Here is a 55,161-nt window from a genome sequence, read left to right on the forward strand (position 1 = left end):
TACCTCGCCGAGCGCATCCTCCCGGAGGTGGAGGCGGGGCTCGCCAAGGCGCCGGGCAAGGAGCGCGGCGACCTCGACCTCGTGGTCTCCGCCTGCTGCTCCGTGGACGCGGACGCGTCCGTCGCGCGCCGCCGGGTGGCGGGGCTCGTCGGCTTCTACGCCAGCGTGCGCAGCTACGCCGACTTCTTCGCCTTCCACGGACTCGCGGAGGAGCAGGCCGCCGTGGTCGAGACCTTCAGGTCGGGACGCGGCGCCGACCACCTCGCCGACGTCGTACCGGACCGGATGGCCGACGCGGTCACGCTCTCCGGCAGCCCGGACGACGTGCGGGCCCGGCTCGCCGCGTACGAGGGACTCGCCGACACCGTCAAGCTCACCCCGCCCACGCACGGCCTCCCCGGGGCCGAGACCAGGGCGGCGCAGAAGTCGATCATCCAGCTCATCGCCGACATCACAGGAGGGCGCGCGTGAGACCGCTCGAAGACGTCAGGATCATCGCCGTCGAGCAGTACGGCGCCGGCCCGTTCGGCAGCGTGCACCTCGCCGACCTCGGCGCCGAGATCATCAAGATCGAGGACCCGCGCGTCGGCGGTGACGTGGGGCGCTACGTGCCTCCGTACACCGAGGGCGAGGACTCGCTCTTCTTCGAGGCGTTCAACCGCAACAAGCGGAGCCTGTCCCTCGACCTCGGCACCGAGGAGGGGCGGGCGGTCTTCGAGGACCTCGTACGCGTCAGCGACGCCGTCTACAGCAACCTGCGCGGCGACGTGCCGGCCAAGATGCGCATCACCTACGACGACCTGAAGCACCTCAACCCCGCGATCGTCTGCTGCTCGCTCACCGGGTTCGGCATGAGCGGCCCCCGGCGGCGCGAGCCCGGATACGACTACATCCTGCAGGGACTCGCCGGATGGATGGACATCACCGGCGAGCCCGAGGGGCCCCCGACGAAGTCGGGACTGTCGATGGTCGACTACTCCGGAGGCTTCGTCGCGGCGATCTCGCTGCTCGCCGGGCTGCACGCGGCGCGCAGGGACGGCGTGGGCATGGACTGCGACGTCAGCCTGTACGACACCGCCATCGGGCTGCTGACCTACCCCGCCGCCTGGCATCTCAACGAGGGCTTCGTCCCGGTCCGCACGCGGCACTCCGCCCACCCGTCGCTGGTGCCGTTCCAGGCGTTCGAGGCGCGGGACGGCTGGCTCGTCGTCGGGTGCGCCAAGGAGAAGTTCTGGCAGCGGCTCACCGAGGTCATCGGGCACCCCGAGTGGGCGGCCGACCCCAGGTTCGCCACGTTCGCCGACCGCAGGAACAACCAGGACGTCCTGCTGCCCCTGCTTGAAGAGATCTTCAGGCAGCGCACCGTCGCCGAATGGCTGCCGCCGCTCTACGCCGCGTCGATCCCGTGCGGCCCGATCAACGACGTCGCGGCGGCGCTGACCGAGGAGCACACCCTGGCCAGGGACCTGGTCGTGGAGACCGAGCACCCGGTCTGGGGCACCGTCCGCCAGGTGGCCTCCCCGGTCCGCGTCGGCGACGAGCGCCCGGCCTACCGGCGGGCGCCGCGCCGCAACGAGGACTTCGGCCACGTCACGCGCGGCCTGCTCGGGTACGACGACGAGAAGGTGGCGGCGCTGACCGAGGCGGGTGCGTTCGGGGCGTCCGCGTGACCGCCGCACGCGACCTCGCCGAGTGGGTGACGCGCCTGCGCCCGGACGACGTGCCCGGGGACGTGCGCGACGCGGCGTGCCGGCACCTGCTCGACGGATTCGGCACCGCGCTCGCCGCCGGCCGTACCGGAGCGGCGGCCCCCGCGCTCGCGGTCGCCCGAGGGCTCGGCGGCGCCCCCGAGTCGGCGTTGCTCGGCACGGGAGAGCGAGGGTCCGCCGTCGCGGCGGCCCTCGCCACCGGCACGCTCGTCCACGCGCTCGACTTCGACGACACCCACGCCGGAGGGCTCGTACACGCCACCGCCGTGGTGCTGCCCGCTGCCCTCGCCGTCGGCGAGCAGGTCGGCGCGTCCGGCGCCGAGGTCCTGGCCGCCGCCGTGGCGGGCTACGAGACGGTGTGCCGCGTCGCGGCCGCCGCGCCGCACGCCTTCCACGCGCGCGGCCTGCACGCGACCATGACGTGCGGCGTGTTGTCCGCGGCGGTCGTCGCGGCCCGGCTGCTGGGGCTCGGCCCCGAGACGACCGTCGACGCGCTGGGCATCGCGGGCAGCCAGGCGGGCGGCCTGCTGGAGTTCCTGTCCACGGGCGCGTCCACCAAGCAGCTCCACCCCGGATTCGCCTCGGCCTCGGGCATCCTCGCCGCGCGGCTCGCGGCGGCCGGCGCCAGCGGGCCGGACAGCGTGCTCGAAGGGCCGCACGGCCTGTACGCGGCGCTCGCCGGTCGGACCGTGGACGCCGCGAGCGTCACGAGCGGGCTGGGGGAGACGTGGGAGACCACCCGCGTCGGCATCAAGCCGTACCCCGCCTGCCAGCTCATGCACGCGACCCTCGACGCCGTCGCCGAGGCGATGCGCGCCGCGGGCATCCGGCGGATCGAGGCCGCCGAGGCGGCCGGGCTGGTCGAGGTGATCGCCGACGTGCACCCGGACAGCGCGTCCATCGTGTGCGAGCCCGCGGACCGCAAGGTGGCTCCGCGCACGCCGTACGACGCCAAGTTCTCGTTGCCGTGGAGCGTGGCGGCGCTGCTCCTCGACGGTGAGGTCACACTCGGCACGTACGCGCCCGCCTCCCTGGAGCGGCCCGAGGCGGCCGCCCTGGCCACCCGCGTGCGCACGGTCGTCACCCCGGGTGAAGGAGTGGCCGCCGACGCGCACGGACGCGTGCTCCTGCGGTTCGCGGACGGGCGCGAGATCGAGGGCCGGGTGCCTCGCAGCGTCGGCGGTCCCGACCGCCCGCTCGGCGACGCCGCGCTGCACGCGAAGTTCACCGCCAACGCCGGAGGCCCGTCCGATGAGGCGGGCGAGCTGGCCCGCAGGGTGCGCGGCCTCGCCGCCGAGCCCGACCTGTCCACCATCGTCGCACTCGCCGACCGGCTCGCCCGGCCGGTGCCGGAGGAACAGAAATGACGCTGAACGCGATCCGTCCGAGCCACTTCCCGTGGTTCCGCTACGACGGTTACTCCTTCTCCCTTGGCCTGACGCACGGCGAGGGCGCCTGGCTGTCCGGTCACTCCGCGAGCGAGTACGACCCCGAGTCCGGGCGTATCGTCGTGCGCGGCGGCATGACCGAGCAGGCCAGGACCGCCTACGCGAAGATCGGCGCGATCCTCGACGCCGCGGGGCTGTCCTTCGCCGACGTCACCCGCGTCACCGAGAACGTCACGGTCGCCGGCCTGGACGCCTACGAGGAGGCCGCCGCCGTACGCGCCGAGATCTTCGGCGAGCACAACCCGGCCGTCACCACCGTGATCGTCGAGCGCCTGCTGCGCCCGGCCGCCTTCATCGAGGTCGAGGTGCACGCGAGCAGGGGCGGACCCGCGGCGCTGCCGGGCGGCGTGGCCGAGGCGCCGGACGGGGCGGTCTTCCTGCCCACCGTCCTGCCCGTCGACGAGCGCGGCGACGTGGTCCACGAAGGCGACTTCGTCGGCCAGTACGCCTACTGCCTGGACAAGGCCGACCGGCTGCTGCGCGGGGCAGGGCTGTCGCTGGACGCCGCCGTCACGACGTACGACTACTCGACGCCGGCCACCCGCGACGTCTACCGCCGCACGCACAGCGTCCGCAAGGAACGGCTCGGCGGCGCGGGGGTCTTCCCGGGCGCCGGCGGCATCCTCATGAGCCGGCTGCACCGCCCCGGCGTGCTCGTCGCGCTCGACGTCACCGCGTCGCGGCACCCGCTGGAGGCGGTCAACCCCGGGTGGGCCCGCTACGACACCCTCACCTACACCCCCGGCGTCAAGGCCGGCGACATGCTGTGGATGAGCGGCTTCGCGTCGCTGGACATGGAGACCCAGCAGGTCCTGCACCCGGGCGACGTGGTGGCCCAGGCCGAGGTCACGTACGACGCGATCCTCCAGGTCCTGGACGCCGCGGGGACCGGGCCCGAGCACCTGCTCTCGACGATCGAGTTCGTCTGCCCCGAGGGCCTGGCCGACTACCGCGGCGTCGCCGACGTGCGCAAGCAGCGGCTGCGCGACCCGTGGCCCGCGTCCACCGGCGCGATCTGCGCGGGGCTGCTCCGGCCGGAGTTCCTGATCGAGGTCTTCCCGGCGGCGGTGCTGCCGTGAGCCTGATGACCGAGGAGATCCGCGCGCTCGTCGGCAGGGAGGTGTCCTACACCGCTCCCGAGGAGCTGGGCCGGGCCGCGATCCGGTACTTCGCCCGCGCCGTCGGCGACGACAACCCGCTGTACACCGACGACGCGTACGCCCGCGAGCACGGGTACGACGGCGTCATCGCGCCGCCCACGCTGATCTGCGAGACCAACCAGTACGCCGGCCTGCCGCCGGACGCCGACGGCTACGCCGGACACGACTGGCACATCGACATCCCCGGCAGCCGGAAGGTCCGCGGCGGCAACACCTACACCTTCCACGAGCCGGTCCGGCCGGACGACGTGATCACCGCGACCTGGCGGCTCGACGGCGTCACCGAGCGGCGGAACTCCGCCGGGCAGGAGATGCTCGTCGTCTCCTCGGTCGCCACCTACACCAACCAGCACGGCCGGCTGCTCGTCACGAACGAGGAGACCATCATCTTCGTCGCACTGAAGGAGGAGCGGTGACCGGGCCCGAGGTGACGGTCGGCTCCGAGGTCGCACCCCTGGAGCGGACGATAGAGCTGCGCGACATGGTCGCCTACGCCGGGGCCACCTGGGACTGGCACCGGATGCACTACGACTTCGAATACCTGCAGAAACGAGGGCTGCCCGCGCCGGTCGTGGACGGGCAGGTCTTCGGCGCGCTGCTCGCCGAGCAGCTCCAGGACTGGCTCGGCCCGCGTGCCGTCGTGCGCCGTCTGCACTTCCGGTTCAAGAACCTCGTGTTCGCGGGCGAGACCGTCCGCTGCACCGGCCGGGTCATCGCGGTCGAGGGCGACACCCTCAGGGTGGAGCAGCGGATCGTGATCATCGACGGTGACGAGCCGGAGCGGGTGGCGGTCGAGCCCGCGGGGGCCGAGATCGTCCTGCGTGCCGAGGAGGCGCCATGAGCACGGGTGTGGCGATCGTCGGAGCCGCCGAGAGCGACCTCGGCGTCACCGGCAGGTCGATCCTGGGCCTGCAGGCCCAGGCCATCAGCCGGGCGGTCGAGGACGCCGGTCTCACCCTCGCCGACGTCGACGGCCTGGCGACCACGGGTGTGTCCCGGTTCTCCACGACGCAGGTGGCCGACTACCTCGGGCTGCGCCCGTCCTGGACCGACTCGACCTTCGCCGGCGGATCCGCGTTCGAGATGTACGTCGCCCGCGCCGCGCAGGCCATCGAGGCCGGCCAGTGCTCGACCGTCGTCATCTCCTACGCGTCCAACCAGCGCTCCGCCCGGTCCCGGTCGCTGGCCGGGGTGGTGGAGACGCACACGCCCGAGGCGCAGTTCGAGACGCCCTACGGGCCGCTCTATCCGATCTCCTACTACGCCATGGCCGCCCAGCAGTACCTCCACCGGTACGGCGGGAGCCGCGAGGCGCTGGCCGAGGTCGCGGTCGCCGCCCGCGAGTGGGCGCTGCTCAACCCGGCGGCCTTCCGGCACGGTGCGGGCCCGCTGACCGCCGCCGACGTGCTCGCCGCCCCCATGGTGTCGACGCCGCTGACGACGGCGGACTGCTGCCTGGTCACCGACGGGGGAGGCGCGGTCGTCCTCACCTCGCTGGACCGGGCGCGTGACCTGCCCAAACCGCCGGTACGGGTGCTGGGCTACGGCGAGTGCACGACCAACACGTCCATGACCGCGGTGGACGATCTGACCGTGACCGGCGCGGTCGAGTCCGGTCGGGCCGCCTTCGCCAGGGCCGGTCTCGTCCCGGCCGACGTGGACGTCGCCGAGGTCTACGACTCCTTCACCGTCACGGTCGTGCTCACGCTGGAGGCGCTCGGGTTCTGCGGCCGGGGCGAGGCGCTCGACTGGATCGCCGGAGGCCGGATCCGGCCCGGCGGCGACTTCCCGCTCGACACCTCCGGCGGCGGCCTGTCCTACTGCCATCCGGGCCAGTACGGCGTGCTGCTGCTGGTCGAGGCCGTACGGCAGCTGCGCGGCGAGTGCGGCGCCCGGCAGGTGCCCGGCGCGGAGGTCGCGCTCGCGCACGGCACCGGCGGCATCCTGTCCACGCACGCTACCGTCCTGCTGGGGGTGGACCGATGAGCGCGGAGGTACCCGAGCCCGACGAGGTGACCGGCCCCTGGTGGGAGGCCACCCGCCGGCGAATCCTGCTCGTCCAGAGCTGCGGCGCCTGCGGGCACACGCAGCACCCGCCGCGCGCGCTGTGCACCGGCTGCGGTTCTGACCGCCACCTCGACTGGGTCGAGGCGTCGGGCGCGGCCGTGGTCGACGCGTGCACCGTGGTCGAGCGCGCGATGCCCGGCTTCACCCCGCCGTACGTCGTGGCGCGGGTCCGGCTGGCGGAGGGCGTGCTGCTGCTCAGCAACGTGGTCGCCGACGATCCGTACCTGCTGGCCACCGGCGATCGGCTCCGCCTCGACTGGCGCCCGCTGCCCGACGGGCGCGCACTTCCCGTTTTCGTACCTTCCGAGAGGTGACCCGTGGACTTCGAGCTGAACGAGGACCAGCGTGAGTTCCGCGCGCTGCTGCGCGCGTTCGTCGACAAGGAGATCGTGCCCGTCGCCCGGGACTGGGAGCACTCCGGCCGCTACCCGACCGAGATCGTCGAAGGCTTCAAGCAGATGGGCCTGTTCGGCGTCACCGTCCCGGAGAGCTACGGCGGGCTCGACCTGGACCCGGTGTCCTTCGCGCTCGTCTTCGAGGAGATCTCGCGCGGCTGGATGGGCGTGGCCGGGATCCTCGGCAGCCACTCGCTGGCCTGCCGGATGATCGCGACGCACGGCACGGAGGAGCAGAAGGAGCGCTACCTTCCCGAGCTGGCCACCGGCGAGCGGCGCACCGGGATCGGCCTCACCGAGCCCGACGCGGGCACCGACCTGCAGGGCATCCGGACGACCGCCCGCCTTGAGGGCGACCACTACGTGGTCAACGGCAGCAAGACATGGATCACCAACGCCCGGTACGCCGACCCGCTGCCGGTGCTGGTGAAGACCGACCCGGCCGCCAGCCCGGCGCACCGCGGGATGAGCATCCTGCTCGTCGACGCGGACACCCCCGGCTACCAGGTCACCAAGGACATCCCGAAGCTGGGATACAAGGGCACCGAGTCCTGCGAGATCGTGCTCGACAACGTCCGGGTCCCCGTGGCCAACCTGCTGGGAGGCGTCGAGGGCCGCGGCATGCAGCAGGCGCTGTCCGCGCTCGAATGGGGCCGCGTCAACATCGCGTCCCGCTCGGTCGGCATCGCGCAGCGCGCCTACGACGAGGCCCTCTCCTACTCCCGGCAGCGCAAGGCGTTCGGGCGGCCCATCGCCGACTTCCAGGCGGTCCAGCTCCAGCTCGCCTCGCTGGCCACGACGCTCCAGGCCGCCCGGCTCATGGCGTACTGGGCGGCGGACCAGGTGCGGCGCGGCCGGGCCGACACGCAGACGGGAATGGCCAAGATCTTCTGCTCCGAGGTGGCGCTGCAGGCCGCCATCGACGCGCTGAAGGTCCACGGCGGGTACGGCTACTCCACCGAGTACGAGGTGGAGCGGCTCTACCGGGACGCGGTGCTGATGAGCATCGGAGAGGGCACCAACGACGTGCTGCGCACCGTCGTGGCCAAGTCCCTCACCCGCGGCGACACGAAGGTCGGGTGGGCGTGATGAGCGCCCGCTCCCACCTCTACGTCCCGGGCGACGCCCCGGAGAAGCTCGCCAAGGCGCTCACCCGGGGCGCGGACGCCCTGATCGTGGACCTGGAGGACGCCGTACCGGCCGCCGGGAAGGACGCGGCCAGGGAGGCGGTGGCCGGCTGGCTGCGGACGGCCGATCCGGGGCCGGTGGAGATCTGGGTCCGGGTCAACCCCGGCGACCTGCGCGAGGCCGACGTACGGGCCGTCGCCACGGCCCCGGCGTTGACCGGTCTGGTCCTCGCCAAGGTCGAGACGGCGGAGGAACTCGCCGACGTCGACGCCCTGCTGACCTCCCTCGGCGCGGATCGGCTGCCGGTCGTCCCGCTCCTCGAGTCGGCCGCCGCCGTACTGCGGGCGCCGCGGATCGCGGCGGCTCCCCGCGTGGCCCGGCTCCAGGTCGGCGAGGCCGACCTGCGCGCCGACGCGGGGATCACCCTCGGCCCCGACGAGCGCGAGCTGCTCTGGGTCCGCTCCCAGGTGGTGCTGGCCTCGGCGGCGGCGGGCATCGACCCCCCTGTCGGTCCCGTCTCCACCGACTTCCGCGACCTCGACGCGCTGCGGGACTCGACGGCCGCGCTGGCCCGGCTGGGCTACGTCGGCCGGGCCTGCATCCACCCGGCGCAGATCGCGGTCGTCAACGAGGTCTTCACCCCGGCGGCCGAGGAGGTCGCCTGGGCCGGCGACCTCGTGGACCGCTTCGAGGCCTCGGGGTCGGGGGTGCTCCTCGACTCCAAGGGACGCATGGTCGACGAGGCGATCGTGCGCCAGGCACGCAGGGTCCTCAGGAGGGCACGTTGAACACGACCAGTGGGAGCGTCACCAGCCTGCGCGAACGCCTGTCGTCCGTCACCGGGGTCTGGGAGGGCACCTACACCCACCTCACCCCCGGCGGCACCCTGCTGGAGACGTACGGCTCGCGGCAGGAGACCCGCCTGGAGGGCGACCGCTGGTACGAGCGGGTCATCTACCTGCGCGAGGGCGCGGAGCCCGAGGTGCTCGACTTCCGGGCCAGGTTCGAGGGCGAGGACGACCTCGTCTTCGGCTCCACCGACTTCGAGGGTCGGGCCCGGCTGGTCGACGGGCGCTTCCTGCTGTTCCCCTACCAGTGGTCGGCTGAGCCGGGCGTCGAGGTGGTCGAGCTGATCACCTTCGCCGACGAGGACTACCGGTCGCGGCTCTGGAAGCGGTTCCGCGACCGGCGGCTGGAGCAGATCACCGTCGTCGAGGAGCACCGCGTGCACGGCGGGGTCCCCGAGGTGTGGCACTGATGGCGACCGTCCGCGTCGTCGCGCTCGACGACGCCGACCTGCCGTGGATCGACGTGACCATGCCGGCGTCGTCGTCGGCCGTGCGCCTGGTCAGGCTGCACGCCGACGCGGCGACCGGCGCCTCGGTGTCGCTGGTCCGCTTCCCACCGGGCTGGACCAGGCCGGGCACGGGCCACTACACCTGCGCCGAGGAGTTCGTGGCGTTCGACGGCGAGATCTCCGTCAGCGGGTCGCGCTTCGCGGCCGGCGCGTACAAGTACCTGCCGTCCCACGCGAGCAGGGCGGACAGCTTCGCGGGCGAGGACGGCTGCCTGGCCGTCGCCTGGTTCTCCGGGCCGCCGGTCTGGCGCGACGGGATCGCGGACGACGCGCCCGGCCCCGACCGGGCCGCCGTGCCGGACAGCTCCGCGCCGGACAGCTCTGTGCTGCTCGGCTCCGTGCTGCTCGGCTCTGTCGCGGAGTTCTCCCGCCGCCCGCCCGGAGACGCGCGGGACGCCCCGGCCGGGTACGACGTCGTCTTCCTCGACGCGCGCGCCTGGGCGTACGTGCCCGAGGGCGAGCCGTTCCCCGACCTGCCCGGACGGGTCCTCGTCCGCCGCTGGGACCGTACCGGCGACTGATCTCCGGAACCACCGCGCCGGAATCACGGCTCCGGAACCACGGCTCCGGAATCACAGGGAAGCCCTCCCGGCCTCTGGCCGGGAGGGCTTCGTTTCTGTGTCCGCTGTTCCGGTGACTACCGGCCGATCACGGTGGTGTCGAGGAGGCCGGCGACGCTGCCGCGCTCCGCGAGCCCGCGTACCTCGCCCGCGAGCGCCTCGGCCGCCTCGGACGGCAGCACGCGGGAGGCGTTGAGTGCGTACTTCGTCCGCAGCTCGTCGAACGTCAGCGGGTGCTCCGGCCCGCCCCGTGAGGAGTGGACCCGGTGCTCCAGGGTGCTCCCGTCCACGGTGCGGACCCGCAACACGGCGGAGAAGGCCCGGGGGAACTCCTCGCCGCACTCCTCGTCGGCCACGACGCGCACCTTGGCGGCCAGCGCCAGCCTCCGCTCGTCACGGAAGGCCGACTCGGCGAAGTCGTCGAGGTGCAGGCCGAGGCCGCCGCCCCCGATCAGGGCGCTGGCCACGGTGTACGGGCCGGAGAACTTGGCGTGGTACGGCGTACGCGGCCGCACCTTCTCCTCGTACGGCTCGCCGATCGTGCGAAGGGGAGCCGCCGCCACGCCGAGCTCGATCTCCGCCACGTCCTCGGGCCGCAGTCCCTGGGCGCGCAGGGCGAGGGCGGCGTCGATGCCGGGGTGGGTGAAATGGTTCGAGGGATAGGGCTTGTAGACCGTGCGCAGCAGCTCCCACCGCTCGCCCAGCCCGGCGGTGATCGCGTCACCGTCGTAGCGCCCGTCGAGGAACGCCTCGAAGAAGCCGAAGCGCCCCTCGAACACCGTCGGAGGACCGGTCACGCCTTCCGCGGCCATGGTGGCGGCGACGACGCCCGCGTGCGCGGCCCAGCCGCAGTGCACCCGCTTCACGGTGCCGCCGGTGCGGTTGGCCTCGATGACGCCCGCGCCCATGCTGGCCGCGATGCCCATGGCGTGGGCGATGCCGTCCGCGGAGAGGCCCATCAGCAGGGCCGCCCCTGCGGCGGCGCCCACCGTCCCGCAGATGGACGTGGCGTGCCAGCCCTTCTCGAAGAAGAGGGAGTTGCGCAGTTCGGGGATGTAGGAGGCCATCCCCAGCCGGTTGGTGATCTCGTCGCCCACCGCCACGGCACGGCACAGCTCGGCGCCCGACGCGCCCACGGCCTCCGCGACGGCCAGCGTGGCGGGGACGACGGAGGCCGACGGGTGGAGGACGGAGGGCAGGTGGGTGTCGTCGAAGTCCAGGGCGTGCGCGAGCGTGCCGTTGACCAGCGCCGCCGAGGGCGCGGGGAGGGACAACCCGCGGCCGATGACGGAGGACTCGCCCGTGCCGCTCCACCGCTTCGCCATCCGCAGCACCGCCTCGTGCGGCTCGGCCGGATCGGTGAGCTCCTGGGCGGCGAGGCAGTTCCCGAAGGTGTCGAGCACCCGTCCCGTCACGTCGGCGGCGACAGCGTCCGGCAGTCCCTTGCGGGCGTCGGCGGCGAATTCGGCCAGAGCCGAGACGATGGTCATGCGGCGAGCACCGCGAGCGGTCGCACCGGCGCGCCGGTGGCGCCCACGACGGGCAGCGGGTTGAGCACCAGCAGGAACTCGGCGACCCCGAGGCCGAGCAGTTCGGTGAGGCGCATCGTCTCGACGATGTGCACACCCGCCTCGACGAGCAGGATCCGGTGCACGGGCAGCGTGGAGTGACCGCGGCCGGGCGCGATGCGCTCGAACGCGATCGTCTCGCCTCCGGCCACCGCGACGCCGTGGTCGACCAGCCAGCGGGCCGCGTCGGGGCCGGGGCCGGGCACGCCGCCCTCGTCGCCGACGAACCGGGTCGGCCGGTCCCACTCGCGCGACCAGCCGGTGCCGATCAGCACGGCGTCTCCACGCTCGACCCGCACGTCCGCCCTGCGCTGCGCGGCCTCCAGATCGTCCGGCGTCACCTCGTAGCCGGGCGGCAGCACGTCCACTCCGTGCACGGCGGCCACGTCGAGCAGCACACCCCGCCCGACGTACGGCGCGAATGTCTCGATGCCGTACTGGGACAGGCCGTGGTGCGACTGGATGCCCGCCGCCTCGACCTCGCCGTACACGTACCCGTCCTGCGAGACGTGACCGAGGGCGTCGACGTGCGTGCCGACGTGCCCGCCGGTGAGGATGACCTCGTTGGCCGCGGAGCCGCCGTCCTCGCGGACCATGTCACCGTGCCTGCGCTCGATGACCATCCGGAACCGCGGATGGTTCGGCGACTGGGGCATGCCCGTGCGCATCGGTTGCGCGAGGTCGACGACCTTGGCCCCGTCGAAATGCCGCCACAAGGACATCACACAACTCCCTTGTCCCGCAGGGCGGCCAGCTCGTCGGCGCTCACGCCGAGGCCACCCCACACGTCTTCGTTGTCGGCGCCGCGCGCGCGGCCCGTCCATCTGATCGAGCCCGGCGTCTCGGAGAGCCGGAAGAGCACGTTCTGCATGCGCAGCGGCCCGAGGTCGTCGTCGTCCACCGTCGTGATCGTGTCGAGCGCCCGGTACTGCGCGTCCTCGAACACGTCACGGATGTCGTAGATCGGGGCCACCGCGGCCTCGGCCTTCTCGAACTCCGCGACCACCTCGGAGAGGTCGTGCCGGGCGATCCACCCCCCGACGTACTCGTCGAGCTGGTCGGCGTGCTCGGCCCGGAGGGCGCCCGAGGAGAACCACGGTTCGTCGATCACCTCGGGGTGCCCGACGAGGCGCATCACACGCTCCGCGATCGAGTTGGCCGAGGTGGAGATGGCCACCCAGCGGCCGTCCTTCGTCTGGTACGTGTTGCGCGGCGCGTTGTTGACCGAGCGGTTCCCGGTACGCGGCTGGAGCCGGCCGAGCTGGTCCCACACGATCGGCTGCGGGCCGAGGAGCGTGACCAGCGGCTCGATGATGGCCAGATCGATCACCTGGCCGCGGCCGCTGCCACCCGGCCGGTCACGGTGGTGCAACGCCATCATGACCGCGTTCACGCAGGTGAGCGCGGAGATGCCGTCGGCCAGCCCGAACGGCGGCAGCGTGGGAGGCCCGTCGGGCTCTCCGGTGACCGCGGCGAAGCCGCTCATCGACTCGGCGAGCGTGCCGAACCCGGGTCGCTTCGCGTACGGGCCGAACTGGCCGAAGCCGGTGACGCGTGCGATGACCAGGCGCGGGTTGATCTCGTGCAGGGTCTCCGGGGACAGGCCCCACCGCTCCAGCGTGCCGGGGCGGAAATTCTCGATGAGCACGTCGGCCCGTGCGATCAGCCGCTTGAGCAGCTCGGCGCCCTCGGGACGGCCCATGTTGGCGGTGACCGTGCGCTTGTTGCGGCCGAGCATCTTCCACCACAGCCCGATCCCGTCCTTGCTCGCGCCGTGGGTGCGAGAGGGATCACCTCGGTCGGGGTGTTCCACCTTGACGACGTCGGCGCCGTAGTCCCCGAGGATCGTCGCCGCCAGAGGTCCGGCGAACAGGGTGGCCGCGTCGACGACCATGACGCCGGCCAGCGGTCCTGCGGGCGTTCCCGGCTGGTCAGCCGGCGCCGATCGTTCACTCGGAACGATCTGCTCTGCCTCCACGAAACGGCCTCCTCAACTGTGTTCCTGCTGGTCTGAGCCGATAGCGCATCCCCGGGGCAGGCGTTCGCGCTCGCCGGGGGGCTTCCCAAGCTATTGAAACAGCGTTACTGTCTGCGGAACAAGTCCACTGTACATATCGCACTCGGAAGGGCAGGCGGCCCTCGATGATCTATCTCGTCTACCGGATGAGGCTCGGTTCGCGAGCCCGCGATGACATGCGGGGCTTCTGGAACTGGCTGGAGGACCGGGAGAGCTGGTTCTACCGCGATCTGCCGATGGTGCGCGAGGTGCGCTGGTACTACAGCGTCGTCGGTGACGTGTACGTTGTCGAGAACTGGGCCGCGTTCGACGACGAAGCCGCCTGGGGCGAGTACCGCTCCGCGCTCGCGACTCTCAAAGCCGATGACGCTTGGGAGACGCAGCGTGTCAGCCAGAACGAATGGTGGGACTTTCTCGACACGCGAATCGTCACCGATCTTCCGGTGAGGGTCGGATTTCGGCGCCAGGATGGTTGATCAAACCTAGCCGATCTCCTGGAGGAAAACATGCCGACCAAGAACCGTGACACCGCGTCCGGCGAGGCGCCCGCGCGGGAGAGCACCGGGCAGGCCATCGCCACCGTCGAGCGGGCCGCGGACGTGCTGATGCACTTCGCCGAGACCTCCTCGACCACGCTCGGCGTGACCGAGATCGCCGAGGCGCTCGGGATGTCGAAGGCCGCCGTGCACCGGATACTGGCCTCGCTGCGGGTTCGGCGCCTCATCGAACTCGACCCGGTGAGCAGGCGTTACTCCCTGGGAGTCGGCGCCATGCGGCTGGGCCTCGCCTACCTTGACCGCCTGGACATCAGGCGCATCGCCGCGCCGGAACTGATGGCCTTGTCCCAGCGCACCGACGAGACGGCGACCCTGTCGATCCGTACGGGATGGACCCGGATCTACGCGGACCAGGTGACCCCTGCCCGTGAGGTCATCATGAGCGTCTCCCTCGGCGTGCCCTATCCCCTGCACGCGGGCGGCTCGTCCAAGGCGTTCCTCGCCTTCCTGACCGACGACGAGATCGAGGCCTATCTGTCGGAGGCCCCGCTCGAACCGTTGACCGGTAAGACGATCGCCGACGTCCCGAAGCTGCGCAAGGAACTCGCCGCGATCCGCGAGAGCGGCTGGGCGCAGTCCTTCGCCGAACGTATGTCGGGTGCCGCCTCCGTGGCCGCGCCCGTCCTCGACCACCACGGCCGGCCCGTGGCCGTCATCAGCGTCTGCGGACCGCTGGAGCGGTTCCGCGAGGAGGTCGACGCGTGCGTCGAGGCACTGCTTGATTCCACTCGACGACTGTCCATCCAGATGGGATGGACCGAATCAGAAAGGGGGTGACGGCCGTCCACTCGGCCGGCCGTCGCGTATGTCCCGTTACGATCTGCTTGTCAAAGGCGGCACCGTCGTCCTCCCCTACCACGGAGAGATTCGCGCCGACCTGGCGGTCTCCGGAGGGAAGGTGGCGGCCCTCGCGGAGGACATCCCCACCTCCGACGCCGCCGAGGTGGTCGACGCCAGGGGGAAGGTCGTCCTCCCCGGGGCCGTCGACGCCCACTTCCATCTCGGTATCTACCGCGACCTGGCCCTCGACGCCTTCGAGGAGACCCGCTCGTCCCTCGTCGGCGGCGCCACGACCGTGCTGTCCTACTTCCGTACCGGCTCGCACTACCTCGACCGGACGGGCTCGTACAAGGAGATCTTCCCCGAGGTCCTCGACGCCGTCGCGGGCCGCGCCTGGACCGACTACGGCTTCCACCTCGCGCCGATGACGGTGGACCAGATCGCCGAGATCCCGTACCTCGTCCAGGAGCACGGCGTCTCGTCGTTCAAGTACTACATGTTCTACAAGGGCTTCGACCTCGCGGCGAACAGCCGGGACGCGCGCTCCTTCACCATGGGCGACGAGTACGACCTCGGCCACCTCTACCTCCTCATGGAGCAGGTGACCGCGGTCCAGCAGGCCAACCCCGGCCTGCGCCTGTCGCTGTCGCTGCACTGCGAGCAGTCCGAGCTGATGAGGGTCTTCATCGACCGGGTCCGCTCGAACGGCGACCCGCAGACGCTGCGCGCCTACCACGAGGGACGCCCGCCGCTCACCGAGCGGGTGGCCATCGGCGAGGCCACCACCCTGGCCAGCCACACCGGCACCAACCTCAACCTGCTGCACCTGTCCAGCCGTGAGGCGGTCGACGCCGTCGCGCTGGCGCGCAGGTCGTTCGGCGCGGTGGACATGCGGGCCGAGACCACGCTGCACCACCTGTGCCTCGACCACGACAGCCTCGACGCGGAAGGCGGCCTCGGCGGCAAGGTCAACCCGCCGATCCGTACCAAGGCCGACAACGAGGCGCTGTGGGAGCGCGCGGCCGACGGCACGATCGACTGGGTGGCCTCCGACCACGCCTGCTGCATGGAGGCGGAGAAGGGCGACCAGCTCTGGCCCGCGCGTCCCGGCTTCGGCGGCACCGCCCTGCTGTACCCGGTCCTGTTTTCCGAGGGCCACCTCAAGCGCGGGATCTCCCTGTCCCGCGTGGCCGAGCTGGCCTCGGCGAACCCCGCTCGGGCGTACAACCTGTGGGGCCGCAAGGGCAGCCTCGCGGTCGGGTTCGACGCGGACCTGACCGTGGTGGACCCGGCGCTGACCCAGACGGTGACGGCCGAGGCGTGCCTCTCCGGGCAGGACCACTCCCCGTTCGAGGGCGTCGACCTGACCGGCTGGCCGGTGACCACGGTCGTCGGCGGTCAGGTCCGGTTCCGCGACGGCGACGTCGTCGGCGAGCCCAGCGGACGGTACGCGCGCCGCGCATGACAAACGAGCTCTGAAACGTCAGACCTATTGACAGTCCGGCGATCGTGAGCCAATGTTTCCCCAACCCTGTTCCGTTATGCGGAACAGGGTTCGTCAACCTCTGAAACACCAAGAGGAGCAGTGCAGATGAGCCCCGAGGCGATCATCGATGGACTGTTCGCCGGTTCCGTCTACGCCCTAGTCGCACTCGCCCTGGCCATCGTTTTCCAGCCGACCCGGATCATGAACTTCGCGCAGGGTGAGGCCGTGATCCTCGGTGCCGCCGTCGCGTACCAGATCGTCGCGCTCGAGAAACTGGGCTGGGCCGTCACCCTCGGCGTCACCATCGTGCTGGCCGCTCTGATGGGCCTGCTCATGGAACGCATGATCATGCTACCAGTCCGCCTGTCCGGTTCACGCTACGCGTGGATCATCGCGACCCTGGCGGCGGCGCTGATCTTCCAGTCGTTGTTCAACCTCGGCTACTTCGACGTGGACGCCCTGCGGCCGAACCCGGTCGTCGCGGGCGGCTTCCAGGTGGCCGGCATCACCGTGGAGTGGCAGGAGGCGCTGACCATCGTCGTGGCCCTGGCCGTGATGGCCGGTTACGACCTCTTCCTGCGGAGGTCCACGTACGGGCGTGCGATCCGGGCCACCGCGCACAGCTCCGAGACCTCGGTCCTCATGGGCATCCCGGTCCAGCGCATCGTCGTGCTGTCGTTCGTGATCGGCGCCGTCATCACCGCCATCGCGGGCATGCTCGCCGCCCCGGTGATCTTCGTGGCGCCGGCGACCGGCCTGATGTTCACCATCAAGGGCTTCACCGCCGCGGTGATCGGAGGAGTCGGGTCACCGCGCGGAGCGCTCGTCGGCGGCATGATCGTCGGCGTTCTCGACACCGTCGTCCGGAGCGTGGTCGGCGGCTCCATCGGCAACTTCGCCGTGTTCGCCGCGCTCGCGGTGATCCTCGTCGTTTTCCCGTCCGGACTGTTCGGCAAGCCCATGGAGGCGCACTGATGGCAACGGTGGACTCTTCCTCCGGAGGCGTCGGCTCCCGCGGATCCGTGTTCGACTCGGCGGTCTACCACCGCGCGCGTACCGTGGTCCTCGCCGTCCTCTCGGTCGCCGTCATCGGCGTGCTGCTCGCGTGGCCGGCCATCACGGACTACTACAGCTACAACGCGTCGTACTACAACGGCATCGTCGCTTCGGCCGCGATCAGCGCGATCCTGACCATCTCCCTGAACCTGTCCATGGGGTACGGCGGGATGTTGTCGATGCTGCACTCCGGACTGCAACTCGCCGGCGGCTACGCCACCGGATATCTCGTGGTCAAGCTGAGCGGCTCGTGGCTGCTCGGCATCGCCGCCTCCGTGGCCGTCGGCGCCGTGGTCGCCATGCTGGTCCTGCTGGTCAGCCTGCGGGCGACCTATCTGTACTTCGGCATGATCACCCTGGCCGCCAACCTGATCGTCATCGAGGTCGGGCGCGAGTGGGAGTCCGTCACCGGCGGCATCGTCGGCGTCAGCGGCATCGCCCCCAAGCTGGGCGACGAGTTCATGTCGAAGCAGGCCTTCTACTACGTGGTGCTCGCCTGCCTCGCCGTGGCGTACATCCTGCAGCGCAACCTCGTGCGCAGCGGCGTCGGCCGCGCCTCGATGGCGGTGCGCGAGTCCTCCGACACCGCCTCGGCGATGGGCATCTCGCCCGCGCGCGCCAAGCTCCTGCTCTTCGGCGTCTGCGGCGGCACCGCCGGCCTGTCCGGCGCGCTGTACGCGTTGCAGCTCGGCTTCATCAACCCCGACGTCGGCCTGCTCGACAACGGCATCATCTTCTTCGTCGGCCTCTTCCTCGGCGGCATCTCCACCCTGATCGGGCCGCTGATCGGCGTCGGCCTCATCGCCGTGCTGGTCGAGCTCATCAAGGATCAGGCGCGGTACACCACGCTGGTGCTCGGCGTCCTGCTCCTGGTCGCCATGATGGTGATCCCGCGCGGCGTCGTCGGCACCTGGAAGGCGTCCAGGATGGGCCGCGACCGGCTGGCCGAAGCGGACGACGAGACGCTGCCGGACGAGGTCCCCGACGTGGTGCCCGAGGTGCGCGACGTCCCCGACGGGGTGGCCGCGCTCGAAGGTAGCGGCATCGTGAAGCACTTCGGCGGTGTGCACGCCCTCGACGGCGTGGACGTCCGGATCATGCCGGGCACCGTCCACGGGATCATCGGACCCAACGGGTCGGGCAAGTCCACGCTGGTCTCCTGCCTGACCCGCTACCACCAGATCGACGCCGGACAGGTACGGATCTTCGGCGAGGAGGCCCCGAACGCCGCCCACCGCGTCGCCCACGCGGGAGTGACCCGCGTCTTCCAGGTCCCGCACCTCTTCGAACGGGTCAGCGTCCTCGACAACGTGCTCACGGGCATGCGCATGCGCGAGACGTACTCCTGGTTCGGCGCCCTCGTGCGCTCGCCCTCCTACCGCCGTCAGGACCGGACCGAGAGGGAGGAGGCCAGGGAGCTGCTCGCCTTCGCCGGGCTCGCGTCCCGCGCCGACTGGCTCGCCTCGTCCCTCTCCCACGGCCAGAAGCGGCTGCTCGAAGTGGTGCGCGCGGTGGCCAGCAGGCCGAAGGTACTCATCCTGGACGAGCCCGCCACCGGCCTGACGTCCGACGAGCTCGACGCCCTCGGACGGCTGTGCCGGGTACTGCGCGAGCGTGGGCTCGCGGTCGTGCTCATCGAGCACAACGTCGACTTCGTGATGGGGCTCTGCGACGAGCTCACCGTCCTGGAGAGCGGCAAGGTGATCGAGCGCGGCACCCCGGAGAAGGTGCGCAACTCGGCGGCGGTTCTCGAGGCGTACCTCGGCCGCCCCGACCTCGTGGAGGAGGCGTCATGAGCAGACTGCTCGAACTGTCCGGGCTGACCGCGGGCTACGGAGGCGTACGCGCCCTCGACGGGCTCGACCTGCACGTCGACGAAGGGGAGTTCGTGGTGCTCCTCGGCCCCAACGGGGCCGGCAAGACGACCACGATGAAGACGGTCTCCGGTCTGCTGAAGCCCGTGTCCGGGCAGATGCGGTTCGCCGGGCAGGACCTGGCGAAGGTCGCGGCCTGGCGCCGTCCCGCTCTCGGGCTCGGCCACGTGCCCGAAGGCCGGCAGATCTTCCCCGACCACACCGTCCTGGAGAACCTCGCCCTCGGCGGCTTTCCGACCCGGCGGCGCAAGGCGGAGACCGACCGCAGGCGCGACGAGATGCTGGAGATCTTCCCCCGGCTGGCCGAGCGCGGCTCCCAGCTCGCCGGCACGCTGTCCGGGGGAGAGGCCCAGATGCTCGCGATCGCCCGCGCGCTGATGGCGGCGCCCCGGCTCCTCATGCTGGACGAGCCGTCGCTCGGCCTGGCCCCGCTCAAGGTCGCGGAGCTGTTCGGCTATCTCAAGCGGCTGCACGACGAGCGCGGGCTGACCATCCTGCTCGTCGAGCAGCAGGCCAGCACCGCGCTCCGGCTCGCCGACCGCGGATACGTGCTGGAGCGCGGCCGGGTGGCCGTCGAGGGCACCGGCGCCGAGTTGCGGGACGACCCCAGGGTCCAGGCCGCCTACCTCGGCCAGCTCCGCCAGGAAGCCGGCTGATCCCACCCGTCGCTCCACCCGGCGGTGACCGTCGGGCGCGGCGCCCCGGCAGGCGGCGCAGAACGCAGAGGCCGGTTCCGATCGTCGGAACCGGCCTTTCGCGTGCCCTCCGCCGGCAGCAGGAGCCCATCCGCGGGTGACCACAGCGGTTCGTAGCCCGTGTCCTCCTCACCGCGTGTCACCGAGGTGACGAACGTCCGGTAGGTTCTTCGACCTCGCCGACCTCCTCCTCGCTCATGGGGGCGGGAAGACGAAGTCACCCGGGAGCCGCGCGGGCATGGAAAAGCCCCCACGGTCGTCCCGGTGGGGGCTGTCGGGGTGGACGGGGATCAGCCGAAGGCGGCGGTGCCGGGCTTGACCACGCCGAGGAACGCGGCCACGAGGACCAGGAACCAGATCGCGTAGACGTACGGCAGGCAGGAGCGTACGGAGTGCCGGATCTGGTGCTCGACCTCGGGAGTGGAGCCCTCGGTCACCAGCTTGCCGAAAGCCGGGCCGAACGGGCTGAGCTGACGGCGGATCATCACGCCGGACAGGATGCACAGCGCGTACGCGGTGACCTTGGCGGCCAGCCACTTCGGGTTGGTGGTGACGCCGAACGGCTCGGCGGTGAAGAAGACGTACCCGGAGCCGGCGAGCAGCACCACGACCAGGCCGTACCGGACGATCAGGTCGAGCTTCTGCACCACCTTGCCGAGCTGGGTCGCGCCGCGCGTGTAGTCGTAGACGACCAGCACCAGCCAGCACAGCGCGCCCACCCACGTCAGGGCGAGGAGCCAGCCCGGGAAGACGTCCTCGCCGAACGGGCTCAGCGACATGAGCGTGACACCGCTCGGCAGGAAGAGGACGAGGCAGATCCTGGGCGCCATGTCCACGGCGTGCATGATCTTGGCGGCGACCGAGCGGGCCGGCGTCGGCAGTTCGGAGCGGAGGATGAACCGGCTGGAGTAGAAGACGCCGATGTCGCTGCCGAGCCAGTAGACGAAGAGCACGATGTGCAACAGGATCGCCAGGCTGTACGCGTTGAGGCCGTGTACCGGCTCCATGGTCGTCGCGAGGGGCATGGGGAGGGGCATGAGGTGACGCTCCGGTGATATGGCCGTGGCCGGACCCAGAGGCCCGGCCACGGTGTTCGCAAGGTGCACGAGCGGTGCGATGAGGGGTGCGTGAGGGGCGGACGGCTACATGCCGTCGCCGTCCCAGCGGCCGCGGGAGCGGCTGCGGACGGGGAGGCTGGAGATGATGGGCGCCGGGATGTGGTCGCCCGGCTTCCACGCCCGTCCGTGGGCCCAGTTGTGCGCGCCCTCGTCGGTGCGCTCGTCGGCGTGCCCCAGGGACGCGGGGTCCGCGCCCCAGTCCAGCGCCGGCACGTCGTGGTCGTGGTCGTGGTCGTGGTCGTGGCTGTGGCTGTGGCCGTGGTCGTGGCTGTGCCCGTGGTCGTGGTCGTCGCCGTGGCCGCCCTGAAGGTTGGCCGCGTCGAGGGCCTTGGCGATGGCCAGGATGCTGCGGTCGACGCCCTGTCCGTGCTGGACGTACTCGGCGTCGGGCTGGCCCTGGTCGCGCTGGAACTGCCAGGCGGCGGTGAGGTCGGCGATGTCCTTCTCGCTCCGCCAGGTGGGGCCGGAGCCGAGGTCGTGCGAGGACTGCGACCACCGCATACGACCCCCGTCGGGGCCGTAGTTGACGGCCTCGCCGCCCCAGCGGAACCACTCGTTCTGGGTGTACCAGTTCTGCAGTTCGCCGTCGGAGCGCAGCAGCCAGGTGGCCCCGCCCTCCATGGTGGTGAAGTGGCCGTGCTTCACGCGGGCGGGGCGGAAGAAGTACGTGCCGAGGTCCAGGGTGCCGAAGTTGTACTCCATGTGGCCCTGGGTGGTGTACGCCTCCTCGTAGCAGGGGTGGTGGGCGAGTCGGTGGTCGGCCCAGCCCTCCTGGGCGTGCACCAGGCGGGTGTAGAAGCCGGTCGCCGGGTCGACGTGCAGGTACTTGATGAACAGGCCGGGCATGGGGCCGGGGTTCGGCACCGCGTCCCAGTTCATGGCCTCGCTGTCGATGACGATGACGTCCTCGCGCGCGTCCGCCCAGCGCGGGGCGTTCAGGCTGTCCACGGCGTCGAAGCCGGCGTCGCCGTACTCGCGGTAGTGCAGGATCCGGGTGCCCTCGGCGAAGGTGATCGCGTCGGTGGGGACACCCTGCGGCGCGTAGACGTAGCCGCCCTTGCCGATCTCGCGGCCGCCGTACGTCATCGAGCCTTCGAGCACGTAGTACTCGGTGTTGGCGTGGTGGATGCCCGGCCCGCGGCCCCAATCGGTGTGGAAGTCGATCCGGAGCGACGAGGAGCCGTCCTCCTCGTCGACGGACAGGCGGCGCTCGCTGGCCCGCCCCTCACCGTTGACGAGCTCGGCGCCGTGCCACACATAGTCGTCTTCCTGGATCAGCTCGACATGGGGGCGCACTGTGATGTCCTTCCGCTGGCCTCAAAACTGTGTGTTCCGCTATACGAAACGGCGTTTCTATCAGATTGAGGGTAATTGTCTGAGGTATTGAGGGTCAAGGGGTCAGGCGCCGATCGCCGGGGGCTTGAGCTCGCGCTTGACGATCTTTCCGGCCGCGTTCCGGGGAAGAGTCGTGACGACCTCCCAGCGCTTGGGCACCTTGTAGCCCGCCAGGCTGGTACGGCAGTGCGCCTCCAGGCCGGCGAGCAGGCCGGGGTCGGCGGTCGGTCCGGCGGCCCCGCCGCGGAGGACGACGTACGCCATGACCTCCTCGCCCCACGTCTCGGACGGGACGCCGACCACGGCCGCCTCGGCGATCGACTCGTGCGCGGCCAGCACGTCCTCGACCTCGCGGGGGTAGACGTTGATCCCGCCCGAAATGATCATGTCCTTCTTGCGGTCGATGATGTGGATGTAGCCCTCGTCATCGCGCACCACGATGTCACCGCAGGTCAGGAAGCCGTCGTCCGTGGTGCACTCGTCGGTCGCCGCGGGGTTCTGGTGGTAGCCGTTCATCAGGAACGGGGAGCGGCTGAACAGTTCCCCGGGTTGTCCCGGCTCGACCGGATCGCCGTCCTCGCCGACGATCCGCAGCTCCGTCATGTACCAGGCGTGGCCGACCGACCCCGGCTTGCGGTGCTGGTCCGCCGGGCGGAGGTTGGTCACGATGCCCGCCTCGGTGGAGCCGTACAGCTCGTGCACGCCGCAGGCGGGGAACGTCTCCATGACCCACTGCTTGAGCGGCCAGGGCAGCGCGGCGGCATTGAAGTACAGCGTGTCGAGACTGCTCAGGTCCCTCGCCGCCAGCTTCCCGCCGTCCAGCGCACGGAGCATCTGCGCGTGCGTCGGCACCAGGAAGGCGGACTGGGCACGGTCCCGCTCGACGAGGTGCAGCAGCGCCTCAGGATCCCACTTGCGCAGCATCGTGACCGTGCCGCCGGTGTAGACCGGGGCGTACCCGAAGGCGAAGCCGGCGCCGTGGTACATGGGCGCCACCGCGACCGACACCCGGCCGGTACCGAGTCCCCACTCCATCGCGGAGCAGTAGAACGTCAGGGAGCGGCTCCGGTGGCTGATCAGCACACCCTTGGGCCGTCCGGTCGTCCCCGACGTGTACGTGATGCAGAACGGGTCGAGTTCGTCCACCCGCACCGCGGGATCCACCGCCCGCGCGCCGGCGAGCGCGTCCTCGTACGCCGGGCCGATCTGGGTGCCGTCGATGGAGAGCGTGACCAGGCGCAGTTCCTCGACCGCGTCGCCCACCACGGAGGCGAGGGCGTCGTCCAGGATGACCGCACCCGCGCCCGAGTGCTCCAGGATGTACCGCGCCTCGCCCGGGGTGAGGCGGGGGTTGAGCGGCACCATGAGCAGGCCCGCCTTGGCGATCCCGGCCGCGATCTCCGGGTATTCGAGCCGGTTCCCGAGCAGTACCGCGACAGGCCGGCCGGGCGTGAGGCCCCGCGCCAGGAGCGAGGCGGCCAGGCGGTTCGAGCGTTCGTCGAGCGCGGCGTAGGTGAGGGCGCGATCGCCGTCGATCACCGCAGTCGCCCGGGGGGTGGCGCGGGCGAACTCCCGTACGCCGCCCGCGATCGACAGAGGAGCACCTCCACGATGGACGGGCATGCTACTTCCTTCCGTGAAGCCGTAGATGGTGCGACATATTGGAACAACGTTTCATCTGGTAGGCAAGGGGTCAGTCGCGGGGCTGCCACAGCGTGACCGAGACGCCGTTCGGGGTGTCGGCGGTGGCCACGATCGCGCGCCCGTGCAGCGGGTCGTCGGTCTCGACCGGAGAGGTCAGCACCCGCCCGCCGGTCCTGCGGACGCTCTCCAGCGCCGCCTCCAGGTCCCGGGTGCGGACCGACCAGCCGCTGTGGCCGAGCGAGCGGGCCGGACGCTGGGTCGCCCGGCGGTCCACGCCGTGCTCGCCCGCGGCCGAGGTGACCTCGATGCGGGCGGTCTTCTCCCCGGCCAGGAAGGCCAGGCGCATCTTGGTGCCCGCGGGCAGCCCGGCCACCTTGTCGAAGCCGGGGGAGGAGAAGACCACGTCGTACCAGACCGCCATGCCCAGACCCTCGGGTCCCCAGAAGCCCACCTCGGCGTCGGCGTCGGGGACGTGGCAGACGACCGACGTCAGCTCGGTGTACGACCGCTCGGGGTCGGCGGCCCACGCCTCGGTGCCGCGTACGGCGGCGGGCTGGACGAAGACCACGACCGTCCCGTCCGGGGCGGGGCACACGCCCTGCGTGACCTGGACCTCGCGCTCGCCGACCGCGACGCCGTACGTGGTGGGCGGGGTGGCCCAGTCCCGGCCGGACCGGCCGAGTTCGGCGTGCGCGGCCTCGATGTCGCGGGCGTACATGTCGATCCCGACCAGGCCGACGTCGAGGTTGTGCGGCGGGTCGGCGGGCGCGATCGGCTCCGGCACGCGTACCAGGTGGATCCGCCCGGTGCCGGCTCCGGCGGCGGCCAGCGCGACGGCCTCGACGTCCGCGGGGCCCGAGGCCCACAGCGCGTCGGCGACGGCCCCGGGGACGACGCCTTCCGCGGCCACCTCGTAGCCCAGTTCGCCGACGAAGAAGTCCAGGTGGGGGCCGAACTCGGTGACGCCGACGATGGCGGCGGTGATGCCCTCGACCAGTGGCTGCGGGGTTGTCTCGGTCACGGTGATCCCTTCTCAACGTGTCTGTTCCTTCTATCGGAACACTGTTCCATTCAATCCGAGATCACGCTAGGCTCGCCGCCGACGGCCTGTCAACGGCCCGTTCACCACTCCGCGATCACCTGTGACCAGGGAGGACCTATGCGCGCGGCGCTTTCCGGGATGCCGATCATCAGCAAGCACCTCGGCGAATGGCGGGGCGAGTACATCCACATCGACGCCGACGGCACCATCGTCGACCGGCACGCGTCCCACCTGTACTGCCGAGTCCCCGAGGACGGCTCGTACGACATCCTGCAGACGAACACCTACACCTGGGCGGACGGCCGGGAGGAGGCGTTCGACTTCGGCGGGAAGCTCGACGCCGACGGTGTCTGCCACTTCGACACCGACCGCATCATCGGCGAGATGAGCCAGGTCGACGACCAGACGATCGTGCTGACGTGGTCGTACAAGAACGACCCGGACAACTACCTGTACGAGCTGATCCAGCTCTCCCGTGACGGCCTGCACAAGTGCCGTACCTGGCAGTGGATGGACGGCGACCGCCTCGTCAAGCGCACTGTCATCAACGAGACCAAGGTCGTCTGAACCCGCGTCACCGCCTCGTCCGCGTCCGCGTCCCGGTGTCCTCTGCGACGCCTCCGGGGCGCGGCGGACCCTCGTCGGCCTCCGTCGAACCGAGGGTGAACCGGGGATGGACCGGGGGTGAACCGGGATGGCGTTCCGTGAGATCCGGCAATTCCGTCTGACCCCTTCCGCACCCCCCTTCCCGCAACTACTATTCCGCTCACGGAAATCATGTTCCGTGTCGCGGAACACGCGATGCCTATACGCAAATGAGGACCCGGGATGCTTCGGTATGTCGGACGTCGGGTCGCCGGCCTCGCGCTGGTCCTGCTCATCGTCTTGACGCTCGTCTTCTTCATGCTCAGGGCCGCCCCCGGCGGGCCGGTCGACGCCTATCTCGGGATGAACCCCACCCCGGAGAAGCGGGCCGAAGTGGAGCACCGCTTCGGTCTCGACCAGCCCATCTGGGTGCAGTACGCCAAGTTCCTGGGCAATCTCGCCTCCGGCGACCTCGGTAACTCGCTCTTCAGCGACCGGCCGGTGAGCGCCATCATCGGGGAGCGGCTGCCGGTCACCCTCGAACTCAGTCTGGCCGCCTTCGTCTTCTGGGTCGTGGTCGGTCTCGCCGCCGGAGCGCTCGCCGCCCGCAGGCGCGACTCGTTCGTGGACGGGCTCGTCCGCGTGGGCAGCGTCGTCGCGCTGTCCATCCCGAGCTTCTGGCTGGCGCTCGTCCTGGTCGTCGTCTTCGGGCTCTACATCAAGGGGGTGCTGCCCTCCAGCGGCTGGGTGCCCTTCACCGAGGATCCGTGGGAGAACCTGCGCGGCGTGGTGTTACCGGCCTTCGCCCTCGGACTCGGCTCGGGTGCGGTCATCGCCCGTACGCTGCGCGCTTCCATGATCGAGACGACGCGGGCGGACTACGTGTCCTTCGCCCGCGCCATGGGGATGGCCGAGCGCCGCGTCCTGCGCCGGATCACGATGCGCAACGCGATCATCCCGACGGCGACCGTGATCGGGCTCATGCTCGGTGTGTTCGTCAGCGGGACCGTGCTCGTGGAGAACGTGTTCAACATCCCCGGGATCGGCCAGACCATCGTCGGCGCGTTCCGCCAGCACGACTATCCGCTGGCCATCGCCTGCACGCTGATCACCGCCACGGTGTTCCTCGTCGCCAACCTGGTCGTCGATCTCCTCTACTTCGTGCTCAACCCCCGGATTCGCGCCGGGTTCCTGAACGGGACGGCTCGCTAGACATGGTGATGACCCGAGTGCTCCCACGCTCCCGGACCTCCCGGCTCAGGATGCCGCGGATGTCCGCGCTGACCTGGAGCGGCCTGGTCCTGCTGCTGCTGTTCCTGCTGCTGGCCGTGGTCGGCCCCCTGGTCGCCGGCACGTCGACCGCCCGGACCGGTGACACCCTCGCCGCGCCGGGTGCGGCGCACCTGTTCGGCACCGACCACCTCCAGCGGGACCTGTTCGCCCGTACGGCGGAGGGCGCCAGGGTGTCGCTGCTGGTGGCGGTGGCCGGGGTCGGGTTCGGGCTGGTGGTCGCGGTTCCCGCCGGTCTGGTGGCCGGGTACTTCGGCGGCCGCTGGCCGGACGATGTGATCATGCGGATCCTGGAGGCGCTCCAGGCGCTGCCGCTGTTCGTCTTCGCGCTGTTCGTCATCGGCGTCACCGGGACCGGCGACTCCGAGATCGGCCCCGTCACCCTCACGTCGACGACCAAGGTCGTGCTGCTCCTCGGCGTCGGCTTCATCCCGTACTTCGCCCGGGTCACCCGGTCGGCCACGCTCGTCGAGGTCCAGGAGGACTACGTGGACGCGCTGCGGGTGGTCGGCGTCCCCCGATGGCGCATCATCGCCGGCGAGATCCTGGTCAACGTGCTGCCGCCGGTCCTGGTCCAGGCGTTCCTGTGGATCGGGGTGGCGATCTTCGCGGAGAGCGCCCTCAGCTTCCTCGGCCTCGGGATCCAGCCGCCCCAGCCCAGCCTGGGCAACATCCTCGGCGACGCGACCGGCTACATGCTGCTGGGCGCGTGGTGGTACTCGATCATCCCGGGCCTGGTCATCCTCGTCGCCACGATCGGCTTCAACCTCGTCGGGGACGGCCTCGGCGACGCTCTCGACGCTGACAACCGCCGCTGAGCCGTACCGCTCCGCACCCCCCTACACCCTTTGAGGAAATAAGTGATGATTAATCACAACATGTCCACGTTTGATCGTCGGCGGTTCCTGACGATGACCGGAGTCCTCACCGCCGGAGCGCTCGCGCTGGCCGCGTGCGGTACGGACGACTCCGCCACCGGTGGCGCGGCCAAGGAAGGCAAGAAGGTCGAGACGATCACGTTCGGCGTCGTCTCCATCTCCGACTACATGAACCCGCTGACCAACACCTCCAAGCGGGTGCACTGGATCACCGACCCGGTCGTGGAGTCCCTCTACACCTACGACGCGTCGCTGAAGTCGATCCCGCTGCTCGCCGACGGCGAGCCCGAGATCTCCGACGACGGTCTGACCTGGACGATCAAGCTGAAGCAGGGCGTGACCTTCCACAACGGCGATCCGCTCACCGCCGACGACGTGGTGGCGTCGCTCACGTTCGTCAGCAACCCCAAGAGCACGAGCGACTGGACCACGTTCTTCGCCTACTACGTCAAGAGCGCCGAGGCCGTCGACAAGCAGACCGTGAAGATCACGCTGACCACGCCGTTCGGCGTGCTCCGCTCGCACCTCACCAACCTGCCCATCGTGCACAAGGCGTTCGTGGAGCGGACCGACACCACCATGGGCACCGGCCCGTTCAAGGTGGACAAGGTGGCCCAGGGACGGCAGGTCACGCTGAGCCGCAACGACGCCTACCACGGCACCAAGCCGGAGCTGAAGGGCGTCGTCTTCGAGGCCATCCCCGACCCGGCCACCCGGCTGGTCAACCTGCGCGAAGGCAAGATCCACATCATGACCGACGTCTCCCCGGAGAGCGTCGCCCTGCTCAAGCAGGACAGCCAGATCACGGTGCACGAGGTGGACGCGCCCAGCGACATCATCACGTACTTCGTGGCGAACAAGGCGCCCTTCGATGACGTCAAGGTGCGCCAGGCGCTCGCATACGCGATGGACCGCAAGGGCGTGCGCGACATCGTGTACGCGGGGACCGCGAAGATCGCCCAGGGTCCGGTCGGCCCGGCCGTCGAGGGCCACGACTCCTCGCTCCAGATCTACGGCGAGGCGCCCGACTACGCGAAGGCCAAGGCGCTCCTGGCCGAGGCGGGAGTGTCCTCCCTGGAGTTCACCCTGATGGTCACCAGCGACGCGGTGATGAAGAACGTCGGCCAGGTGCTCGCCGAAGGCTGGAAGCAGGCCGGCATCACCTGCACCCTCGAAGTCCTCGACTTCAGCCCGTGGGTGAAGAACTGGGCGTCCGGCAAGTACCAGATGGCGATGACCGGGTTCGAGAGCGGCTTCGGCGGCGGCCGCACGGCGGTCACCGTGCTCGGCCCGATGAGCTCGAAGAACCCGCTCAACTTCGGCTACAAGAACGACGAGGTGGACAAGCTGCTCGGCGAGGCGTGGGCCACCACCGACGACGCCGCGCGCGTCGAGGCCTGCAAGAAGATCAACGGGATCCTCGCGAACGACGCCATCATGATCCCGCCGGTCTACCCCCGGCTCGTCGTGGCGCAGCGCAAGGAGATCTCGCCCCTCGACGAGAAGCTCATGGGCGTCAGCCGGGTCTCGCTTCCCCCGGTGCGCGCGGTCTGATGGCGCCGGAGCCGAAGGCCGGAGGGGCGGCGGCGCCGTCCCCGGCCGGTCCCGCACTTCTGTCCGTACGGGACCTCGCCGTCACGTTCCGCACCAGGGACGGCGAGGTGCCCGCCGTGCGCGAGGTCTCCTTCGACCTGGCCCGCGGCGAGATCCTCGGCCTGGTCGGGGAGTCGGGATCGGGCAAGAGCACGCTGCTCACGGCGCTGATGCGCATGCTGCCGCGCAACGCCGGGATCACCGCCGGCCACATCGGCTTCGACGGCACCGACCTGCTGGCGCTGCGCGAGGACGGCATGCGCCGGCTGCGCGGCGACCGGATCGGCCTGATCCCGCAGCGGCCGATGACCTCGTTGTCACCGACCACGTCCGTCGGCCGTCAGCTCCGCTGGCACCTCGACGGGCTCGACGAGGGGCGGCTCAAGGAACTGCTCGGCGGTGTCGGGCTGGGCGCCGTGCTCGACCGGCTGGACAGCTATCCGTTCGAGTTCTCCGGCGGCCAGCTCCAGCGCCTGCTCATCGCCGTGGCCGCGCTCGGCAAGCAGCCCGACCTGCTGCTGGCCGACGAGCCGACCACGACGCTCGACGCCACCGTGCAGGCGCAGGTGCTGCGGCTGCTGCTGGAACTGCGCGACCGGGTCGGCCTGACGATGGTGTTCGTCACCCACGACCTGGGCGTGATCTCGCAGGTCAGCGATCGCATCGGGGTCATGTACGCCGGGCGGTTGGTCGAGGTCGCCCCGGCCCGTGAGCTGTTCGACGCGCCCAAGCACCCGTACACGCGGGCGCTGCTGGAGGCGATCCCCGGGCGGCACCGCCGGGGTGAGCCGCTGCGCTCCATTCCCGGCACGGTCACGGGCGCGAACCGGCTTCCCGGCTGCCCGTTCGCCCCGCGCTGCGCCGCCGTCGTCGACCGGTGCCATGAGGAGAACCCGGAGGTACGCGAGGTGGGAGAGTCGCTGGTGCGCTGCCATCGGGCGGGTGAGGACCTGTGAGCGCCGTCAGGGCGGAGGATCTCAGGAAGCACTACCGGATCAGGTCCGGCCGCAGGGGCGAGGACCGGGTGGTGCACGCGGTCGACGGCGTCTCGTTCGAGGTGCCCGAGGGCCGTACGCTCGCGATCATCGGCGAGTCCGGCTGCGGCAAGTCGACGATCGCCCGCATGCTGGTCCGGCTGGCGGAGCCGACCGAGGGCCGGATCCTCGTCCACGGCGCCGAGGGCGTCGACCGGCGCGCGATCCAGCTCGTCTCGCAGAACCCCTGGTCGGCGCTGAACCGGCGCAAGAGCATCCGCCACGCGCTGGAGCAGCCGCTGGCCGTGCACGGGCTGTACCCCGACAAGGCGGCGCGGGCAGCCCGGGTCCGCGAGCTGCTGCACCTGGTCGGCCTCACCGAGGAATACCTCGGCCGCAGGCCCGGCGGCGTGAGCGGCGGCGAGCTGCAGCGCGTGACCGTCGCGAGGGCGCTGGCCGTCGAGCCGCGCGTCCTGGTGCTGGACGAGCCCACCGCCAGCCTCGACGTCAGCGTCAAGGCGCTGCTCGTGAACCTGCTGCTCGACCTGAAGCAGCGCCTCGGGCTCAGCTACGTGCTCATCACGCACGAGATCGACATCGCCCGGCACCTGGCCGACGAGGTCGCGGTCATGTACCTCGGCCGGTTCGTCGAGACGGGCGACGCCGAGCGGATCTTCTCCGCCCCCCGGCACCCCTACACCCGCGCGCTGCTCGCCGCCGTGCCGGGCCCCGGCCGGGAGCCGGCCGCGCCGCTCCAGGGCGAGGTGCCGTCCGCGGTCGCGCCGCCGCCCGGCTGCCGGTTCCACACCCGGTGCCCGATGGCCGTCGACGCCTGCGCGCGCACCGAGCCGGCGCTCGAGCCGGACCAGGACGGACGGCTGGTGGCCTGCCTCCGCGCCGACGAGTTCCTCTCGCCCGCAGAAACCGCCTGACGACAACCGCTGACAAGGAGACCAACCGATGACCGACCCCGCCGAGAGCACGGCACTCACCCAGGACACCGACGGCGGTTACCCCACCGTCCCGCTGGCCAAGGACGTCTGGACTCTCGGCGTCGTCCAGTCCCGCGTGCACCCGACACCGGACCCGTCCGGGATGAAGGCCAACCTCGACCACATGCTCCATCTGATCGACAACTCCTTCCACGTCGGGTTCGGCCCCGGCCCGGACCTGCTGTTCTTCCACGAGTTCCCGATCAGCGGCTGGGACAGGTGGACCAAGGCGGAGACCGAGCGGCGGTGCATCGAGATCCCGGGCGAGGAGACCGAGCTGATCGCCGCCAAGGCCCGGCAGTACAAGTGCTACATCGCCTTCGGCGCCTACGTCCGCGACCCGGACTGGCCGGGCCACGTGCTCAGCATCACCACGTTGATCGGCCCGGACGGCGAGATCGTGGCCAAGCACTGGAAGGCGCGCAACGTCAAGGGCGTGTTCAGCGGCTTCGAGCTGTTCACCACCACCGTGTACGACGTCCTGGACGAGTACGTCGAGAAGTACGGCGAGGACGCGGTCGTCCCGGTGGCGCGCACCCCTCTGGGCAACATCTCCATGTCCTCCACCCAGCTGGAGCCCGAGCTGTTCCGGGCCGCCGCGATCAAGGGCGCCGAGGTCTTCCTCCGTACGGCGAGCGGCAGCTTCACCGAGATCGACGTCCGCGCCTCGGCGCTGCACAACCGGGTGTACTGCGCGATCGCCAACAACTCGGTGCTCTCCGCGGAGACCAACTACTTCGAGGACACCGGCGCGGGCGGCACCGCGATCTACGGCCCGGACGGCATGGCCATCGCGGCGGCCGACAGCAAGTTCGAGAAGCTCGTCCTCGGGCAGATCCCGATCGCCTCGTTCCGGGCCAGGCACCGCCAGCCGGACATCCACTGGGACCTCTACCGGCCGATCTTCGAGCGTTACCGGAGCCGCTTCGAGCCGAACCTCTACACGCCGTACCAGCCGGTCAGCCTGGAGGACGCCGGAGCCTACCTGAACGGCAGGTCACGCTGGCGGTAACGGAGCGACCATCAGAGAGCGCACCTCGTCGGGCGTGAGCGTGGCGCCGTGTCCGGCCTCGGCGCCGAACCGCTCCTCACCCAGCGCCGTACGGACCCGGTCGGTGATCCGGTCGATGTCCACGCGCTCCGCGGGGGCGGGGGAGAGGGAACCCGACGCCCGGGCCGCGGCGGCCGCGCCCAGGATCCGGGCGGCCCGGTCGTGGTGTCCGGCGAGGGACAGCGCCCCGGCCAGACCGTCCAGGACGATGGTCATGTCCCGGGCGGTGTCGAATCCGGCCGCGAGATGGAACGCCTCACGATGCAGGTCGAAGGCGGTCGCCGCGTCCCCACGCTGCTCGGCCGTGAAGCCGAGCTCGATCAGCACCAGAGGCAGGTGCGGAGGCGCGGCCTGCCCGGGCTCCCGGTGCGGGGTGTGGTCCAGCACGTCACGCAGGTGGGTCTCGGCGAGGTCGAGCCTGCCGTACCTGCGCGCGGCGAACGCGAGCCCCATCTTGGCGAAGATCTGCCCGGCCTGGTGGTGCTGCTCGACGGCCAGCCGCAGCGCCCGCGCGCAGAACTCGCCCGACCCCGCGAAGTCGCCGCGCCGCAGCGCGATCCAGCCGAGCCAGGCCAGCCGCCCGCCGACCTCCGTCCACAGTTCGAGCTCCTCGGCCACACGCAGCCCGTCCCGGTGGAGCAGCTCGGCCCGGTCGAGGTCGTCGGTCATCTCGGCCAGCGCGCCGAGCCAGCCGGTGGCCTCCAGCCTGCCCCAGCGGTCGCCGAGTTCGTCGAACAGCTCCAGGCTCCGCTCACCGTCGCGGCGCAACGCGTCGAGGTCGCCCCGGACGTGCGCGAGCTTGGCCCGCGTGGCGAGGGCCGCCGCGGTTCCCCACAGGTCGCCGCGTGACCGGAAGGCGGGCAGCGCGAGGTCCAGCAGTTCCCGGGCGACGGCGAGGTCGCCCAGATCGACCCCGGTATAGGCCAGGAACCACTGTGCCCGTGCCAGCCCGCCCGGTTCGCCGGCTTCCTCGAACATCCGGAGCGCCGCGCGGCGACGGTCCTCCCGGTCCGCGACGTCCCCCTGGAGCAGCCCGATGCCGACGTGCCAGGCCAGCGCCTCGGCCCGCCGCGCCGGGGCCACGTCACCGTCCGCGGCGGCGACGGCCAGCGCCGCCGTCAGGGACCGCCGGGCCTCGGTCAGCCGCCCGCGCAGGAACCAGTACCAGGCCATCGCGTTGACGAGGCGGAGCGCGTCGTCCGCGTTCCCGTCCCTGACGGCGGCGTTCAGCGCGGCCCGCAGGTTGGCCGCCTCCGCGTCGAGGCGGCGCAGCCAGCGCCGCTGGTCGGCGCCGTGCAGGTGCGGTACGGCCCGCTCGGCGAAGGCGATGTGGAAGCGGTGGTGCCGCCGCCTGATCCGGTCGAGCTCCTCCGCCTCCTGGAGGCGCTCGACGCAGTACGCCGCCACCGACTCCAGCAGCCGGTAACGGGGGCCGTCGGGCCCGTCCGCCATCATCACCAGCGACCGGTCGACCAGGCGCGCGAGCAGGTCGAGAACGTCCAGTCCGTCCTCAGCGCAGACGGCCTCGGCGGCGTCCACGGTGCAGCCGTCGGCGTGTACGGCCAGCCGGCGCAGCACGACCCGCTCGGGTTCCGTCAGCAGGTCCCAGCTCCACCCGATCATCGCGGCCAGGGTCTGCTGGCGCGGCGGGGCACCTCGATGCCCGGTGGCGAGCAGCCGGAACCGGTCGTCGAGGCGCTCGACCAGGCCGTGCACGCCCAGGGCGCGCACCCTCGTCGCGGCCAGTTCCAGGGCCAGCGGTATGCCGTCCAGCCGGCGGCACAACATCGCGACCGCCGACGCGTTGTCCGTGTTCAGGGTGAATCCCCGTGCCGAGGCGGACGCGCGGGCCACGAACAACCGCACCGATCCGGCTCGCTCCAGCACCGCGACGTCGTCGGCGGCGTGGCCGGGCACCTCCAGCGGCGGAACACTCCAGACCACCTCACCGGCGAGCCCGAGCGGCTCCTGGCCGGTCGCGAGGAGCCGCAGTCCCGGAGCCGCCCGCAGCAGCCGCCCCGCCAGTTCCGAGACCGGCTCGACGACGTGTTCGCAGTTGTCGAGCACCAGCAGCAGCCGCCGGGGACGGAGCGCGTCGGCCAGCCGCTCCACCGCGGTCACCGGCTCGGCCGGCTGCTCGGAGGCCGTGCCGTCCCGGACGTCGAGCACCCCCATGATCGTCTCGGCCAGCCGGGGCAGCGCGTCCTGGTCGGCCGGTCTGTCCAGCGCGGCCAGTTCGACCCACCACACGCCGTCAGGGAACGCGTCCGGCGCGGGGGACTCCGGGGATGCGCCGGGGTCGTGGTCGAACAGACACCTGGCGGCCTCCATCGCCAGCCGGGTCTTGCCCACCCCGCCGGGGCCGGTGAGCGTCACCAGCCGGTCCGTGCCCAGCCGCGCCCGGATCTCGGCGACCGCGCCGTCCCTGCCGATCAGTCCGGTGACCGGCGCGGGGAGGTTCGTGACCGGCCGCGTCGCCGGAGAGTCCGGTACGGCCGCCGCCAGCGCCGGGTCCTGCGTCAGGATCGCCCGATGGAGGGCCACCAGGTCGGCGCCGGGGTCCAACCCCAGCTCGTCGGCCAGGAGCGCGCGCAGGCTCTCGTAGCCGGCGAGTGCCTCGCTCTGCCGTCCGGAACGGTAGAGGGCGCGCATGTGCACCGCGCGCAGCCTCTCCCGGAGCGGATGCTCGGCCACCAGGTGACCGAGCTCCCCGGCCAGCGGGACGTGCTCGCCCAGCGCCAGCCGTACCTCCGCGAGGTCCTCGTGCGCGGTCAGCCGCAGTTCCGTCAGGTGGGCAACGGCGGCACGGACGAACGGCTCGTCCGCGAAGTCGGCGAACGCCGTGCCCCGCCACAGCGCGAGCGCGTCGGACAGCAGCGCCGCCCTGCTCCTCGGGTCGTCGGCCCGGCCCGCCTCGGCGAGCAGCGACCGGAAGTCGGCGGCGTCGGTGTCGGCCTTCAGCAGGTAACCCGCCGGCTGGAGCGGGACCAGTTCGCGTCCGCCCGGCTCTGCGTCCTCCAGAACCCGGCGGAGCTGCGACACCTTGGCCGACAGCGCGCCGAGGGGGTTCCCCGGCTGGTCCTCGCCCCACAGGTCGTCGACCAGCCGGTCGGCCGGCACCGGCCGGCCCTCGTGCGCCAGCAGGTCGGCCAGCAGGGCACGGACCTTGAGCCCGGGGACGGTGACGACCTCGCCACCCGCCCGCCACACCGCCAACGGACCCAGCACCCCAAAACGCATGCGCGCCACGATAACGCGCCTTTTCCCCGCGTCGGCGGATCTCCGTAAACCGATGCGAAAGAAGCCGTAAACGGCCTCCGGCATCGTTGGCCACGTCGGAAAACGAACGAGAGGGGGACCGGAATGGACCAGCGGAGGCTACGGGTGGCGATCATCATCGGCAGCACCCGCAAGGGCCGGTTCGGACCCACCGTGGCCGGCTGGTTCGCCGCCAGGGCCCGCAGACGCGGCGACCTGGACGTCGACCTGGTGGACCTGGCCGAGGCCGACCTGCCGCAGACCCTCACCGACCACGAGGAGCCCGTCCCGGCGCGGGTGCGGGCGCTGGCGCCGCGGCTGACGGCCGCCGACGCCTTCGCGGTGGTCACCCCCGAGTACAACCGGAGCTTCCCCGCTCCGCTCAAGACGGCGATCGACTGGTATCACGAGGAGTGGCAGGCCAAGCCCGTCACCTTCGTCGCGTACGGCAGGGAGTCCGGTGGCCTGCGCGCCGTCGACCAGCTCCGGCAGGTCTTCACCGAGCTGCACGCCGTGGCCATCCGCGACGTGATCACACTGCCCTGCTACTGGGACCTGTTCGCCGCCGACGGCACCTGGCCCAAGGCCACCGCGGAGTGCAACGCCGCGGCCACGACCGCGCTGGACCGCCTGGTCTGGTGGGCCGGCGCGTTGCGGGACGCGCGGGACAGGTCCCCGTACATCCCGTGAGGTCCCTTCGGGATCTCGCCCCAGCAATGACACCGTCCACGGCACCATCGACGACACGGAGAGCACCATGCGGAAGATCATCGCCTCGACCTACAGCACGCTCGACGGCTTCATCGACAACCCCCACCTGTGGTCCCTGCAGTACAACAGCCCGGACGCCATGACGTACGCGTTCACCATGACCACCGGGTGCGACGCGCTGATGCTGGGCCGCGTCACCTACGAGGGCATGGCTCATGCCTGGCCGAACATGGGCGGCAACCCCTACGCCGACCACGTCAACTCCATCACCAAGTACGTGGTGGCCTCCCAGCCGGTCGACACCAGCGCCTGGGACCCCACCGTCGTCATCCCCGGAGACGACCTGGCCGCGCAGGTCGCCAAAATCAAGGAGCAGGACGGCAAGGACATCCTGATCTGGGGGTGCGGCCGGCTCACCGACGCGCTGATGGAGCACGGCCTCCTGGACGAGTACCGGATCTGGCTCTACCCCGTCATCCGCGGCGAGGGGGAGCGCCTGTTCCGCGAGGGCACCGAGGCGACCCTGGAGCTCGCGGACTCCACGGCGTTCGAGTCCGGCGTCGTCGTCAACACCTACCGGCCGGTGAGCGCGGGCGGGGACGCGGGCGCGGAGGAGCCCGTCTCCGGCTGATCGGGCCGAGGGGGTCATGCCCCGCCACGCCCCGTCCGGACGCCATGGGCGCGTCCGCGGCGGGGCGGTGGCACGCCGGACCCAGGGGTGCTCTGGCGGTATGCGGGGATCGATACGATCACCGCCATGATGCGCAAAATGATCACGTTGGCCGCTGTGGCCGGAGTCGCCGTGTCGGTGGCTCAGGTGCCCGCGTCCGCGTCCTCTTCTTCCGTTTTATCCTCCTCCGCCTCTTCGTCCTCCACCGCCGCCACCACGCCGCTGGTCCTGCGCGGCGGCCTGACCCTGGACCTGCCGAGCTCGTGGCAGGTGTACGGCGGCGGTGACCAGATCCGCGTGGTGACCGGTGCCTGCACGCGGCCCAGGAGCCACTATTTCGAGCCGAAGTGCCGCAGCTTCTGGGTGATGGGGACGCAGGCGATCAGGACCGGTGGTGAGGGCTTCCAGACGTACAACCCCAACCGGGGGCCGTTCTACCCGGCGGTGGACGTGGCGCCGTGCGCGACGAACCCCTCGCTCGGCCAGGTCCTCGGCAAGGCCGTCGCCGTCGGCTACCGCCCCGTCGGCGCGGGGCACAGGGCCCACTACCGGGTGTGGCCCGGCCGCTGCGTGCGCTACGACAACGGAGAGCAGAAGTCGACGTTCAAGCAGCGCGAGTGGTACCTGCCGAAGGAACGCATCCTGATCGTCGACCAGTGGGGGACGCCGGGACTGACCACCGTCCTGAAGAACGCCGTCTGGCGCTGACGGCGGCGGGATCCGGCGCGATCACCGCGAGGTGCGTGACCGGCGGGTACGGACCCCGCGCGGCGGTGTGAAGACGTAGAGCGTGAGGATGTCCGGCAAATCGGCCACCCCCGGGCCTCCGGCACGGACCCAGACTGCGATGTCCTCGGTGGCCATCGCGTCGTTGACCAGGCCGAACCACACCGGCCGGCCGCCCGCGGCACGCCCCTCCGACGACGGCTGGACGACGATCACGTTGGCCCGCTCGCACACGAGCAGGCAGGGGGTGACCCGGATCTCGGCGACCTCCGACAGACGGCGGACCTGCTCGGCGTGGTCGACGCCGGTCACCTTGGCGGTGCCACAGCAGCAGTCACGGCAGACGGCGATCCTGCAGGGAACCGGACGCCTCATGGACGCGGGAGCCGGTCGCCGGTCCGCCGGGCACCCGATCCGTGCTCCGCGACCATGCTGTGACTCATCGTGGCCCCCCGGCGCTGTCGTACGGCGCACGCCATCCGAGCGCGGCCGGTTCCGGGGTCCAGCATCGCTCAGCCTCGGTATTCGCCCAGGTAGGCACGCTGAAGGCCGGGCGCGATGATGATCGCTTCCCGGTGGAGGGCCGGCCTCCCCGGGCAGTGATCACCGTGCCCGGCGGGGCCGGAACGCCGGGCGATAGCGTGAGCACCCTCCGAATCACCTTCCGATCACGAGGAGGACGGGTTGAAGGGCGCGTTGCTGGTCGCGGGGACCACGTCGGACGCCGGGAAGAGCGTCGTCACGGCCGGGATCTGCCGCTGGCTGGCCAGGCAGGGCGTCCGGGTGGCGCCGTTCAAGGCGCAGAACATGTCGCTCAACTCGTTCGTCACCGGCGACGGCGCGGAGATCGGCCGGGCGCAGGCGGTGCAGGCGGCGGCCTGCGGCCTGGAGCCGTCCGCCGACATGAACCCGATCCTCCTCAAACCCGGCAGCGACCGGCGCAGCCAGGTCGTCGTGCGCGGCCGCCCCATGGCCGACGTGGACGCGATGGAGTACGGCGCGCTCAAGGACCGGCTGCGCACCGTCGCGGTCGAGGCGCTCGACCGGCTGCGGTCGCGGTACGACGTGGTGGTCTGCGAGGGCGCCGGCAGCCCCGCCGAGATCAACCTGCGCCGGGGCGACATCGCCAACATGGGCCTGGCCCAGGCCGCCAGGTTGCCCGTCATCGTCGTCGGGGACATCGACAGGGGCGGTGTCTTCGCCTCCATGTACGGCACGCTCGCCCTGCTCGACGCCGCCGACCAGTCGCTCGTCGCGGGGTTCGTGGTCAACAAGTTCAGAGGAGCGCGCGAACTGCTGGAGCCGGGGCTCGACACGCTCCGCGAGCTGACCGGCCGTGAGGTCTACGGGGTGCTCCCGTGGCTGGACGGGCTGTGGATGGACGTGGAGGACTCGCTCGCCCTGGACAACCGCCCGTCGGTCGCGGCGCCCGGCGGGCGCACCCTGCGGGTGGCCGTCGTCAGGCTGCCGCGGATCTCCAACTTCACCGACGTGGACGCGCTGGCCGGTGAGCCGGGGGTGGTGGTCCGCTTCGTGACCTCGGCCGCCGAACTGGACGACGCCGATCTCGTGGTCCTGCCCGGCTCCCGTGCCACCGTGTCCGACCTCGCCTGGCTGCGCTCCTCGGGGCTGGCGGAGGCCGTACGGGATCGGGCGGCGCGGGAGAGACCGGTGCTGGGCGTCTGCGGCGGCTACCAGATGCTGGCCCGGACGATCAGGGACGACGTGGAGTCGGGCGCCGGGCTGGTGGAGGGGCTCGGCCTGCTGCCCGCGTCGGTCGAGTTCGCGGCGGGCAAGACCCTCGCGCGCCCGGTGGGCGAGGCGTACGGCTGCCAGGTGTCCGCGTACGAGATCCACCACGGCACGGTGACGGTGGATCCGCGCCCGGCCGCCCGGCCCGGCGGGGATCCGGGAACTCCGGGCCGGAACGGCCACCATGAGTCGGAGCCGTTCCTCGACGGCTGCCGCGTGGGCGCGGTGTGGGGGACGACCTGGCACGGCGCCCTGGAGAACGACGGCTTCCGCAGGGCGTTCCTCGCGGACGTCGCGGCGGTCGCCGGGCGGGACTTCACCCCCTCACCGGACACGTCGTTCTCCGCGCTGCGCGAGGCCAGGCTGGACGCGCTCGGCGACCTGGTCGGGACGTACATGGACACCGCGGCGCTGGTGCGGCTGATCGAGAGCGGGGCGCCCGACGGCCTTCGGCTGCTGCCCCCGGGCGCGTGAGCGTCGGCGCTCCCCGAGCCAGGGGTTCCGGCGATCCACGGGGGCGCGGTATGACCCGTGCGGGCGCGTTCCGGTCGCATACGGGATGTTCCGGTGTTCACACGGGGAGGACGTCACTACGATCGCGGAGTGACGGATGCGGATGACACTCTTCACGTTCGGGCCATCGACGCCTTCATCGCCGCGACCGGAGCGAGCGATCCGGAGCAGCGGGCCACGCTGCTGAGCCGGGCGCTCGCCGCCGACGTCGTCTTCTGGGGCCCGCTGGGTCGCGGCGTCGGCCGCGAGGCGGTGGAGGACTTCATCACCGAGGTGGTGCAGGGGCACCCGTCGGGCCCCTGCCGGATGGTGCGGACCACGGGAGTGGACGCGCCGGAGGAATGGGCGCGGTTCGGCTGGTGCTACGAGGACGCCGCCGGCCGGCCCATCCTGTCCGGAACGGACATGGTCCACGTCACCCCCGCCGGGGACATCGACGAGATCGTGGTCTTCGCCGGCCCCCTGAAGTGATCATGCTCCCCCGCCGCGTTCGGCGGGGCGGACGAGAGCAGGCAGCGGGTCGCCTCGGTTCTCGGCGCGGCGAAAGAGGAGATCGCGCTGACCAGCCTGATCCGCCCGACCGGATTTCTCGCCGGATAGCCAGCTCGATATGAATATTTCTGACCATCTCCGATGAACAGGTAAATTATCGGGCTGCGGCGTTCCTCATCCGCATGGAAAGCGAAGAATCCTGGGCACACTCCTCGCGATGTGTACCAGGACTTTCCGGGGTGCCTCGGCGATGTCGCCGGGCGGCCCGGCGTACGCGCGGTTGAGCCGGATGTTCGTCGTCATCGTGGCGGCCCTCGGGCTCTTCTCCCTGTACGCCGCGTCCTGCTGCACGCTCGATGAGGGACACCGCGGTCACCACCATCACCACGTCGCCGCCGGCACGGACGGCCCGGACGGCCCGGACGGCGGCGCGTGCGGTGGCCCGCCCCACCCTTCGGAGTGCTGCGACGAGAGCGCCGGGCTGTGGACACGCGCAGTGGACAGCTACGATCCGCTCCACGCGGAGGTCGCCGTCGTGCCGGCGGTTCCGGTCGGGCCGCGTCCCTCCGCCCGGTCCGGCCCTCCGCCGTCGCTCCGCGTACCGTGCCGGGGAAGCCGCCTGGCGCTCTGCGTGCTGCGCATATAGACCCACCGTTCCGCGCGGCACGAGTTTCCCGCGGAAAAGGGCACGCAGAAATGTTCGGCGCCTCAAGGAGAGGTGCCGCGGACCTTTGGTGGGTTGGTATCAGTGAAATCTCTTGTCAGTTCCATGCTGCCCGCGTTCGAGGGCATTCCGTCCATTCCATCCACGCGGAATTCAGGGGTCCGGGTCGGCGACACGCCGGTCACGTGGATTCCGGCGCGGTCCCAGGAAAGGGGCTTCTGGGCGAAGCTCGAAGGATTCAACCCCGGCGGGATCAAGGACCGCCCCGCGCTGCACATGGTGCGCTGCGCCCGGCGGCGCGGCGAGCTCGTGCCGGGAGGCACGATCGTCGAGTCCACCAGCGGCACGCTCGGCCTCGGCCTGGCGCTGGCCGGCATCGTCCACGGGCACCCGGTCACGCTCGTCGCCGATCCCGGCCTGGAACCGCTGATGGCACGGCTCCTCCGGGCGTACGGGGTCCGCCTGGAGATCGTGACGGAGCCGCACCCGGTCGGCGGGTGGCAGGAGGCGCGCAGGGAGCGGGTCCAGCGGCTGCTGACCGAGCTGCCCGACGCCTACTGCCCGGACCAGTACGACAATCCCGACAACGTGGCGGCCTACGCCACGCTCGCCGCCGAGTTGGTGGCGCAGTTGCCGCTGATCGACGTCCTCGTCTGCTCGGTGGGCACCGGGGGGCACAGCGCCGGCGTCTTCCGGGCGCTGCGGCGGACCTTCCCCGACGTCGCGCTGGTCGGCGTCGACACCGTCGGCTCCACGATCTTCGGACAGCCGGCCAGGTCCCGGCTCATGCGCGGCCTGGGCAGCAGCATCCATCCGCGGAACGTCGACTACCAGGCGTTCTCCGAGGTCCACTGGGTCAACCCGGCCGAGGCCGTGCACACCTGCCGGGCGCTCGCCGCCGCCCACTACGCCTGCGGCGGGTGGAGCGCGGGAGCGGTCGCCCTGGTCGCCGACTGGGTGGCCAGGACGGCACCACGGGGCACCTCGATCGTGGCGGTCTTCCCCGACGGGCCGTGGCGGTACTGGAACACCGTCTTCGACGACGACTTCTGCGCGGCCAACGGCCTGCTCGCCGGCGCCCCGGCCGAGCATCCCGACGAGATCTCCCATCCCGCCGAGCGGGAGGTCACCCGCTGGACCCGGTGCACGACCGTGGTCGACCCGCTCGGAGCCGCCGTATGAGAGCCGGGTACGCGTCGTTCAGCCCGGCCGTGCGGCTCCTGCTGGTCAACCAGTTCGGTATCAACCTCGGCTTCTACATGCTCGTGCCGTACCTCGCGGACCACCTGTCCGGGCGGCTCGGCCTGGCCGTCTGGCTGACCGGGCTGCTGCTCGGCCTGCGCAACCTCAGCCAGCAGGGCATGTTCCCGGTCGGTGGCACGCTGTGCGACCGGTACGGCTACAAGCCGCTGATCATGGCGGGATGCGGGCTGCGCACCGTCGGGTTCGCGTTGTTCGGCGTCTCCTCGTCGGTTCCCGCGCTCATCGCCGCGTCGGTGCTGACCGGCCTCGCCGGGGCGCTGTTCAACCCGGCGGTCCGCGCGTACGTCGCGGTCGAGGCGGGGGAGCGGAAGGTCGAGGCGTTCGCCCTCTTCAACGTCTTCTACCAGGCGGGGATCCTCGCCGGGCCGCTGGTCGGCGTCCTGCTCGTCGCGGTCGACTTCCGGCTCGCCTGCGTGGCCGCCGCCGTCGTCTTCGCGGTGCTGACGCTGCTGCAGGCCCGCAGGCTCCCCTCGCGCCGCGGTACGGCGGAGGGGGCGGGCCGCCCGGTGCTGGCCGACTGGAAGGAGGTGCTCGCGAACCGGCCGTTCGTGGCCTTCTCGGCCGCGATGTTCGTGTCCTACGCCCTCTCCTACCAGGTATATCTGGGGCTCCCGCTGGAGCTGCGCCGTGCGGGAGGGGGCCAGGCCGCGATCGCCGTGATGTACACCTTCATGGCGTTGCTGGCCGTGGCCGGGCAGGTCCGCCTCACCGCCTTCGCCGCACGCCGATGGCGACCGGAACAGGCCATCGTGCGCGGCCTGGCGGTGATGGGCGTCGGCTTCGTGCCCGTGCTGCTCGCGGCCCAGTTCGCCGGTCGTCTCGGCGATCTGCCGTACGGGCTGGGCGTCGCGCCCGCGGTCGCCACCGCGATCCTGCTCACCGCGGCCGGGATGCTGATCTTCCCGTTCGAGATGGCGATGATCTCCACGCTGGGGTCGCCGGAGCTGACCGGCACCTACTACGGGCTCTACAACGCGTTCTCGGGAATCGGCATCCTGCTCGGCAACCTGGCGAGCGGCTGGGCCATGGACGTGGGGAACGCCCGCGGCTTCCCCGCCCTGCCCTGGCTGCTCCTGCTGATCGCCGGTCTCGTCTCGGCTCTCGCCGTACGGAGACTCGATCGGGCCGGGCGGTTCCTCGCCGCGTCCTATCCGGATCGTGTGCGCCCGGAAACGGTCGGTTAGCGGGCGCGATATCGGGTCCGTCTTAATTCGGACAAAGATCACGATATTGATTGTTACTTCGCGAAAGGTTACGCTCGCGGAAGATCCGTAAGTTGTACGAGGGAGATCCGGTGGGATGCCGGAGCCGGCCGCGCGCGCGGCCGGGGCGTTGGTCTCCGAATCCGGGTCACCTGGGACACCAGTCCTCCGACGACGGAGGCGCCATCCCAAGGAGGCACCGATGAGTGAACTGACCACGTCGCATCCCGTTCCACTCGCCGGCCTGGGACGCTGGCTCCTCGTGGCGGTCCCCCTGCTCCTGCTCGTGGCCTATCTGGTCACGTTCGACCAGGGGGCCGTCTCGCAGGCGGGCAACTATCTGCATGAACTGATGCACGATGGGCGGCACCTGCTCGGCGTTCCCTGCCATTAGGGCGCGCGATGATACGCACGCTACTGGTCCGCGGCCTGCTCGTCGGGCTGGCCGCCGGACTGATCGCCGCCGTCTTCGCCTACCTGGTGGGCGAGCCGCACATCAACCAGGCCATCGCCATCGAGGAGGCCGCGAGCCACGCCCAGGCCGCGGCCGAACACTCCCACGCGGAGGAGGAACTGGTCAGCCGGTCCGGCCAGCAGGCCGGGCTGTTCCTCGCCCTCGCCCTGTACGGCATGGCCCTGGGCGGCATCTTCGCCCTCGTCTACGCCGGGGTGCGCGGCCGGATCGGTCCCCGCACCGACGTGGCCCTGTCCGGCACGATGGCCGCGACCGCCTTCGTGGCGATCGTCCTGGTGCCGTTCGTCAAGTACCCCGCCAACCCTCCGGCCGTCGGGGACCCCGACACCATAGACGGCCGGACCACCTACTACCTCGTCATGGTCGCCATCGGCCTGCTGGCCGTGGCGCTGGCCGTGGCCGCCGCCCGCAAAGTGCCGGAACGCCGCTATCTGGCCGGCGCCGTCGGCTTCCTGGCCCCCGTGATCGCCGCCTGGCTGCTGCTGCCGACAGTGAACGAGGTCCCGGCGGGCTTCCCCGCCACCCTGCTGTGGGACTTCCGCCTCTCCTCCCTGGGCACGCAACTCGTGCTCTGGTCGGCGATCGGCGTCCTGTACGGCGTCGCCACCGAGCGAGGCGTCCGCCGCAGGTCGCTCGCGGTCACCGTGCCGACCTGACCGTGCTTGACCCGACCGTGCTTGACCCGACCATCGGACCGACCGGATGCGCCGCCTGATCCTCGTACGGCACGCGAGCACGCCGGGCATGCGCGCGGCGTGCTTCCCCTCCGCCCAGGACGCCGACCACGCCGCCCTGGCGAAAGTGAGGCACGTCGCCGGGCTGCCCGCCCGATTCGACCACTACAGCGGGCCGGAACCCGCCGCCCGGCAGACGGCCGAGGCCATCCGGCCCGCTCCGATCGTGGTGGCCGCCCTCGCCGAGGCCGATCACGGCCGGTGGAGCGGCCTGCCGTACGAACGGGTCGCGGTGGAAGAGCCGGAGGCGCTGCTCCAGTGGCGGCGTGACCCGGACGCGGCCCCGCACGGAGGCGAGAGCCCGTCCGCGCTGGCCGCCCGTGTCGCGTACTGGCTGGTGGGGCAGTCGGAGCTGGACGGCGCCGCCGTCGCCTGCTGCGACGCCGGTCCGATCCGCGCCGCGCTCTGCCACGCGCTCGGCCTGCCCGCGGGCTCGGGTGCGCTGTTCGACCTCGCCCCGCTGTCGGTCACCGAACTGAGCGCCACCCGCGCGGGCTGGCGGGTCGGCTGCGTCAACCGGCCGGTCCTGAGCGGGCGATCGTGACCTGACGGCGCGGGGATCTCAGTCGTCGTGGCGGGGCGCGCCGGACACCTCGTGGTCGGCGTGGGAGAGCGCCTCGGCGATGAGTGTGCGGACGTGCGCGTCCCTGGCCCGGTAGAGGACCCGGCGACCGTCCCTCCGGGTGCGCACCAGACCGGCCATGCGGAGCTTGGCCAGGTGCTGGGAGACCGAGGGGCGCGCCACCTCCAGCGTCCGGGACAGCGACGAGACGTCGTACTCGCCGGAGGCCAGCAGCCACATCAGGCGCAGCCGGGTGGCGTCGCTGAGCATGCGGAACGCGGCGACGGCCGCCTCCACCCTGGCGCTGTCAGGTCGCTCCTGCGACAAGGTCGTACCTGATTCGTTGTCGCGTGCGTACATGAATACATATACTCCGCCGGAGAGCCGTCCCACGCAAGCGGAGAAGCCATGTCCGAGCGGAACCATTCCGGCATCTCACCTGGTCAGCCCCCGACTCCGTACACCCATGCCCACGGCCACGGCCATGGGCACGGGCACGGGCATGGGCATCAGAGGGCGGCGGGCGGCGGCGGACTCGGGTCGTGGGCGGGCCGGATCGCCGTTCTCGCCCGGATCGCGGCGCCGCACAGCCACGACAGCGCCGACAAGACCGACGCGGCGCTGGAGTCGAGCGGGCGCGGCATGCGGGCGCTGGCGGTCTCGTTCGCGGTGCTGATGGTGACCGCCGCCGCCCAGGCGGTCATCGTGGCGTTCTCCGGATCGGTCGCGTTGCTGGGCGACACCCTGCACAACGTCGCCGACGCCCTGACCGCGGTCCCGCTGGGGATCGCCTTCTGGCTCGGGCGACGCGCGGCCACCCGGCGCTTCACTTACGGGTACGGCCGGGCCGAGGACCTGGCCGGCGTGGTGATCGTGCTGATCATCGCCGCCTCCGCGGCGCTGGCCGGGTACGAGGCGCTCCGGCGGCTGGCCGAGCCGCACGACATGCGCGCGGTGGGCTGGGTGGCCGCCGCCGGGCTGGTGGGGTTCGCCGGGAACGAGTGGGTGGCCCGCTACCGCATCAGGGTGGGCAGAGAGATCGGCTCGGCGGCGCTGGTGGCGGACGGCCTGCACGCCAGGACCGACGGCTTCACCTCCCTTGCGGTGCTGGCGGGCGCGGGTGGTGCCGCGCTGGGCGTCCCGTCGGCCGACCCCGTCGTCGGACTCCTGATCACGGTCGCGATCTGCTTCGTGCTGAGGGACGCGGCGCGGCAGATCTGCCACCGGCTCATGGACGCCGTCGATCCGGCGCTGGTCGAGGAGGCCGAGCGTGTCCTCGGCGAGGTCCCGGGCGTGCGGCGGGCGGGCGCGGTCCGGATGCGCTGGGTCGGTCACGCGCTGCGCGCCGAGGTCGAGATCGTGCTCGACCCCGGCCTGACCCTGGTGGAGGCGCACGAGGTCGCGGTGGAGGCCGAACACCGGCTCATCCACGGCCTGCCCCGGCTGCGCGCCGCGACCGTGCACGCCGACCCGGACGGCCCCGAGGGTACGGCCCACCACGCGGTGCTGGTCGCCCACCGGGAGCCACGATCCGTTCGCGCTGCTCAGCCGTACGATTGAGGGAGTGGCCGTCCCCGGAAGGGGGGCATGAGGTGCGCTTCGACATCATGGTGGAGACGCCGCGAGGGTCGCACAACAAGTACGAGATGGACATCGAGCGGCAGCGGATCCGGCTGGACCGGATGTTGTTCACCGCGACGGCCTACCCCTACGACTACGGGTTCCTGCCCGGCACTCTCGCGGAGGACGGCGAGCCGTTGGACGCGCTGGTTCTCGGCGACCTGCCCACCTTCCCCGGATGCGTGATCCGCGTCCGGCCGGTCGCGGTCTTCTGGATGCACGACGAGATGGGGCCCGACGCCAAGCTGCTGTGCGTGCCCGCCGACGACTGCCGCTACGACGGCATCCAGAACAGTGACGACGTCCCCGCGCATGTCCTGAACGAGATCGCCCACTTCTTCGACGTCTACAAGGACCTGGAACCGGGCAAGAGCGCGGACACCTGGGGCTGGGAGTCGCGGGACAGGGCCGAGGCCGTGGTGGAGGACGCCAGGAACAGGGTCAGCCCCTGATCACCGTGACCCGGCCGCCGTACACCTCCGGACAGGGCGAAGGCCGGGAGACACCCGCGAAGGGTGATCTCCCGGCCCTCTGTTCCGCAGGCCGACCCGGTCACTGGGCGATTGGAGCGCGGGTGAGGCGCTTGCGGAAGACCCAGTACGTCCACGCCTGGTAGGCCAGCACCACCGGGGTGAAGATGGCCGCCACCCAGGTCATCACTCCGAGTGTGTACGGCGAGGACGCGGCGTTCGTGACGGTGAGGCTGTACAGCGCGGAGGTGCTGGACGGCATGACGTTGGGCCACAGGTCGAGGAACAGCGTGGCCGTGGCCAGCACGATGGTGACGGCGGTGCCGGCGAACGCCCAGCCCTCCCTGCCGCGGAACGCGGCGCCGACACCGGCGACCAGCGCCACGGCGGCCAGGGCGGTGGTGATCCAGGTGATCGGCTTGCCGTGCGTGAGCTGGGTGATCACCAGGAACACCGCGGCGACCGCCACCACGACGGGGGAGATCCGCAGGGCCAGCGCGCGGGCGCGGGTCCGCACGTCACCGTCGGTCTTCAGGGACAGGAAGACCGCCCCGTGCAGCAGGAACAGGCCGAGCGTGACCAGCCCGCCGAGCAGCGCGTACGGGTTGAGCAGGGTGAGCAGGTTCCCGGTGTACTCGTGCCGGGCGTCGATCGGCACCCCGGCGACGATGTTGCCGAAGGCGACGCCCCACAGGACGGCCGGAAGGAGCGATCCCCAGAAGATGGCCTGGTCCCAGCCGCGGCGCCAGCGGTCGGAGTCATGCTTGGCGCGGAACTCGAACGCGACACCGCGCACGATCAGCGCGAGCAGGATGAGCAGCAGCGGCAGGTAGAACCCGCTGAACAGGGTGGCGTACCACTCGGGGAAGGCGGCGAAGGTCGCTCCGCCGGCCACCAGCAGCCAGACCTCGTTTCCGTCCCAGACGGGCCCGATGGCGTTGATCATGATGCGCCGGTCGGTGTTGTCCTTGCCGAGGATCGGCAGCAGGACACCGACACCGAAGTCGAAGCCCTCCAGCACGAAGTAGCCGATCCACAGCACCCCGATGAGGATGAACCAGACGGTGGTGAGTTCCATGACGTGTTCCTCAGTAGGTCAGGGCGGGGACGGTGGTGTCGGCGGGTTCCTGCTGCGCCTCCAGGTCGGGCGGTCCCGCCTTGACGTGCCGCGTCATGATGAACGCGGTGATTCCGGCGAGTACGGCGTAGACGATGGTGAAGGCGGTCAGGGAGATCGCCACGGTGGTCACGTCCACGCCGGGGGAGACGCTGGCCGCGGTCCGCAGCACCCCGTACACCGTCCACGGCTGGCGGCCCATCTCGGTGAAGATCCATCCGGCGGCGTTCGCGAGGAACGGCAGCGCCATCGAGGCGAGCGCGGCCCGGTAGAACCAGCGGCTGCCCGGTGTCCGCCCCTTCCTGGTCAGCCAGAGGCCGACCAGCGCGAGCAGGCTCGCCAGCGCCCCGAACCCGATCATCAACCGGAACGTCCAGTACGTCACCGGGATGGACGGGCGGTAGTCGCCCGGTCCGTACTTCTCGACGTACTCCTTCTGCAGGTCGTTGATGCCCTCGACGGTGCCGTTCGGGTCGCCGGTCGCCATGAAGGACAGCACGTGCGGCACGCGCAGGCTCCACAGTTCCTCCTCGCCGTTCGGGGTGCCGAGGGTGAACAGGGAGAACGACGCCGGCCCGGACGTCTCGTACAGGGCCTCCGCCGCGGCCATCTTCATCGGCTGCTGCTCGGTCATGATGCGGCCCTGGACGTCGCCCGTGACCGCCACGCCGATGCCCGACGCGAGCGAGACGATCAGACCGATCCGCATCGCGCGGCGGAAGAGGCCGGTCTCGTTGCGGCGGGCGAGGTGCCAGGCGCTGACCCCGATCAGGAACCCGGCCGCGGTGATGAACGCGCCGAAGAGGACGTGCGGGAAGGTCACCAGGGTGGTCGAGTTGGTGAGCACGGCCCAGATGTCGGTCAGCTCGGCCCGGTTCGTCTCGGGGTTGATGCGGTAGCCGACGGGGTGCTGCATCCACGAGTTGGCGGCCAGGATGAAGTACGCCGAAAGAGTGGTCCCGATGGCCGCCAGCCAGATCGTGGCGAGGTGCAGCCGGGGTGACAGGCGGTTCCAGCCGAAGATCCACAAGCCGAGGAAGGTCGATTCGAGGAAGAACGCGAGCAGGCCCTCCATGGCCAGCGGCGCCCCGAAGACGTCACCCACGAAGCGGGAGTAGTCACTCCAGTTCATCCCGAACTGGAACTCCTGCACGATTCCGGTGACCACGCCCATCGCGAAGTTGATCAGGAAGAGCTTCCCGAAGAACTTGGTCATTCGCAGATAGGTCTCGTTGCCGCTGAGGTGCCAGGCGGTCTGCATGGACGCCACCAGTACGGCCATGCCGATCGTCAGGGGAACGAAGATGAAATGGTAGACGGTGGTGATACCGAACTGCCATCGCGACAGGTCCAGCGCGTTCACGGTGGGTTTCCTCCTAATTTCCCCCCAAACGTTCTCGTGCTTGGCCGATGTGGCGGCAGGGACCTTGGTCATGCATCCGAAGGTCCTACGTACGGGTCCAAAGCCGTTCGACGTGCCGGATGGAGGAGCCCGTCCCGCACCACCGGTCGAGCAACTCGGTGTCGTGGCTGATCGCGAGCACGCCCGCCCCCGACTCCCGTCGGTAGTCCTCCAGCCGCGCGACGAGGTGGGCCTGGGTGGAGGCGTCGAGCATGGTGGTCATCTCGTCGCAGATCACGTAACGCGGCCGCAGGGCGAGCGCGCGGGCCACGCAGGCGCGCTGCAACTGGCCGTCGGACACCTCGTGCGGTCGCCGTACGAGCAGGTCCGGGGTGAGGCCCATCTCCTCGGCGAGCCGCTCCGCCCGGTCGAGGGGCCGCCGCGCCACCCGCAACGGCTCGGTGATGACGTCGAGCAGGGTGAACCGGGGATCGACGGCGAGTCGGGGCTGCTGGAAGATCAGCGCGACGCTGGTCCGGAGGGCGGGCGCGGCGCGGTGCCGCCAGCGGCGGACGTCGGTCCCGTCGACACTGACCCGCCCGGCCGCGGGCCGCAGCAGCAGGGCGAGGACCCGGGCCAGGCTGGACTTGCCGCACCCGCTTGGCCCGGCGAGCCCGGTGACCACTCCGGGGGGCACGTCCACCGACACGCGGTCGAGCACGCGGTGGCGGTCGTAGGAGACGGTGACGCCGTCAGCGCGCAGCATTGCGGTCCAAAGGATCCTCCGGGGGAGTGAAGGGGTGGTCCAACGGGTGGTCCAAGGGGTGATGGCAGGCCACCTCCTGCCCGTCGGCGGAGGCGAGTTCCGGCGTGCGCTCGCAGGCGGGCGTGGCCCGGTCGCAGCGCGGCAGGAAGGCGCACCCGGCAGGGAGCCGGGTCAGCTCGGGCGGCCGGCCCGGGATGGGGGTGAAACGGCGCGACGGCAGTGCCTCCAGCAACCCCGCCGCGTACGGATGACGCGGCCCGGCGAAGAACGCGTCCGCCCGGGTGATCGACACGAAGCGGCTCGCGTACATGACGGCGATCCGGTCGGCGACCCGCTCGGCGGCACGCAGGTCGTGGGTGATGAGCAGGACGGCCCGCCCGTCGTCGGCCAGGCGGCGCAGCTCGTCCATGGTCGCGTCCACCAGCGGCCGGTCCAGGCCGCTGGTGGGCTCGTCGGCGAGGATCAGCCAAGGGTCGCCGGCCAGGGCCAGCGCGTTGGCGACCCGCTGCGCCATGCCGCCGGAGAGCTGGTGGGGGTAGCGGTCGAGATCGGCCGGACGCAGGCCGGCCCGCTCCGCCAGGTCGTCCGCGCTCGCCGGGTTACCGAGCTCTCTCAGCGCCTCGGCGAGTTGGGCGCGCGCCGTGCGGACCGGGGTGAGGTGCGTGGCGGGGCTCTGCGGGACCAGCCCGATCCTGCGGCCGCGCACCGTGCGGGCCAGGACGGCGTCCGGCGCCGCGATCAGGTCGACGGGTTGGGCGCCGTCGGTCTCCAGCCACGCGGATCCCTCGACCTCCGCGTTCCCGGGAAGCAGCCCGAGCAGTGCGTGGGCCATCACCGACTTGCCGCAGCCGGACTCCCCGACCAGGGCCAGGCATTCGCCCTGCCGTACCTCGAAGGACGCGCCGGTGACGGCCCGTACGGTCGCGTCGGGGAGGCGGAAGCGGACCGTGAGGCCCTCGACGCGCAGACGGGAAGGTGACCTCATAGCTGCAGCTCCGATCTCCGGCGGGGATTGCTCCGGTCGCGCCAGTGCTGGGCGAGCGAGGAGATCGCCAGGGTCGGCAGGAGGACGAACAGGCCGGGGAAGAGCGAGGGCCACCAGTTGCCCGCGAGCAGCGACCGCGCGCCGTCGTTGATCATGTTGCCGAGCGAGGCGAGATGGGCGGGCAGACCGAGCCCGAGAAAGCTCAGCGCGGTCTCGTGCCAGACGGCGTGCGGCACCATGAGCACCGCCGCCAAGGCGATGTGCGGGCCGAGGTGAGGCAGGAAGTGCCGGAGGACGATCCGCGCCCGCCCGGAGCCCATCGAGATCGCGGCGTCCACGAACGGGCGGGACCGCAGCGTCAGCACCTCGGAGCGGACGATCCTGGCCGCGGTCATCCAGTGGGTGAGCCCGACGGAGACGATCACCGCGGTCGCGCCGGGCGAGAACAGCGCGACGATGAAGATGCCGAACAGCAGGTGGGGCACCGAGTTGAAGGCGTCCACGATCCGCATCAGCAACCGGTCGGCCGCCCCGCCGAGCGTTCCGGCGGCGAGCCCCACCAGCGTGCCGACCGTCGCCGACACGGCGGCGGCCACCAGGCCGACGAGCATGGACACGCGCAGGCCGTACACCACGCGGAGCAGCACGTCGCGGCCCATCTCGTCGGTGCCGAACGGATGCGCGAGCCCCGGCGGGAGCGAGGCGGAGTGCAGGTCCACCTGGCTCTGGTCGAGCCGGGCGAACAGCGGGACGAGCAGCACGGCCAGCCCGAGCACGGCGAGGGTCGCCGCCGCCAGGCGTCGTGACCGGGCGTGCCTCCGGCGCGTCACGGTCGCCATCTAGCTCACCCCCAGGACCCGCACGCGCGGGTCGACGAAGACGTACGCGACGTCGGCGGCCAGGCTTCCGAGGACCACCGCGAGGGTGGCGAGCAGCGTGAGCGCCGCCAGCAGCGGGAAGTCCGCGGAGAGCGCCGCCTGCACGGACGCGGAGGCGACTCCGGGCCAGGAGAAGACGGACTCGACCAGGATCGCCCCGGTGACCAGCTCGGGGATGCGCGCGCCGAGCAGCGTGACGAACGGCAGGAGCGCGGAGCGCAGCGCGTGCCGCAGGATCACGGTGCGCTCACGCAGTCCGCGGGCCCTGGCCCCCACGACGAAGTCCTCCCGCAGGGTGGCGATCAGCGACTCGCGCACGTACAGCGCGAGCCAGGAGGACTGGGAGAACGCCAGCACGGTCACCGGCAGGACCATGTGCCGCAGCACGTCCCCCGGCGAGGTGGTGGTGGAGGCGGCGTCGGTGAGACCGCCCGACGGCAGCCAGCGCAGCTTCACCGCGAACAGCCAGATCACGAGGAGACCCGTCCAGAAGACGGGCGCCGCCTCGTTGGCGTAGGCCGTGCCGGTGATGGCCCGGTCGAGCCACGAGCCGCGCCGCCAGGCCGCCAGGGCGCCCACGGCCAGGCTCCCCGCCAGCATCAGCACCAGGGCGCAGCCGACCGCGAGGAGGGTCCAGCCGAGCCGGTCGCCGATCACCTGGGCGACCGGCAGGCGCATGCTCCGCGACTCGCCGAGCTCGCCGCGGAGCAGGTTGCCCAGCCAGGTGAGGTACTGCTCGGCCAGTGGCCGGTCCAGGCCCCAGTTGGCCCGGATCCGTTCGGTGATCTCGGGGCTCGTGGTGAGCGCCCGGTCGCCGAGATACTGCCGGACCGGGTCGAACGGCGACGCCTTGGCCAGCGCGAAGATGCCGATCGTGACCGCGAGCAGCAGCGGTACGACGAAGACCAGCCGCCAGGCCACCATGCGGGCCAGGGCACGGATCACGCGGCCGGCTTCCATTCGGCGAGGTTGCGGAACAGGCCGCCGGCGGCGTGCTCGTGCGCCTCGACGCTGGGGGCGATGCCCGTCCACTCACCGCGTACGACGTAGACGTGTTCGAGGAAGACCAGGTACGCCCACACCTCGTCGTCGCGTACGCGCCGCTGCAGGGCGTCGTAGGTCTGCTTGCGCGCGGCGGGATCGGTCTCCTCGCGGCCCTTCTCCAGGAGCGCGTCGACCTCGGGCACCTTGTAGTGGCCGGGGTTGAAGAAGCCCTGGCCGGAGAACCGCGAGTGGAACGTCTCGTAGTTGGTGTAGTCGGGATCGAACGGCGTGCCCATCCCCATGATCAGGGCGTCCTTGCCCATGCGGGGCTCGATGGCGTCCCAGTCCAGGCCGGTCGGCCGGACGTCGACGCCGATCTTCTTGGCGTCCGAGGCGACCGCGAGGGCGAGCTCCTTGCGCAGCGAGTCGCCCGCGGGGTACATCAGCGTGAACGTCGCCGACGTGCCGTCCTTGGCGCGGACGCAGTCGGCTCCCCGGACCCATCCGGCCTGGTCCAGCACCTGCGCGGCTGCGGCCTGGTCAGGGGTACCGGAACCCTCGACGGCCGGGTTGTGCCAGGTCGTTCCCGGCGGGATCGGCCCGAACGCGGGACGGCCGGCCCCCGCGAGGATGGTCTTCACCATCGCCGCCCGGTCGAGGGCGAGGCTGAGCGCCTTGCGGATGGCGAGGTCACCGGTGACCGGCTCGTCCAGGGGGAACATCACGCCCCGGTAGTCGGCGCTCGGCACCCGGTGGACGGTCAGGCCGTCGGTGTTCTCGAACCGCGCGGCGGCCTTGGGCGGCAGCTCGGCGGCGTCGAACTCGCCGGCCGCCATCCGGGTGGCCCTGACGTTGTCGTCGGAGGCGAAGGCCAGGACAAGCTTCTTGATCGTCGGTGCGCCGCCCCAGTAGGTGGGGTTCGCCTCCAGCACGATCTTGTCGCCCGGCGTCCGGGACACGAACCGGTACGACCCGGTGCCCACCGGCCTGGCCTCGAACCCGGACCGCTCCAGGCTCCCGTCGGGCACGATGCCCAGCGTCGCCCGCTGCAGGATCGGCGCGTACGGGTACGTGAGGTGGAACACGACCGTCGTCGCGTCGGGGGCCTCGACGGACTCGATCGCCGCGTAGTCCCCGCGGATGCCGGAGTTGTTCTTGTCGTCCAGCACCGACCGGTACGTGTAGGCGACGTCAGCGCCGGTGAGCGGAGTGCCGTCGTGGAAGGTCACGCCGGTGCGCAGCGTGAAGGTGACGGTCGTGCCCTTGACCTCGGGGAGGCTCGTGGCGAGCGCGGGCCGCAGGCTCAGATCCGCGTTCCGGCTGACCAGGCCGTCGAACATCAGGGACCCGCCGTCCGCGGCGTATCCCATGACGGGGTTCAGTGAGTCGGGTTCGGAGCCGAGTCCCGCGACGAACGTGTCCGCGTTCGCGGGCCGTTCCTGGGCGGGCGCGGCCGAGCAGGCGGCGGCGGACAGCCCGACGATCGCGACGAGGGCGAGCCGGGTCAGGGCACTTCTCATGGGGCGAAGGTAGAACGGCTAGGCAGGCTATTGCAAATAGTTCGCAATTGCGTATATTAATCAATGATGCCGCTGCTGGTCCTCGACGCCTGGGAGCA

General features: G+C 71.4%; 55 protein-coding genes (1 of these 55 only partly in view). 38 read left to right on the forward strand and 17 right to left on the reverse strand.

Going from position 1 to position 55,161, the window contains the following annotated elements; all coding sequences use genetic code 11:
* The 12 genes in view from IMZ11_RS17025 to IMZ11_RS17080 are tightly spaced (at most 5 nt apart) and all read left to right on the forward strand, a layout consistent with a single transcriptional unit that may run on beyond the window.
* Positions 1–471, forward strand: partial view of an LLM class flavin-dependent oxidoreductase gene (locus IMZ11_RS17025; RefSeq protein WP_228642507.1) — the final stretch only. 564 nt of this gene lie to the left of the window's left edge; only the last 471 of its 1,035 coding nucleotides appear in the window; its start codon lies off the left edge, out of view; the stop codon is at positions 469–471.
* Entirely contained in the window at positions 468–1,670 is a 1,203-nt protein-coding gene (locus IMZ11_RS17030) for a CaiB/BaiF CoA-transferase family protein (protein WP_228642509.1), read from the forward strand. The genes IMZ11_RS17025 and IMZ11_RS17030 overlap by 4 nt, the downstream gene beginning before the upstream one ends.
* Entirely contained in the window at positions 1,667–3,076 is a 1,410-nt protein-coding gene (locus IMZ11_RS17035) for an MmgE/PrpD family protein (protein ID WP_228642511.1), read from the forward strand. The genes IMZ11_RS17030 and IMZ11_RS17035 overlap by 4 nt, the downstream gene beginning before the upstream one ends.
* A complete protein-coding gene (locus IMZ11_RS17040) occupies positions 3,073–4,236 on the forward strand; it encodes a RidA family protein (protein WP_228642513.1) in 1,164 nt (387 codons plus the stop codon). The genes IMZ11_RS17035 and IMZ11_RS17040 overlap by 4 nt, the downstream gene beginning before the upstream one ends.
* Before the next feature lie 5 nt (positions 4,237–4,241).
* Entirely contained in the window at positions 4,242–4,733 is a 492-nt protein-coding gene (locus IMZ11_RS17045) for a MaoC family dehydratase N-terminal domain-containing protein (RefSeq protein ID WP_228642612.1), read from the forward strand.
* Positions 4,730–5,158 (forward strand): MaoC/PaaZ C-terminal domain-containing protein, encoded by a 429-nt coding sequence (locus IMZ11_RS17050; RefSeq protein WP_228642515.1) that lies wholly within the window; start codon positions 4,730–4,732, stop codon positions 5,156–5,158. Before IMZ11_RS17045 ends, IMZ11_RS17050 begins: the two co-directional genes overlap by 4 nt.
* Positions 5,155–6,303: an acetyl-CoA acetyltransferase gene (locus IMZ11_RS17055; protein ID WP_228642517.1), complete on the forward strand. Its 1,149-nt coding sequence runs from the start codon at positions 5,155–5,157 to the stop codon at positions 6,301–6,303. The genes IMZ11_RS17050 and IMZ11_RS17055 overlap by 4 nt, the downstream gene beginning before the upstream one ends.
* Positions 6,300–6,698: a Zn-ribbon domain-containing OB-fold protein gene (locus tag IMZ11_RS17060; RefSeq protein ID WP_228642520.1), complete on the forward strand. Its 399-nt coding sequence runs from the start codon at positions 6,300–6,302 to the stop codon at positions 6,696–6,698. The genes IMZ11_RS17055 and IMZ11_RS17060 overlap by 4 nt, the downstream gene beginning before the upstream one ends.
* 3 nt (positions 6,699–6,701) lie before the next feature.
* A complete protein-coding gene (locus IMZ11_RS17065) occupies positions 6,702–7,868 on the forward strand; it encodes an acyl-CoA dehydrogenase family protein (protein ID WP_228642521.1) in 1,167 nt (388 codons plus the stop codon).
* Complete coding sequence (locus IMZ11_RS17070; protein WP_061259247.1) at positions 7,868–8,695, forward strand: CoA ester lyase; 828 nt, start codon at positions 7,868–7,870, stop codon at positions 8,693–8,695. The genes IMZ11_RS17065 and IMZ11_RS17070 overlap by 1 nt, the downstream gene beginning before the upstream one ends.
* Positions 8,692–9,165 (forward strand): DUF3598 family protein, encoded by a 474-nt coding sequence (locus tag IMZ11_RS17075; protein ID WP_228642523.1) that lies wholly within the window; start codon positions 8,692–8,694, stop codon positions 9,163–9,165. Before IMZ11_RS17070 ends, IMZ11_RS17075 begins: the two co-directional genes overlap by 4 nt.
* Positions 9,165–9,785, forward strand: coding sequence for a cupin domain-containing protein (locus IMZ11_RS17080; RefSeq protein ID WP_228642526.1), 621 nt, complete (start codon positions 9,165–9,167; stop codon positions 9,783–9,785). The genes IMZ11_RS17075 and IMZ11_RS17080 overlap by 1 nt, the downstream gene beginning before the upstream one ends.
* 116 nt (positions 9,786–9,901) lie before the next feature.
* Here the strand turns inward: IMZ11_RS17080 and IMZ11_RS17085 are convergent, their stop codons facing one another.
* From IMZ11_RS17085 to IMZ11_RS17095, 3 genes are read right to left on the reverse strand one after another with little or no spacing between them, the layout of a single operon-like run.
* Entirely contained in the window at positions 9,902–11,314 is a 1,413-nt protein-coding gene (locus IMZ11_RS17085) for an MmgE/PrpD family protein (RefSeq protein WP_228642528.1), read from the reverse strand.
* The gene (locus IMZ11_RS17090) at positions 11,311–12,114 is read right to left on the reverse strand and encodes a cyclase family protein (RefSeq protein ID WP_061259194.1); all 804 of its coding nucleotides are present in this window, start codon (positions 12,112–12,114) and stop codon (positions 11,311–11,313) included. Before IMZ11_RS17090 ends, IMZ11_RS17085 begins: the two co-directional genes overlap by 4 nt.
* Complete coding sequence (locus IMZ11_RS17095; RefSeq protein ID WP_255706613.1) at positions 12,114–13,286, reverse strand: CaiB/BaiF CoA-transferase family protein; 1,173 nt, start codon at positions 13,284–13,286, stop codon at positions 12,114–12,116. Before IMZ11_RS17095 ends, IMZ11_RS17090 begins: the two co-directional genes overlap by 1 nt.
* Positions 13,287–13,534: 248 nt before the next feature.
* Here IMZ11_RS17095 and IMZ11_RS17100 point away from each other — a divergent pair, with 248 nt between their 5' ends.
* The 6 genes from IMZ11_RS17100 to IMZ11_RS17125 all read left to right on the forward strand — a co-directional run bounded on the left by IMZ11_RS17100 (position 13,535) and on the right by IMZ11_RS17125 (position 19,818).
* A complete protein-coding gene (locus IMZ11_RS17100; RefSeq protein ID WP_061259195.1) occupies positions 13,535–13,885 on the forward strand; it encodes a hypothetical protein in 351 nt (116 codons plus the stop codon).
* A 30-nt stretch (positions 13,886–13,915) separates the two neighbouring features.
* Positions 13,916–14,743, forward strand: coding sequence for an IclR family transcriptional regulator (locus IMZ11_RS17105; protein WP_228642532.1), 828 nt, complete (start codon positions 13,916–13,918; stop codon positions 14,741–14,743).
* 28 nt (positions 14,744–14,771) lie between these two features.
* Positions 14,772–16,211, forward strand: coding sequence for a dihydroorotase family protein (locus IMZ11_RS17110; RefSeq protein WP_228642534.1), 1,440 nt, complete (start codon positions 14,772–14,774; stop codon positions 16,209–16,211).
* 126 nt (positions 16,212–16,337) lie between these two features.
* Positions 16,338–17,207 carry a branched-chain amino acid ABC transporter permease gene (locus IMZ11_RS17115; RefSeq protein ID WP_228642536.1) on the forward strand — a complete coding sequence of 290 codons (870 nt, stop codon included), beginning with the start codon at positions 16,338–16,340 and terminating at the stop codon, positions 17,205–17,207.
* Positions 17,207–19,084 carry an ATP-binding cassette domain-containing protein gene (locus tag IMZ11_RS17120; protein WP_228642538.1) on the forward strand — a complete coding sequence of 626 codons (1,878 nt, stop codon included), beginning with the start codon at positions 17,207–17,209 and terminating at the stop codon, positions 19,082–19,084. Before IMZ11_RS17115 ends, IMZ11_RS17120 begins: the two co-directional genes overlap by 1 nt.
* Entirely contained in the window at positions 19,081–19,818 is a 738-nt protein-coding gene (locus tag IMZ11_RS17125; RefSeq protein ID WP_228642540.1) for an ABC transporter ATP-binding protein, read from the forward strand. Before IMZ11_RS17120 ends, IMZ11_RS17125 begins: the two co-directional genes overlap by 4 nt.
* Positions 19,819–20,147: 329 nt before the next feature.
* Here the strand turns inward: IMZ11_RS17125 and IMZ11_RS17130 are convergent, their stop codons facing one another.
* The 4 genes from IMZ11_RS17130 to IMZ11_RS17145 all read right to left on the reverse strand — a co-directional run bounded on the left by IMZ11_RS17130 (position 20,148) and on the right by IMZ11_RS17145 (position 24,975).
* The gene (locus IMZ11_RS17130; RefSeq protein ID WP_228642542.1) at positions 20,148–20,894 is read right to left on the reverse strand and encodes a hypothetical protein; all 747 of its coding nucleotides are present in this window, start codon (positions 20,892–20,894) and stop codon (positions 20,148–20,150) included.
* A gap of 105 nt (positions 20,895–20,999) precedes the next feature.
* Positions 21,000–22,271 carry a DUF4437 domain-containing protein gene (locus tag IMZ11_RS17135; RefSeq protein WP_228642544.1) on the reverse strand — a complete coding sequence of 424 codons (1,272 nt, stop codon included), beginning with the start codon at positions 22,269–22,271 and terminating at the stop codon, positions 21,000–21,002.
* Positions 22,272–22,373: 102 nt separating this feature from the next.
* Positions 22,374–23,933, reverse strand: coding sequence for a class I adenylate-forming enzyme family protein (locus IMZ11_RS17140; protein WP_228642546.1), 1,560 nt, complete (start codon positions 23,931–23,933; stop codon positions 22,374–22,376).
* 70 nt (positions 23,934–24,003) lie between these two features.
* Positions 24,004–24,975 (reverse strand): hypothetical protein, encoded by a 972-nt coding sequence (locus IMZ11_RS17145; RefSeq protein WP_228642548.1) that lies wholly within the window; start codon positions 24,973–24,975, stop codon positions 24,004–24,006.
* A 138-nt stretch (positions 24,976–25,113) separates the two neighbouring features.
* Between IMZ11_RS17145 and IMZ11_RS17150 the strand changes: the two genes are divergently transcribed.
* From IMZ11_RS17150 to IMZ11_RS17180, 7 genes are all read left to right on the forward strand, one after another.
* Positions 25,114–25,563 carry a hypothetical protein gene (locus IMZ11_RS17150; RefSeq protein WP_228642550.1) on the forward strand — a complete coding sequence of 150 codons (450 nt, stop codon included), beginning with the start codon at positions 25,114–25,116 and terminating at the stop codon, positions 25,561–25,563.
* A 261-nt stretch (positions 25,564–25,824) separates the two neighbouring features.
* On the forward strand, positions 25,825–26,793 hold the full coding sequence (locus tag IMZ11_RS17155) for an ABC transporter permease (RefSeq protein ID WP_228642552.1): 969 nt from the start codon (positions 25,825–25,827) through the stop codon (positions 26,791–26,793).
* A 59-nt stretch (positions 26,794–26,852) separates the two neighbouring features.
* Positions 26,853–27,689, forward strand: coding sequence for an ABC transporter permease (locus IMZ11_RS17160; protein ID WP_228642553.1), 837 nt, complete (start codon positions 26,853–26,855; stop codon positions 27,687–27,689).
* 60 nt (positions 27,690–27,749) lie between these two features.
* Entirely contained in the window at positions 27,750–29,303 is a 1,554-nt protein-coding gene (locus IMZ11_RS17165) for an ABC transporter substrate-binding protein (RefSeq protein WP_228642556.1), read from the forward strand.
* Entirely contained in the window at positions 29,303–30,298 is a 996-nt protein-coding gene (locus IMZ11_RS17170; protein ID WP_228642558.1) for an ABC transporter ATP-binding protein, read from the forward strand. The genes IMZ11_RS17165 and IMZ11_RS17170 overlap by 1 nt, the downstream gene beginning before the upstream one ends.
* Positions 30,295–31,248: an oligopeptide/dipeptide ABC transporter ATP-binding protein gene (locus IMZ11_RS46230; protein ID WP_228642560.1), complete on the forward strand. Its 954-nt coding sequence runs from the start codon at positions 30,295–30,297 to the stop codon at positions 31,246–31,248. The genes IMZ11_RS17170 and IMZ11_RS46230 overlap by 4 nt, the downstream gene beginning before the upstream one ends.
* 28 nt (positions 31,249–31,276) lie before the next feature.
* Complete coding sequence (locus IMZ11_RS17180; protein ID WP_228642562.1) at positions 31,277–32,320, forward strand: nitrilase-related carbon-nitrogen hydrolase; 1,044 nt, start codon at positions 31,277–31,279, stop codon at positions 32,318–32,320.
* Here the strand turns inward: IMZ11_RS17180 and IMZ11_RS17185 are convergent.
* Positions 32,306–35,599, reverse strand: a complete 3,294-nt coding sequence (locus IMZ11_RS17185; protein ID WP_228642564.1) for a BTAD domain-containing putative transcriptional regulator — start codon at positions 35,597–35,599, stop codon at positions 32,306–32,308. The genes IMZ11_RS17180 and IMZ11_RS17185 overlap by 15 nt on opposite strands.
* A 144-nt stretch (positions 35,600–35,743) precedes the next feature.
* Between IMZ11_RS17185 and IMZ11_RS17190 the strand changes: the two genes are divergently transcribed.
* From IMZ11_RS17190 to IMZ11_RS17200, 3 genes are all read left to right on the forward strand, one after another.
* Positions 35,744–36,307: an NAD(P)H-dependent oxidoreductase gene (locus IMZ11_RS17190; protein ID WP_308066804.1), complete on the forward strand. Its 564-nt coding sequence runs from the start codon at positions 35,744–35,746 to the stop codon at positions 36,305–36,307.
* A 67-nt stretch (positions 36,308–36,374) separates the two neighbouring features.
* The gene (locus IMZ11_RS17195) at positions 36,375–36,959 is read left to right on the forward strand and encodes a dihydrofolate reductase family protein (RefSeq protein ID WP_228642566.1); all 585 of its coding nucleotides are present in this window, start codon (positions 36,375–36,377) and stop codon (positions 36,957–36,959) included.
* Positions 36,960–37,085: 126 nt separating this feature from the next.
* A complete protein-coding gene (locus IMZ11_RS17200; RefSeq protein WP_228642568.1) occupies positions 37,086–37,706 on the forward strand; it encodes a hypothetical protein in 621 nt (206 codons plus the stop codon).
* A 21-nt stretch (positions 37,707–37,727) separates the two neighbouring features.
* On the opposite strand, the gene IMZ11_RS17205 is transcribed toward IMZ11_RS17200, so the two are convergent.
* Positions 37,728–38,099, reverse strand: coding sequence for a hypothetical protein (locus IMZ11_RS17205; RefSeq protein WP_228642570.1), 372 nt, complete (start codon positions 38,097–38,099; stop codon positions 37,728–37,730).
* 309 nt (positions 38,100–38,408) lie between these two features.
* Between IMZ11_RS17205 and IMZ11_RS17210 the strand changes: the two genes are divergently transcribed.
* The 8 genes from IMZ11_RS17210 to IMZ11_RS17245 all read left to right on the forward strand — a co-directional run bounded on the left by IMZ11_RS17210 (position 38,409) and on the right by IMZ11_RS17245 (position 45,363).
* Positions 38,409–39,950: a cobyric acid synthase gene (locus IMZ11_RS17210; RefSeq protein WP_228642572.1), complete on the forward strand. Its 1,542-nt coding sequence runs from the start codon at positions 38,409–38,411 to the stop codon at positions 39,948–39,950.
* Positions 39,951–40,079: 129 nt separating this feature from the next.
* Positions 40,080–40,460: a hypothetical protein gene (locus IMZ11_RS17215; protein ID WP_061259215.1), complete on the forward strand. Its 381-nt coding sequence runs from the start codon at positions 40,080–40,082 to the stop codon at positions 40,458–40,460.
* Positions 40,461–40,698: 238 nt separating this feature from the next.
* Positions 40,699–41,127, forward strand: coding sequence for a hypothetical protein (locus IMZ11_RS17220; RefSeq protein ID WP_228642574.1), 429 nt, complete (start codon positions 40,699–40,701; stop codon positions 41,125–41,127).
* 123 nt (positions 41,128–41,250) lie between these two features.
* The gene (locus IMZ11_RS17225) at positions 41,251–42,327 is read left to right on the forward strand and encodes a PLP-dependent cysteine synthase family protein (RefSeq protein WP_228642576.1); all 1,077 of its coding nucleotides are present in this window, start codon (positions 41,251–41,253) and stop codon (positions 42,325–42,327) included.
* Positions 42,324–43,592 (forward strand): MFS transporter, encoded by a 1,269-nt coding sequence (locus IMZ11_RS17230; RefSeq protein WP_228642578.1) that lies wholly within the window; start codon positions 42,324–42,326, stop codon positions 43,590–43,592. The genes IMZ11_RS17225 and IMZ11_RS17230 overlap by 4 nt, the downstream gene beginning before the upstream one ends.
* A 220-nt stretch (positions 43,593–43,812) precedes the next feature.
* Positions 43,813–44,004 carry a CbtB domain-containing protein gene (locus IMZ11_RS17235; protein WP_082777362.1) on the forward strand — a complete coding sequence of 64 codons (192 nt, stop codon included), beginning with the start codon at positions 43,813–43,815 and terminating at the stop codon, positions 44,002–44,004.
* A gap of 8 nt (positions 44,005–44,012) precedes the next feature.
* Positions 44,013–44,741: a CbtA family protein gene (locus tag IMZ11_RS17240; protein WP_228642580.1), complete on the forward strand. Its 729-nt coding sequence runs from the start codon at positions 44,013–44,015 to the stop codon at positions 44,739–44,741.
* A 46-nt stretch (positions 44,742–44,787) separates the two neighbouring features.
* Positions 44,788–45,363 carry a histidine phosphatase family protein gene (locus IMZ11_RS17245; RefSeq protein ID WP_228642582.1) on the forward strand — a complete coding sequence of 192 codons (576 nt, stop codon included), beginning with the start codon at positions 44,788–44,790 and terminating at the stop codon, positions 45,361–45,363.
* A gap of 18 nt (positions 45,364–45,381) precedes the next feature.
* On the opposite strand, the gene IMZ11_RS17250 is transcribed toward IMZ11_RS17245, so the two are convergent.
* Positions 45,382–45,741 carry a helix-turn-helix transcriptional regulator gene (locus IMZ11_RS17250; protein WP_061259221.1) on the reverse strand — a complete coding sequence of 120 codons (360 nt, stop codon included), beginning with the start codon at positions 45,739–45,741 and terminating at the stop codon, positions 45,382–45,384.
* 48 nt (positions 45,742–45,789) lie between these two features.
* Between IMZ11_RS17250 and IMZ11_RS17255 the strand changes: the two genes are divergently transcribed.
* The gene (locus tag IMZ11_RS17255; RefSeq protein WP_228642584.1) at positions 45,790–46,941 is read left to right on the forward strand and encodes a cation diffusion facilitator family transporter; all 1,152 of its coding nucleotides are present in this window, start codon (positions 45,790–45,792) and stop codon (positions 46,939–46,941) included.
* A 32-nt stretch (positions 46,942–46,973) separates the two neighbouring features.
* The gene (locus tag IMZ11_RS17260) at positions 46,974–47,453 is read left to right on the forward strand and encodes an inorganic diphosphatase (RefSeq protein ID WP_228642585.1); all 480 of its coding nucleotides are present in this window, start codon (positions 46,974–46,976) and stop codon (positions 47,451–47,453) included.
* Positions 47,454–47,553: 100 nt separating this feature from the next.
* Here IMZ11_RS17260 and cydB read toward each other — a convergent pair whose 3' ends face one another.
* The 7 genes from cydB to IMZ11_RS17295 form a co-directional block, all read right to left on the reverse strand.
* The gene (gene cydB, locus IMZ11_RS17265) at positions 47,554–48,549 is read right to left on the reverse strand and encodes a cytochrome d ubiquinol oxidase subunit II (RefSeq protein WP_228642587.1); all 996 of its coding nucleotides are present in this window, start codon (positions 48,547–48,549) and stop codon (positions 47,554–47,556) included.
* 10 nt (positions 48,550–48,559) lie between these two features.
* Positions 48,560–49,951, reverse strand: coding sequence for a cytochrome ubiquinol oxidase subunit I (locus tag IMZ11_RS17270; RefSeq protein ID WP_228642614.1), 1,392 nt, complete (start codon positions 49,949–49,951; stop codon positions 48,560–48,562).
* 85 nt (positions 49,952–50,036) lie between these two features.
* A complete protein-coding gene (locus IMZ11_RS17275) occupies positions 50,037–50,696 on the reverse strand; it encodes an ABC transporter ATP-binding protein (RefSeq protein ID WP_228642590.1) in 660 nt (219 codons plus the stop codon).
* Entirely contained in the window at positions 50,683–51,681 is a 999-nt protein-coding gene (locus IMZ11_RS17280; RefSeq protein WP_228642592.1) for an ABC transporter ATP-binding protein, read from the reverse strand. The genes IMZ11_RS17275 and IMZ11_RS17280 overlap by 14 nt, the downstream gene beginning before the upstream one ends.
* Entirely contained in the window at positions 51,678–52,520 is an 843-nt protein-coding gene (locus IMZ11_RS17285) for an ABC transporter permease (protein ID WP_228642594.1), read from the reverse strand. Before IMZ11_RS17285 ends, IMZ11_RS17280 begins: the two co-directional genes overlap by 4 nt.
* Positions 52,521–53,519 (reverse strand): ABC transporter permease, encoded by a 999-nt coding sequence (locus tag IMZ11_RS17290; protein ID WP_228642596.1) that lies wholly within the window; start codon positions 53,517–53,519, stop codon positions 52,521–52,523.
* Complete coding sequence (locus tag IMZ11_RS17295) at positions 53,501–55,063, reverse strand: ABC transporter substrate-binding protein (protein ID WP_228642598.1); 1,563 nt, start codon at positions 55,061–55,063, stop codon at positions 53,501–53,503. The genes IMZ11_RS17290 and IMZ11_RS17295 overlap by 19 nt, the downstream gene beginning before the upstream one ends.
* Positions 55,064–55,161: the final 98 nt, after the last annotated feature.

The sequence above is a fragment of the Microtetraspora sp. AC03309 genome (assembly GCF_020826795.1).
GTDB classification, from domain to species: domain Bacteria; phylum Actinomycetota; class Actinomycetes; order Streptosporangiales; family Streptosporangiaceae; genus Microtetraspora; species Microtetraspora glauca.

What these genes read in the sequence shown, in the direction of transcription:
- IMZ11_RS17040 (WP_228642513.1), top strand. Translation starts at nt 3,073, where the DNA reads ATGACGCTGAACGCGATCCGTCCGAGCCACTTCCCGTGGTTCCGCTAC.
- IMZ11_RS17045 (WP_228642612.1), top strand. Translation starts at nt 4,242, where the DNA reads ATGACCGAGGAGATCCGCGCGCTCGTCGGCAGGGAGGTGTCCTACACC.
- IMZ11_RS17055 (WP_228642517.1), top strand. Translation starts at nt 5,155, where the DNA reads ATGAGCACGGGTGTGGCGATCGTCGGAGCCGCCGAGAGCGACCTCGGC.
- IMZ11_RS17060 (WP_228642520.1), top strand. Translation starts at nt 6,300, where the DNA reads ATGAGCGCGGAGGTACCCGAGCCCGACGAGGTGACCGGCCCCTGGTGG.
- IMZ11_RS17070 (WP_061259247.1), top strand. Translation starts at nt 7,868, where the DNA reads ATGAGCGCCCGCTCCCACCTCTACGTCCCGGGCGACGCCCCGGAGAAG.
- IMZ11_RS17080 (WP_228642526.1), top strand. Translation starts at nt 9,165, where the DNA reads ATGGCGACCGTCCGCGTCGTCGCGCTCGACGACGCCGACCTGCCGTGG.
- IMZ11_RS17085 (WP_228642528.1), bottom strand. Translation starts at nt 11,314, where the DNA reads ATGACCATCGTCTCGGCTCTGGCCGAATTCGCCGCCGACGCCCGCAAG.
- IMZ11_RS17090 (WP_061259194.1), bottom strand. Translation starts at nt 12,114, where the DNA reads ATGTCCTTGTGGCGGCATTTCGACGGGGCCAAGGTCGTCGACCTCGCG.
- IMZ11_RS17095 (WP_255706613.1), bottom strand. Translation starts at nt 13,286, where the DNA reads ATGGTCGTCGACGCGGCCACCCTGTTCGCCGGACCTCTGGCGGCGACG.
- IMZ11_RS17100 (WP_061259195.1), top strand. Translation starts at nt 13,535, where the DNA reads ATGATCTATCTCGTCTACCGGATGAGGCTCGGTTCGCGAGCCCGCGAT.
- IMZ11_RS17105 (WP_228642532.1), top strand. Translation starts at nt 13,916, where the DNA reads ATGCCGACCAAGAACCGTGACACCGCGTCCGGCGAGGCGCCCGCGCGG.
- IMZ11_RS17110 (WP_228642534.1), top strand. Translation starts at nt 14,772, where the DNA reads ATGTCCCGTTACGATCTGCTTGTCAAAGGCGGCACCGTCGTCCTCCCC.
- IMZ11_RS17115 (WP_228642536.1), top strand. Translation starts at nt 16,338, where the DNA reads ATGAGCCCCGAGGCGATCATCGATGGACTGTTCGCCGGTTCCGTCTAC.
- IMZ11_RS17120 (WP_228642538.1), top strand. Translation starts at nt 17,207, where the DNA reads ATGGCAACGGTGGACTCTTCCTCCGGAGGCGTCGGCTCCCGCGGATCC.
- IMZ11_RS17125 (WP_228642540.1), top strand. Translation starts at nt 19,081, where the DNA reads ATGAGCAGACTGCTCGAACTGTCCGGGCTGACCGCGGGCTACGGAGGC.
- IMZ11_RS17130 (WP_228642542.1), bottom strand. Translation starts at nt 20,894, where the DNA reads ATGCCCCTCCCCATGCCCCTCGCGACGACCATGGAGCCGGTACACGGC.
- IMZ11_RS17140 (WP_228642546.1), bottom strand. Translation starts at nt 23,933, where the DNA reads ATGCCCGTCCATCGTGGAGGTGCTCCTCTGTCGATCGCGGGCGGCGTA.
- IMZ11_RS17150 (WP_228642550.1), top strand. Translation starts at nt 25,114, where the DNA reads ATGCGCGCGGCGCTTTCCGGGATGCCGATCATCAGCAAGCACCTCGGC.
- IMZ11_RS17155 (WP_228642552.1), top strand. Translation starts at nt 25,825, where the DNA reads ATGCTTCGGTATGTCGGACGTCGGGTCGCCGGCCTCGCGCTGGTCCTG.
- IMZ11_RS17160 (WP_228642553.1), top strand. Translation starts at nt 26,853, where the DNA reads ATGTCCGCGCTGACCTGGAGCGGCCTGGTCCTGCTGCTGCTGTTCCTG.
- IMZ11_RS17165 (WP_228642556.1), top strand. Translation starts at nt 27,750, where the DNA reads ATGTCCACGTTTGATCGTCGGCGGTTCCTGACGATGACCGGAGTCCTC.
- IMZ11_RS17170 (WP_228642558.1), top strand. Translation starts at nt 29,303, where the DNA reads ATGGCGCCGGAGCCGAAGGCCGGAGGGGCGGCGGCGCCGTCCCCGGCC.
- IMZ11_RS17180 (WP_228642562.1), top strand. Translation starts at nt 31,277, where the DNA reads ATGACCGACCCCGCCGAGAGCACGGCACTCACCCAGGACACCGACGGC.
- IMZ11_RS17185 (WP_228642564.1), bottom strand. Translation starts at nt 35,599, where the DNA reads ATGCGTTTTGGGGTGCTGGGTCCGTTGGCGGTGTGGCGGGCGGGTGGC.
- IMZ11_RS17195 (WP_228642566.1), top strand. Translation starts at nt 36,375, where the DNA reads ATGCGGAAGATCATCGCCTCGACCTACAGCACGCTCGACGGCTTCATC.
- IMZ11_RS17200 (WP_228642568.1), top strand. Translation starts at nt 37,086, where the DNA reads ATGATGCGCAAAATGATCACGTTGGCCGCTGTGGCCGGAGTCGCCGTG.
- IMZ11_RS17205 (WP_228642570.1), bottom strand. Translation starts at nt 38,099, where the DNA reads ATGAGGCGTCCGGTTCCCTGCAGGATCGCCGTCTGCCGTGACTGCTGC.
- IMZ11_RS17220 (WP_228642574.1), top strand. Translation starts at nt 40,699, where the DNA reads ATGTGTACCAGGACTTTCCGGGGTGCCTCGGCGATGTCGCCGGGCGGC.
- IMZ11_RS17225 (WP_228642576.1), top strand. Translation starts at nt 41,251, where the DNA reads ATGCTGCCCGCGTTCGAGGGCATTCCGTCCATTCCATCCACGCGGAAT.
- IMZ11_RS17230 (WP_228642578.1), top strand. Translation starts at nt 42,324, where the DNA reads ATGAGAGCCGGGTACGCGTCGTTCAGCCCGGCCGTGCGGCTCCTGCTG.
- IMZ11_RS17235 (WP_082777362.1), top strand. Translation starts at nt 43,813, where the DNA reads ATGAGTGAACTGACCACGTCGCATCCCGTTCCACTCGCCGGCCTGGGA.
- IMZ11_RS17240 (WP_228642580.1), top strand. Translation starts at nt 44,013, where the DNA reads ATGATACGCACGCTACTGGTCCGCGGCCTGCTCGTCGGGCTGGCCGCC.
- IMZ11_RS17245 (WP_228642582.1), top strand. Translation starts at nt 44,788, where the DNA reads ATGCGCCGCCTGATCCTCGTACGGCACGCGAGCACGCCGGGCATGCGC.
- IMZ11_RS17250 (WP_061259221.1), bottom strand. Translation starts at nt 45,741, where the DNA reads ATGTACGCACGCGACAACGAATCAGGTACGACCTTGTCGCAGGAGCGA.
- IMZ11_RS17255 (WP_228642584.1), top strand. Translation starts at nt 45,790, where the DNA reads ATGTCCGAGCGGAACCATTCCGGCATCTCACCTGGTCAGCCCCCGACT.
- cydB (WP_228642587.1), bottom strand. Translation starts at nt 48,549, where the DNA reads ATGGAACTCACCACCGTCTGGTTCATCCTCATCGGGGTGCTGTGGATC.
- IMZ11_RS17275 (WP_228642590.1), bottom strand. Translation starts at nt 50,696, where the DNA reads ATGCTGCGCGCTGACGGCGTCACCGTCTCCTACGACCGCCACCGCGTG.
- IMZ11_RS17280 (WP_228642592.1), bottom strand. Translation starts at nt 51,681, where the DNA reads ATGAGGTCACCTTCCCGTCTGCGCGTCGAGGGCCTCACGGTCCGCTTC.
- IMZ11_RS17285 (WP_228642594.1), bottom strand. Translation starts at nt 52,520, where the DNA reads ATGGCGACCGTGACGCGCCGGAGGCACGCCCGGTCACGACGCCTGGCG.
- IMZ11_RS17290 (WP_228642596.1), bottom strand. Translation starts at nt 53,519, where the DNA reads ATGGAAGCCGGCCGCGTGATCCGTGCCCTGGCCCGCATGGTGGCCTGG.
- IMZ11_RS17295 (WP_228642598.1), bottom strand. Translation starts at nt 55,063, where the DNA reads ATGAGAAGTGCCCTGACCCGGCTCGCCCTCGTCGCGATCGTCGGGCTG.